Here is a 57,671-nt window from a genome sequence, read left to right as displayed (position 1 = left end):
GGGCTTCAACCTGTTCTGGTTCGGCAAGTCGGTCTCCAACGTCGGCGACCGGGTGACGGTGTTCGTCGTCCCGACCCTGATGATCTTCGTGCTGCACGCCTCGGCGTTCCAGGTCGGCGTCGTCGCGATGGCCCAGTACCTGGGCATCCCGCTGCTGGGCCCGGTGGCGGGCGTCCTGGTCGACCGCTGGGACAAGCGGCGCACCCTGATCGCCTGCGACCTGATCCGGCTGGCGGCGGTCGCGGCGATCCCGCTCGCCTACTGGCTGGACCTGCTCTCCACGCCGCTGCTGTTCTGCTGCGTCGCGGCGGTCTCCGGCGCCACCATCTTCTTCAACGTCGGCTACCTGGTGGCCGTCCCGGCCGTCGTCGAGCAGCCGCACCTGGTGCGGGCCTACTCGCGGCTGGAGGGCAGCGGCTCGGTCGCCGAGGTCTCCGGCCCGTCGATCGCCGCCGCCCTGTACGGGGCGCTCGGCGCGGCCTCGCTGCTGGTCGACGCCGCCAGCTACCTGGTCTCGGCGGTCTGCTTCCGCTGGATGCGGCCCTGGGGGCAGCCCACCGCCGCCCAGGGCACGGTGTGGCAGCGCCTCACGCTCGGCTTCCGACTGAACTGGCAGGACCCGGTGCTGCGCCGGGTCGTGCTGGCCGCCGTCACGCTCAACTCCGGCGGCCCGGTGTTCGTCACCGTCCTGCCGGTGCTGGCCTACCGCGGGCTGGGCGTCACCGTCGGCGTGTACGGCGCCGCGATGTCCGCGGGCGCGGTCGGTGCGCTGCTGGGCGCGCTGGTCGCCCCGAGGATCGGCGAACGCCTGGGCATCGGACGGACGCTGGCCTGGGCGCTGCTGCTGCACTGCCTGGTCGGCCTGGGCGTCCTGGCCGCGCCCGCGCTGCCCGCCGGGCCGGTCATCGCCGTCACCATGGGCGCCTACGGCTTCTTCATGTCCTGCATCAACGTCTGCTCGGCCCCCGCCCGGCAGTCCCGGATGTCCGCGCAGCACCAGGGCGTCATGCACGCCGCCTTCCGCACCGCCACCTGGGGCGTCATCCCGCTCGCCGCCCTGGCCGGCGGCCTCGCCGTCTCGCTGCTGACCGGCCCGCTCGGCGTCCTGGACGCCGCCCGCTGGACCATGGTCGGCGGCACCCTGCTGGCCGCCTGCTCCTTCCTCCCCGCGCTCGGCATCCAGCCCCGGATGGACGCCGACCTGCCGAAGGCCGTGGACCGCCTCACCGAAGCCGCGGACAGCGCGCAGGCCGCGCAGGCCGCGGACGGCGCGAGCGAGCCCGCGGAGGCAGCAAAGTGACGGATCGTCAGGTCGTGCTGATCACCGGGTGCTCCTCCGGCATCGGGCTGGCCACCGCCGCGGCGGCGTGCCGGGCCGGGTGGGAGGTGGTGGCGACGGTGCGCGATCCGGCCCGGGCCGGGGCGTTGCGGGCGGCGGCGCCCGGGGCCCGGGTGCGGCGGCTGGACGTCACGGACGAGGAGTCGGTCGCGGAGTGCTTCGCCGGGGTCGAGCGGCTGGACGCGCTGGTCAACAACGCCGGGATCTCCAACTTCGACCCGACGCTGGAGATGTCCACCGCGGAGGCGCTACGGGCCAACCTGGAGGTCAACTTCTTCGGCACCATCGCCGTCTCGCGCGCCGCGATGCCGCTGCTGCGGGCCTCGGGCGGGCGGCTGCTGACCATCGGCAGCGTGCACGGCGTGGTCGGGCAGCCCTTCAACGAGGCGTACTGCGCGGCCAAGTTCGCGGTCGAGGGCTTCATGGAGTCGCTCGCACCGGTCGCCGCCGCGCACGGCGTGCGGGTGTCGGTGCTGGTGCCCGGCTACGTCCCGGACACCCGCTTCGGGATCTTCCCGGACGTCAACCGCCGTACCGTGCAGGCCGCTTCGGGCCCGTACGCGGAGACCTTCGCCGCGTACGGGGAGCGGATCGGCGCGCACTGGGCGGGGGCCGGGCAGCCCGCGGCGGAGGTCGCGGAGGCGGTGCTGCGGGCGCTGGCCGAGGAGCGGCCGCCGTTCCGGATCCCGACCGGCCCGTGGGCCGCGGCGTACCTGGACGCCAAGCTCGCCGACCGCGACGGCAGCACCGTGCAGCGGCTCGCCCGCGACTGGATCGGCCACACCCCCGTAGAGACCCCTTGACCGAGGAGCAACTGCCTTGCCCGCTCTGCCGCTTCAGGCCCTGGTCGACCACGCCCGGCGCAACTCGCCGTTCTACGCCGAGCTGTACCGCGACGTGCCCGCCGTCGTCACCTCGCTCACCCAACTGCCGGTCATCGACCACGTCGCGTTCTGGTCCGCCAACCGCTGGCCCGACAACCGGCTGCTGACCGGTCCGCTGACCGATGCCGCGGTCTACAAGTCCGGTGGCACCACCGGCGCCCCCAAGTTCTCGCCGTGGACGCGCTCCGAACACGTCGACTCGGTCAGCGCGTTCGGCGCCGGGCTGGTCGACGCCGGGCTGAAGCCCGGGCAGAAGGTCGCCAACCTGTTCCGGGCGGGCGAGTTCTACAGCGGCTTCCTGTTCATCGAGGGCGCGCTGCACCACGCGCCGATCGACAACGTCCGGCTGCCGGTGGCCACCGCGCCCGACGAGTACGTGGCCGACCTGGTGCACTCCTTCGGCGTGGACGTGCTGGCGGGCGAGCCGATGAAGCTGTCGGCCGTCGCCGAGACGCTGCTGAAGCAGGACCGGCCCGCCCCGCAGGTCGAGCTGATCCTGTTCGGCGGCGACATCCTCTTCAACGACCTGCGGCCGCTGCTGCGTTCGGCCTTCCCGAACGCGGCGCTGTCCTCGATCGGCTACGCCTCGGTGGACGCCGGGCTGGTCGCCGGGCCGGTGCCCGCCGGGGACGACCTGCGGGTCCACCGGGCCTTCCGGAAACGGACGGTGGTCGAGCTGGTCGACGACGCCACCGGCGAGCCGATCACCGAACCCGGCGTCCCCGGCCGGGTGGTGGTCACCAACCTGTTCCGCACCCTGGTGCCGATCCTGCGCTACCCGGCGGGCGACCGCGCCGAGTGGACCGACGGGACCTGCACCACCTTCCGGCTGCTCGGCCGCTCCACCGAGGGGGCCAGGGTCGGGATCGTCTCCATGCCCACCGAGGACGTCCGCGACGTGCTGCTCGCCCACGACCCCGGGCACCACATCACCGGCATGCAGCTCGTCCAGCGCCGCTGGGAGAACCGCGACGGCCTGATCATCCGCCTCGGCCACACCACCCCGGCCCCGCCGCCCGCCGAACTCACCGAGACGCTGCGCCGCGCCGTCCTGGACGCCCGGCCCGCGTACGTCTCGGAGGCGGCGATCGGGGCGATCCACCCGCTGCAGGTGGAGTGGGTGCCGCGTTCGGAGCTCCTCACCAACCCGCGCACCGGCAAGCTCCGGCAGGTCGTCGACGAGCGCCCGGCGCACTGACCCGGGCGGTGCCCGCGGCCACCCGGGTTGGCATGATGGTCCGATGAGCGACCTTCAGCGCACCGAGCCCTCCCGGGTGGCCGACGACCGGGCCTCCCTGACCGAGTTCCTCCAGTACCAGCGCGAGACGCTGGCGATGAAGTGCGCCGGGCTGACCGCCGACCAGCTCCGGCTGCGGGCCGTGCCGCCCTCCGCGCTCTCCCTGCTCGGCCTGGTCCGGCACCTCGCCGAGGTCGAGCGCAGCTGGTTCCGCAACGTCGTCAACGGCGACGACGCCCCCGCGCACTGGCCCGGCGACGCCGCGTTCGAGGTGGACGCCGCCGACCCCGACGAGGCCTTCCGGGTCTGGCACGAGGAGTGCGCCCGCTCCCGCGCCACCGTCAACGACGCCGCCTCCCTCGACACCCCGATCCACTGGCGCGAGGAGGTCTTCACCCTGCGCTACGTCGTCACCCACCTGATCGAGGAGTACGCCCGCCACAACGGCCACGCCGACCTGCTGCGCGAACGCCTCGACGGCACCACCGGGGAGTAGGGAGGACCGTGGACACGAACCACCCGCCCCTGACCGAGGAACAGCTCGCCGAGATCGAAGGCCGGGCCGCGGCCGCCACCGCCGGACCGTGGGAGCCCTGGCTGGAGACCAGGGGGGCCATCGGCGGCTGCAGCGTCATCCTCGTCCAGCGGGACACCTCGGACGTCGACAACGAGATGTACCTGAACCACTACATCGACAACCGGCAGGTGGCCAGCCCGAACGTCCAGCTCGACGCCGACCTGGACTTCATCGCCAACGCCCGCCAGGACGTCCCGCACCTGGTCGCGGAGGTCCGCAGGCTGCGGGCCCTGCTCCGGGCGAACGGCCTGCCCGACTGACCTGCCCGCCCTACTCGGGGAGCGCCTCCGCCGCCGTCCGGCCGCCGCGGGCCGCCATCTGCGTGCCGACCGTCCAGGCGTGGCGGGTGACGGCCAGCAGGAAGCGGCCCCGGGAGGTGCGGACGGCGTGCAGGGCGGGGCCGTGGTCGACGGCGACGAACAGGGCGCCCGCGAGGGCCAGCAGCAGCCAGGCCAGGTGGGCGAACGGGCGCGCGGAGGGGGCGAGTTCGCCGAAGGACTGGTGCAACCGCTGGACGTGGAACGGGATGTGGCGCTGCTCGTCGCGCAGGATCCGGTCGGTGACCTCGCGGGCCAGCGGGTCGGCGAGGCCGTCCCGCAGGCTGCGGTAGTACTCGACGGCGACCAGCTCGGCGACCATCAGCACCATCAACTCGGTCCGCAGGCCCAGCAGTCGGCGCACCCGGACGAAGATCCCGTCGCTCCAGTGCCCGTCCAGCAGCGGGACGCCCGCCGCGCCCAGCAGTTCGGCCAGTAGCCGCGCGTGGTTGCGCTCCTCGTCGACGAACAGCCGCACCGCCGCCGCGTACGCCGCGTCCCCCGCCCGGTCGGCCTTGGCCCGCAGGTTGGCCCCGTCCCCGTCCTCCCCGACCTGGAACTTCTGCAGGCTCCGCGCCACCACCGCGGGCAGCTCGACCCCGCGCGCCCACTCCGGGTCCGCGATCCACTCCCGGCGCGCCTTCTCCGCCTCGAACGCCGCCACCCACTGGTCGAATCCGCTTCCGGGCATGGCTCCGCCCCCGCTCTCGTACATGGTGCCGTGCCCGCCGCACCGACGGCGCGCGGGCGTACCAGGAGGAACGCCACGGTCCGGTGGCGCCCGACCCGTACGCTACCGCACCACTGAACGCGTTCAAATAGCCGGGGCTGAACGCGTTCAAACGACTGCCGCCGAGCCCGGTCAGTACACGTCGCGGACGTAGCGCTTCTCGGCGGCCAGTGACTTGACGTAGGCGGCGGCGTCGGCGGGGGTGAGGTTGCCGTGGGTGGTGGCGATGTCGTGCAGGGCGCGGTCGACGTCCTTGGCCATCCGGGAGGCGTCGCCGCAGACGTAGAAGTGGGCGCCGTCCTGGAGCCAGGACCACAGGTGGTGGCCGTGTTCGCGCATCCGGTCCTGGACGTAGACCTTGGCGCGCTGGTCGCGGGAGAAGGCGGTGTCGAGGCGGGTGAGGGTGCCCTCGGCGAGGTGGGTGGTGAGCTCCTCGCGGTAGTAGAAGTCGGTGGCCTGGTGCTGTTCGCCGAAGAAGAGCCAGTTGGGGGCGCGGTGGCCGCGGGCGCGGCGGTCCTCCAGGAAGCCGAGGAAGGGGGCGACGCCGGTGCCGGGGCCGACCATGATCATGGGGGTGGCGGGGTCGGCGGGCGGGCGGAAGTGCGGGGAGCGCTGGAGGTGGACGGGGACGGTGGCGCCGGGTTCGGCGTCGGCGAGGTGGGTGGAGCAGACGCCGCCGCGCGGGTGGCCCTTCAGGTTGTCCCAGCGGACCACGGAGACGGTGAGCGAGATCAGCCGGGGGTCGGTGAGCGGGCTGGAGCAGATCGAGTACTGGCGGGGCTGGAGCTTGCCGAACACCTCGGCCCACTCCTGGGCGGTGGCCCGGACGGCGAACTCGGCCGCCACGTCGACGGCTTGGCGGCCCCACGTCCAGCGGGCCAGCGCGTCGGTGTTGTCGGCGCGCAGCAGGGCGCGCAACTCGCGGTCGTCGCGGGTGCGTTCGGCGGTGAAGCGGAGCAGTTTGGGGCTGACCCCGGTGATGTCGAGGTGCCGGGTGAGCGCCTCGCGCAGCGGCAGGTCGCCGTGGCCGGGGAGGGTGACGGCGCTGTCGCCGGACAGGCCGGTGACGGAGAGCCACTCGTCCACCAGGGCGGGCGAGTTGACCGGGTGGACGGCGAGCGCGTCGCCGACGGAGTAGTCGAGCGGGAGGCCGAGTTCGCCGGTGTCGAAGGTGAAGCGGCGGACCTCCTTGCCCGAACCGGCGCCGGAGAGCAGCCGGTTGCCGACCAGCCGGGCGGGGGTGGTGGTGCGGCGCGGGGCGGCGGGAGCCGGGAGGGGGGCCGGGGCGGCGGGGGCGGCCCCCTGGCCGAGGGCGGCCAGGACGCTCTCCAGCCAGCTGTCCGCGGTGCTCTCGTAGTCGGGTTCGCAGTCCGCGCGGGGGGCGAGCCGGTGGGCGCCGAGTTCGGCGAGGCGGGTGTCGAGGCGGCGGCCGTGGCCGCAGAAGTCCTGGTAGTGGGAGTCGCCGAAGGCGAGGACGGCGTAGCGCCGGCCGTCGAGGCGGGCGGGGTCGGCGGCGGTGAGGGCGTCCCAGAACCCGGCGCCGTTGTCGGGGGCGTCGCCGTCGCCGTAGGTGGAGGTGATCAGCAGCAGGTCCGCGTCACCGGGCAGGGCGGCCGGGTCGGTGTCGGCCATCGCGCGCAGGGCGGCGGGGTGGCCGCCCGCGGTGAGCCGGGCGACGGCGGCGGCGGCGTACTCCTCGGCGGTGCCGGTCTGCGAGGCCCACAGGACGAGGATCTGGCGGGTGGGGGTGGCGGCGGCCGGGGCGGGTTCGGGGGCCCGCGAGTACAGGCCCGCCAGGGCGCCGTTGACCCACTGGGCGTGCGCGGGGTCGAACGGGGCGTCGGCCGGGAGCACGGGGACGCCGGGCAGGCCGGTCGGGATGGCGGCCAGGAACCCGGCCAGGTACCGGCGTTCGCCCTCGGAGAGGACCGGCGGGGGTGCGGCGTCCAGCCCGAACACCGAGGCGGTGGTGGGGGCGGCGGCCGCGACGGGCACCGGCGAGGGCGTCGGGACCTTCGCCAACGAGACGGCGCAGTACTTGAGTTCGGGCTGGAAGGAGAGCGGGTCGACGGCGTCGGAGGTGACGGCGTTGACCGACAGGTACTCGCCGAACAGGTCGTTCCAGTGGAACGGCGCGAAGCAACTCCCGCGCTGCACGCGGTCGGTGACCTTGGCGGGCAGCACGGCCCGGCCGCGCCGGGAGGCGACCTCGACGCTCTCGCCCTCGCCGATGCCGAGCGCGGCGGCGTCCTCGGGATGGATCTCGACGAACGGCGACGGGTTCAGCTTGGCCAGCTTGGCGACCTTGGCGGTCTTGGTCAGGGTGTGCCACTGGTGCGGGAGGCGGCCGGTGTTCAGGACGAACGGGTAGTCGTCGTCCGGGAGTTCGGCCGGGTCGAGGTGCGGCCGGGGGTGGAAGGCGGCCCGGCCGCTGGGGGTGGGGAAGTGCGGGGTTCCGTCGGGGAGCAGGTAGCGGATCGGGTTGCGGTCCGGCCCGTCCGGGTCGGCGGCGGGCCACTGCACGGGGGTGTCGCGCAGCCGCGGGTAGGAGGCGCCGCGCAGGTCCCAGCCGGTGACCGGGTTGTACGCCCGCTTGAGCTCCTCGAAGACCTGTTCGGCGTCGGTGAATTCGAAGCCCTCGGCGTACCCCATGGCGCGGGCGACCTCGGCGATGATCCGCCAGTCGGGGAGGGCTTCGCCGGGGGCGTCGGCGGCGGGGCGGGCCAGGGTGAGGTTGCGCTCGCTGTTGACCAGCACGCCCTCGGTCTCGGTCCACATCGCGGCGGGCAGCACCACGTCGGCGTAGGCGTTGGTCTCGGTGTCGGCGAACACGTCCTGGGTGACGACGAGTTCGGCCCGCTCCAGACCCTCGATGACGGTGCGCCGGTTGCCGACCGAGGCCACCGGGTTGGTGCAGATGATCCAGCAGGCCTTGATCTCCCCGTCGGCCATCTTGCGGAACATCTCGACGGTGCCCTGGCCGACGCCGTCGGCGCGCAGCGTCCCGGGCGGCAGGTTCCACAGCTGCTCGGTGAACTCCCGGTCGGCGGGGGCGAGCACGGAGCGCTGGCCGGGCAGGCCGGGCCCCATGTAGCCCATCTCGCGGCCGCCCATCGCGTTGGGCTGGCCGGTCAGCGAGAACGGGCCGCTGCCGGGGCGGCAGATGGTGCCGGTGGCCAGGTGCAGGTTGACCAGGGCGTTGGTGTTCCAGGTGCCGTGGGTGGACTGGTTCAGCCCCATCGTCCACAGGCTGGTGAACTCCCCCGCCTCGCCGATGAGTTCGGCGGCCCGGCGGATGTCGGCCTCGGCCAGGCCGGTGATCGCGGCGACCCTGTCCGGCGGGTAGTCGGCGAGGAGGTCCGGCATCGCCGCCCAGCCCTCGGTGTGCCGCTCGATGAACGCCTCGTCGAGCTGCCCGTTCGCGTGCAGCAGGTGCAGCAGGCCGTTCAGCAGGGCCAGGTCGGTGCCGGGGCGCAGCTGCAGGAACAGGTCGGCCTTGGCGGCGGTGGCGGTGCGCCGCGGGTCGACCACGATCAGCTTGGCGCCCGCCTTGACCCGGTCCATCATCCGCAGGAACAGGATCGGGTGGCAGTCGGCGGCGTTGGAGCCGATCACCAGGAACACGTCCGCCAGGTCGAGGTCCCGGTAGGAGCCGGGCGGGCCGTCCGCGCCCAGCGACAGCTTGTAGCCGGTCCCGGCGCTGGCCATGCACAGGCGGGAGTTGGACTCGATCTGGTTGGTCCGGACGTACCCCTTGGCGAGCTTGTTGGCCAGGTACTGGGCCTCCAGGCTCATCTGCCCGGACACGTACAGCGCGAGCGCGTCCGGGCCGTGCTCGTCCACGATCGCCCGCAGTCGGCGGCCGGTGGCGGCGATCGCCTCGGCGACCGGCGTCGGCACCGGGTCCTCGCCGCGGACGGTGCGCACCAGCGCGGTGGACAGCCGGCCGGGGGCGGCCAGCATGTCGGCGGTGGTCGCGCCCTTGGTGCAGAGCCGGCCGCGGTTGGCCGGGTGCTCCGGGTCGCCGGAGGCCCGCAGCACGGTGCGGCGGCCGTCCGGTCCGGTGCCGACGTCCAGGAGCAGGCCGCAGCCCACCCCGCAGTAGGAGCAGACCGACCTGACCTGTTCGGTCCCCGGTCGCTGCGGCTTCGCTGCGTCCTGCGCCACCTGTCCGGCCACGGGAACCCTTCCGATCGACCTGCCCTGCCTGTGGCGACTGTAGGAAGAGCGCATTTCGCGGCTGTCTCCGCGGCGGACGGTCGGCGGTTACGCCGACCGCACAGCGGGGCGGCCCCTCCGGTGAGGGGCACCGGCACCGCGGCGGCGGCCGCGGGCGGGCTCAGCTGCTGTGCGGCACCCCGGCGACCAGCACGCTCTGTCCGCGGAACTCGGCGACCACCGCGCCCGCGGCCGTCCGCACCGTCACGTCGTAGACGCCCTGCCGCCCCGCCAGGGTCCGCTCGGCGGCCTCCGCCACCAGCTCGTCGCCGAGCTGCGCCGGGGCCAGGAAGGTGATCTGCGCGCCCTGGGCGAGCGCGATCGGGCCGTAGCTGTTGCAGGCGTACGAGAACGCGACGTCGGCGAGCAGGAACACGTACCCGCCGTGGCCGATCCCGTGCGCGTTGGCCATCTCCTCGGTGACCTTCATCCGCGCCACCGCGCGGCCGCCGGACACCTCGTCGAGCACGATGCCCGCCCCGGCGGCGGCCCGGTCGCGTTCGAACATGGCGTCGATCCTGGAACGTCCCACAACGGCCCCCCGGTGAGCTGCGCGTTCAACGGAGACAGCATTAGACCCAGCTGCTGACAGCATGTCAATGCGGCCTCCCCGGTGCCGCCGCCCCGGTGCCGCCGCCCGGTCCGCCCGGGGCGCGGGCCGGGGGCGGGGGCCTCAGGGCGGGGAGAGCAGGTCGGCCCGGCGGCGGTGGGCGGCGGCGGAGCGGGCCCGCCCGGCGGCGTCCTCGGCGCGGGCCAGGGCGCGCAGGACGTCCGCGGTGGACTCGTCGCGGCCGATCCGTTCGGCCTCGGTGAGGGCCGCGCCGAACCGCTCCCTGGCCTCGGGGTGGCGGCCGAGCCCGGAGAGGGCCTCGCCCGCGGCGGCGTTCAGCAGGACGCGACGCGGGTCGGGGCCCTCGCCGACGCTCAGCGCGAGGCCGTGCAGGGCGTGGTCGAGGGCCTGCCGGGGGCGCCCGGCGGCCAGGTGGTGGCCGGCCAGGTGCCGACGGGCGAGCACGACGGCGGGCGGGTGGCCGGCGGCCAGCGCGACCTCCAGGGCCCGGTCGAGGCCCGCCCCGGCGGCGGCGTGCTCGGCCAGCTCGGTGTGGACGGCCGCCAGGTTGACCAGCGCGACGGCCCGGCCGACCTGGTCGCCCGCCCGGGCGGCGAGCTCGACCGCCGGGGCGAGGCAGGCCGCGGCCTCGTGCAGGCGGCGGCCGACGACCAGGACCCGGCCGAGCAGCGCCCGCACCCGGCCCTCGCCGTCCGGGTGGCCGCTCTCCACCGCCGCCTCCAGGGCGAGCCGGAGCTGCGGCACCCAGCCGTCGCGGACCCGGCGCAGGATCAGCGGCCACTGGACGAGCACCAGCCGCCAGGCGCGGTCGGGGTCGGCGGTGGCGGTCACCTCGGCGAGCGTCTCGCGGTGCGCGCCGAACCACTGCAGGGCCTCCTCGGCGGTCCCGAACCCGGGGACGGCGCGCGGGCGGCGGCTGCTCGCGGGCGGCTCGCAGCAGGGCCTGCTGCCGGGTTCGGCGCACTGCGCGGCGGCCAGGCCCGCGTACAGGTACTGGTCGGCGAGCCGGGCCCGGGCCGCGCGCTGCTCGACCCGGCCGGTCCCGGCGGCGAGTCGGCGGGCGTACCGCCGGACCAGGTCGTGCAGGACGTACTGCCCGGCGCCGGTCGCGGTGACCAGCTGGGCGGCCGCGAGCTGCTCCAACGCCCGTACGGCGTCCCGGTGTTCGAGGTCGGCGAGGGCCCCGGCGGTGTACGGGTCGACCGTCCGGCCGGGGTGCAGGCCGAGGGCGCACAGCAACCGGGCTGCGGTGGGCGGGAGTTGGCCGTGGGAGATCCGCAGGGCGCCTGTCACGCTGATCTCCTCGGCCGCCAGCCGGACCAACCGGCGCTGCTCGTCCCGCAGGTGCCCGGCGACGGCGGCCAGGCCGCGGCCCGGGTCGGCGGCGATCCCCGCGGCGACGATCCGCAGCGCCAGCGGCAACCCGTCGCACAGGTCGGCGAGTGCGCGGACGGCCTCCGGCTCGGCGGCGACCCGGGCCGGACCCAGGACGCGGGACAGCAGCGCCGCCGACTCCTCCGGCCCCAGCCCCGCCAGCGGGACGGGACGGGCCGACTCGGCGGCGACCAGGCCGCGCAACCGGCGCCCGCTGGTGACCAACGCGGCCGAACCGGCCCCGGCCGGCAGCAACGGACGGACCTGCTCGGACGCACCGGCGTTGTCGACCACCACGAGCAGCCGACGGCCGGCGGTCGCCCGCCGGTAGAGCGCGGCCCGAGCGGCCGGGGTCGGCGGCAGGTCCGCCGGGTCGGTTCCCAGGGCGGCCAGGAACTCGGCCAGCACATCGGCGAGTTCGCGGTCCGGACGGTCACCGTCCCCACCGAGGTCGACGAACAGCACCCCGTCGGGGAAACCCCCGCCGTACCGGTGCACCCACTCCAGCGCGAGCGCGGTCCTGCCGACCCCCGCGGGCCCGGTGGCCAACGCGACCGCCCCGCCCGCTCCGGCCGCCCCGGTCCCCAACGCCGCTCCCAAGGCGGCCAGTTCGGCCTCCCGGCCGTAGAAGCCGCGCGGGGCGCCGGGCAGCGGGAGCAGGGCGAGCGGGCTGCGCCGCTCCTCCGGCCCGAGCTGGAGTGCGCCGTCCGCCGCGACTGCGCCCGGCAGCCGGAATTCCACCGTGTACCCCCCACGTGATGTCTCGTCCGGTGAGGGAGGTTATCCGGCCGTTATCCGGTGCGTGCCGTCGGGGCCCTGAACCGGTAAACCCGCCGGGCCCGGGCACGCCGGGACGGCCGCCCGGACCGCGACCCGGTCCCGGCGGCCGTCCTGTTGCGGCCGTCCCGTTGCGGCCGTCCCGTTGCGGCGGGCTCAGCCGGACGCCGCCGGGGTGCCGGTCAGGCCCGCCACGAAGGTCTGCAGCGCGGCGGTCCGGGCCGCGGCGGCGGCGCTGCGGGCCGCCTCCGCGGCCTCCCCGCCGCTCACCGGCTGCTGGCCGTCCACCGACTGCTGGCCGCCCGCCAGGGGCCGGCCGCCCGCCGACTGCCGGCCCTCCGGCCGCTGCGCGTCGTCCGGGGCCGCCGCGGCCTCCACCGGCGCGTGGTGGCGCAGGACCAGTTCGCGGCTGCGGTCGGCGCGGGCGGTGACCAGGTAGTCCCACTCCTGGCCGGACCCCGGTTTCCCGGCCAGCCTGACGGTGACCTCGCTCGGCCGGTTGCCCGGCCCCAGGTAGGTGTCCTCCTCGATCCTCCTGATCCGGTTCGCCGGGTCGTCGTCGAGGTCGAACTTCCGGTGCAGCGGCAGGCCGGGGCCCTCGCCGCTGACGGTCAGGTGCAGCCGCTCGGGGCCGGGCGCCCCGGCCGGGAGCAGCGGCGCGACGGCGTCGGCGGCGGTGGCCATCGCGGCGGTGACCAGTTCGCTGGCCGGGCCCGTGTCGGTCCACCCGCTGCGGTGCACCTCGTGCGGCTCGTGCACGGGCCAGTCGTCCCGCGCCCCGGCCACCAGGTCGTCCAGGGTGACCGGCGCCCCGGCGCCCTTCCGCGCCGCGTACTCGACCACCTTGCGCACCTCCCCCGCCTCCAGCAGGTCCTTGCCGGGCGCGTGGAGCAGCCTCCCGAGCAGGTCGGAGGTGCCGGACGTGGTGCCGCCGCCCAGCTCGACCAGCCGGTGGGCCGCCTTGATGCGGGCGACGCCGGCGTCGGTGCTCGCGGTGAACTCCCCGTTGGCGAACGCCCGCCCGAGCCGCACGGTGCCCATCAGCTGCTCGTACCGGGCCGGGGTGGGGTCGGCCGCGGACGGGACGGACGGGACGCCACCGGTCGGCGGCTCGCCCTCGTCCGGCGTCAGCGCCCGCTCGACCTCGGCGAGCCGCCAGGCCCCCTCGGCGAAGCGCGTCTCGCCGCCCTGCTGCTCCGGGGTGAACGCCAGGTAGTGGTCGCCCGGCACCTCCTTCGCCGTGGTCTCCGCGGTGGGGATCTCGACGGTGAAGGGCACGACGCCCTTCTCGGTGACCCGTTCCCTGTCCCCGTTGAAGAACGTCACCTCGACCTCGGCGTGGCCGGTGTAACGCGCCATGTCGTCGGAGTACTTGGCGTTGGAGATCACCTGGCCCGCATCGCCGTGCCCGTCGCCGTCCCGCCAGAACCTGGTCGCCCCGCCGACGAGCGAGGGGCTGTTGGAGGTCGGGTCCCCGGTGATCCTGGCACCGACCTGGCCCTGGGCCCCCGCGTTGTTCGCCGAGAAGTCGTACCGCACGCCGCCGGAGGAGAGCGTGTTGGCCGGGGCCACGTCGGCCTTGTCGCTCGACCGGCTCTCCAGGGAGACGACCTTCACCCCGATCTCCACCCCCTTCCCGCCGCCGAACAGGACCTTGTCGGACGGGACCGTGGCCGCCACCTCCGCGCCCTGGGTCGCGCTGCCGAACAGCGCCGAGAGGTGGCTGTGCGTGGTGATCTTCCCGACCTCGGGTGCCATCTTCTGCCAGGCCGACGCGCCGAAGTACTGCGGTCCGCGCAACCGCACCAGGTCCTGGACGCCGCCGACGTCGCCGAGCCAGCGCAGGATGTCGGTGTCGCGCAGGCCGGTCCGCCAGATCCGCTCCGGCGGGACCCGGACGGTCTCCGGCGCGGGCGGCTGGAGCGAGACGGTCTCCGGCTGCCCGTCAGCGGGGGTCGCGTCCGTCGCCTCGGTGGGCTCCGTCGCCTTGGTCGGCTCGGTCGCCTCGGTCGCCTCGGTCGGCTCGGTCGCGGGCCGCTGCCGGTCGACGGCCGGTCCCTCGGCCGCCCCGGTTCCGGGCCGCCCACCGGTGGCGGTGGCGTCGGCGGGCTCCGGCGTGACCGGCACGGTCTCACCGGACTCGACGATGGTCTCGTAGCCGATCACCGCGGTGCGCTGCTGGTGGACCTGGGTACCGCCCCACGGCTTGCGGACGATCGTGAACTGGAGTTCCGCCTCGCCCCGGTAGGCGCTGCCGTCCGTCTTGGTCTTGGTGGCCGCACCGGCCGCGGTGCTCCGGGTCCGGGTGTCCACCTGCTGGTGGCCGTGCCCTCCGGTGCCGATCACGCCGCCCGTCACCGAGACGGCCGGTGCCTGCGGCAGCGGGACGGAGGCCACCGCCCCGAGCACGCCCTGGTGGGTGGTGCCGGTGCCCTCGGTGGTGGCGAAGTTCCGCTGCACGTCGGTCCCGGCGTTGAACTCGGTGGTGCCCGAGTCGCCCAGGTGCTCCAACCCGTCGCGGAGGACGGCGCGGACCCGGACGGTGGTCCGCCCCGACCGCACCACGATCTCGTCACCGGCCGTCATGGCCTTGAGCCTGGACTGGAGCTTGTCCGGGGTGAGTTCCGCTTCCAGCTCGCGGCGGACGCCCGCCCAGTCGCTGCCGAACGGGTTGCGCTCCAGTCCGGACCTCCCCGGCCGCCCGAGCCGGGGCAGCCGCAGGCAGCCGGGCCTCCAGCCCGACTCCACCTGGGACAGGATCGACTCGCCGAGGGACCGACCGGGGCCCGGCTCCGTCCCGCCGGAGCCCTTCGCGGCGCCGTTCGCGGCGCCGTCCACGGTGTGGACGTCGGTGACGACCGCCGACGAGTCCAGCCGCCTGTGCTCCACGAAGCTCTTCGGCTGCTTCGTCGTGACCCGCGGGGCCCGGCCCTCCACCGGCTCGGCGTCGCGCTCCGGAACGGCCACCCGCGCCACCGTGTCCACCTGCCGGGTGACGGTCCCCTGGTCCACGCCCAGCTGCGTGAACCTGACCTCGACGTCGTAGGCCGCGTCGACGTCGAAGAACACGGCCTTCTCGACGTGCTTGCCGCGGTTCGAGACCGAACCGATCGTCTCCGTCACCTGGCCGTAGGTGCGCTCCACCCGGTACCCGTAGCCGGTCGGGACGCTGACGAACGGCGCCCTGACGTTGGCCCGGCCGCCGCCGGTCAGCCGGTCGCGAGCGTCGTGCAGGTTGCCCTGGCCGCTCGACGTCCGGGTGCCCGACTCGAACTCGTACTTGTCCGCCTGGGAGTGGTACGTGGACTCGCCCAGCCGGGCCCGGACGGTGATCTCGGCCGACCAGGTCCTGCCGGAGACGGTCTGGGTGATCTTCCCGCCGCGGGTGAGCTGGGAGAGCTGGGTCTTGAGCGCGACCCGGTCGAAGCTCGCGTCGATCCGCTGCTGCACCTCGTCCGACAGCCCGTCGTGCTTCGAGCGCAGCACGTCCTCCACCTCCGAACGGACCTTGTCGGCACCGCTCAGGCTGTGCACCACGTAGGACGCGTTCAGCTCCTGCTGCACGCGCATCCGGCTCGGTGCACGGTGGGTCGGGACCGGCTTCGGCGCGGCGCCGTCGGTCGTGCCCGGCTTCGGCGCGGTGCCGGTGCCGGTGGTCGGGTCCGCCGCGGGACGCTTGAAGTCGATCACGCCGTCCTCGGTGCGGGGCGCCCGGACCTTGACGGTGTCCCGGGCGTCCATGCCCACCTCGGCACGGACCGGCACCGACGCGACGGGCCGACCGCCGCTCACCTCGCCGGGGCGTCCGATGTGGACGTCCACCACCAGTTCGGTGCCGTAGATGACCTGCGGCGCGCTGTACTTGCCGCTGGCGTACACCCGGTCGGCCTGCCGCCCCTGCCCGCCGGAGCGCCGGCGCTGCTCGGCGGACGCGTTGGCGGTCAGGTCCAGGCCCGGCGCGCCCTTGACCGGCGTGCCGCCGACGTAGCCCTGCTCGGCGGTGGTGCGCGCCCCCAGCCGGCGGTCCAGGCGGAACGAACCGGTCTCGTTCACCGTGTTGAGTTCGGCCTTCCCGTCCTCCCGGCGGTAGGTCATCGTCTCGACCCTGGCGACGGCGGTGACGACCAGCGAGTCCTTGCCCGGAACCTTGATCTCCAGGGGCTCACCGCGGGTCATCCCGGTCAGCCGGGCGGACAGGTTCGGCAGGCTGAACCCGCGCATGACCTGGTCTCGGACGCCGTCCCAGTCCTTGCCGAACTTCGCCCGCCCGGCGGTGTCCACCGCCGCGCGCAGCGCCTTCGTGCTCTCCAGGTCGCGGACGACGACGGTCTCGCCCAGGCCGCCCCTGTCGTCGCCGCCGCGCCAGACGCTGGCGGGCGGGCTGACGACCTCGTGCAGCTGCGGCTCGGCGGAACCTTCCGCCTTCGGGGCGGTCCCCTCGGGTCCGGGAGCCGTCCCGTCCTTCGGCGCCGTTCCGTCCTTCGGCGCAGTCGTGGCCGGATCGGGCTTCGTCGGATCGGGTGACGTGTCCGCGCGGTCGACCAGCAGCCGGACGTCCGCCGTGCCCGCACCGCTCGCGACGGCCTTGCCGTTGAACGACAGGTCGAAGTGGACAGGGGCATCGTAGACGACGCCGGGCACCTTGGACTTGCTGGTCAGCTGCGAGGTCCTGGCCTCGCCGGTGATCGAGACGGTGTCGCGGCCGAGTCGTCCGGCGACGCCCGGCGGAGTGACCAGGGCGGCGTCAGGCTTGACCACGGACGAGAACCCCAGCTGGGCCGCGTGACCGCTGTTAGAGGACGTGCTGCGCACCTGCTGCACGCTGGTGCCGATGTTGAACTCGGACTCCTTGGTGGTGCCGACCTGCGTCAACTCGCCGACCCGCGCGGTGATCTCGACCGTACCGAGCGGGTTCCCGCGCCGGTCGGTCAGCGTGACGGAGACCGGCTCACCCGCCGTCATGCTCTTCAGGTCGCGCTGGAGACGGGCGAGGTCGACCTCGGCGAGGACCTTGTCGCGCATGGCGGGCCAGTCGTCGCCGAACTCCGCCCTGGCCGCGTCCTCCGCCCTGTCGAGCAGTGCCTCCACCGGCGGACGGTCGTGCGACGCGCCGCGCGGCGCGAGGTCGAGCACGATCTCCTGACCGCCGACCCGGCCGTCCCGCAGCCGCTGCGGAGGGATCCGCTGCTCGCTGCTGGGCGTGATCGCCGGACGCTGCGGGACCGCGACCGTCAGGCCGAGGTCCACCGTCTCGGTGCGCCCGCCGGACGCGTTGCCCACCGGAGTGCCGTGGTGGCTCAGGCCGTTGAAGTCGAGTTCCAGTCGCATCGTCGACCGGAACAGGTCGGCTTCCTCGTTGGTCTTCGACCGTGCCACCGTGCCGCCGAGGTCCATGGAGACCTCGGCCTGACCGCGGTCGTGGTAGTAGGCGACGAGTTCCTGCGGCTCACCGATGCCGCGCGCCTGCCTGGTCTGGGCACCGATGTTGAACTGCCAGCCCGCGTCCCGGTTGGTGCCGATCGCCACGGTGCGGTCGGCGCCGTCCTCGAACTCGATCTTCTTCCGGCCCACGTGCGTCGACTCGGTGACCCGGCCGCGCAGTGTGACGCTGCCGCTCCAGCCGTTGCCCTCGAACGAGGCCGTCCACTCCTCGCCCCGCGAGAGCGCACCGAGCATCGGACGCAGCGTCGCCGGGCCGAAGTTCGCGTCCGCGAACGCCCGGGCCGCCGCCCGGTCACCCGGTACGGCCCGCGCCAGCACGTCGATGACCTTCTTCCGGACGGCCGTCTCGTGCTCGGTCAGCCCGACCACCAGGTCCGTCCCGGCAATCGGCCGGGGCGCCCCGTCCCCCGCGCTCGCCGCCGGCACCTCGGGAGCCGCCGGCGGCGGGACCTCCTTCTCCGCCTCAGCGACGAGCGGCTTCGGCTGTTCCTGAGGGGGTTGCTGCTCCCGCTGCTCCTTCGCCTCCGGCGCGGGCTGCTGTTCTGGCTTCGGCTCGGGCTTCGGCTCCGATGCGGGCTGCTGTTCTGGCTTCAGCTCCGGCTTCAGCTCGGGCTGTTGCTCCGACGCAGGCTTCAGCTCCGGCTTCAGCTCCGGCTTCAGCTCCGGCTTCAGCTCCGGCTTCTGCTCCGACGCGGGCTTCGGCTCGGGCGTGGTCGTGGGCGTGGTCGCCGGTTCCTCGGCGGGCGGTACGCGGGTGTTGTCCGGGGACGACGGCGGGACGCTGCCGTCGTAGTGGTCGCCCTGCCGGTACACCGTCACCTGTCGGCCGTCCCGGGGGCCGAAGACCGCCAGGGTGACACCGTCGTGGTCGAGGACGCGCAGCCGGAGGTCGAGGGCGTGGGCCGCCGCGGCGGGCAGCATCTCGCCCGCGTCGGTCCGCCAACGGGACTCCCAGCCCCGGACGGTGTCGAGCAGCGCCTGACGCTCGTGCGGGAACGGGGGCGGGGCGTTCTCGGTGAGGTGGTGGCCGACGATCTCCCGCAGGTCGGCGATCGGCAGCCCCCGGAACCCGTCGCGGTCGGCGACGGGGAGGTACTCGAGCAGCTGCTGCTCGGTCGCCTCGCCCCGGGCGACGAAGTCGTGGCGGTAGTTGGTGACGACCTCGGTCGGCCACTGCTCGGGGGCCAGTGTGTCGAAGTGGTCCTCGACCACTGCCCGGAGCCGCTGGGCCGCACCGCTCTTGCCCGCCGCTTCGGGAAGGCCGACGGCGAGCGAGTGCAACAGGCAGAGGCCGTCCGCCGAGACCCTCACCAGCGGCCCGGCCGGCGGGAACACCGTGGTGTCGAGCGGCGGTTCGGCCCGCTGCGCGGGCGGCTCGATGACGTCCTCGGGCTTCACCTCGGCGGTGCCCTCGGCCTCGGACTTCACCCCGGGCTTCGCCTCTGGCTTCACCTCGGCCTCGGACTTCACCCCGGGCTTCGCCTCTGGCTTCACCTCAGCCTTGACCTCGACGGTGTCCTCGACCGCGTCCTTGGCCTGCGCCGTCTCGGGGGACGGCGACCGCTGCCCGCGGACCGGCCCGAACTGGGAGCCGAGTTCCGGCGGGGCCGAGGCCGCCCGGGGGCGGGTCGTGGTGCCGCCGGGCTGCTCGCCGCCGTTGGTGGTGCCGCCGGGCTGCTCGCCGCCGTTGGTGGTGCCGCCGACGGCGCGGCTGCCGCCGTTGCCGCCGAGCGGGCCGCCGTCGGTGGGGGCGGCGGGCTGCGGGCCGGAGCCGTCGTCCTCCGGGCGGGGCCCCTGGTGCGGCTCCTCCAGCCGGAGTTCGCGCACCGGACCGCCTTCCCCGGTGCCGGGGTAGCGGTTCACCTCGTTCCCGCCCCGGGTGATCACCACGTCGCGGTCGAGGTTCTTCGCCAGCGCCGTGAGGTAGGCGTCACGGAACTCGCCGGGCGTGTCCAGGCCCGTGCTCCCCGGCTTCGCCAGGTTCTTGATCACCTGGTCGAGGGCCTGCTTGTCCAGACCGGCGAGCGGGCCCTGCCGGTTGACGCCGATCCAGGTGATCAAGTGCTTGCCGAAGGCGTCGGCGTCCTCGGGCGTGCGGCGGTCGTGCAGTTCCAGCACGCTCCGACGGATGCTCGCCTCGTCGTGTCCGGCCAGCGGGGCGGAGAGGGTCGGCGCCTCGTTGCCCCGGAAGTGGCTCATGTACTCCTCGGCCTGCTGGGCCTTGGACACCTTCGGCGGGTTGGCCCCGGTGCCGGTGCCCGGCGTGCCGGTGTTCGCGTCGCCGCGGCCCCCCAGCCTGTCCTGTCGGCGGGCCTTGCTCTCCTGCTGGCGCTGCCGCTTCTCCTTGGCCTGGTGCTGCCGCTTCTCCTTCTCGTCCTGGCGTTGCTGCGCCTGCGCATCCTCCTCCCGTTGGTACTCCGCGTCCAACTCGGCCTTACGCACCCGGAGTTGCTCGTTGCGCTCGGTGACCTCGCGCTCCTTGGCGCGGCGCTCCTCCAGCATCGTGCGGGCCTGCTCGGCGCGCTGCTCGGCGGCGGCCACCCGGTTCCGGTGGTCGGGGCCGGGGGCGGGGTCCTGCTGGAGGCGCTGGACCTCGGCCTCGGTCCGGCGGACGAACTCCTCGGTGTGGTGGACGGACTTCTGGGCGGCGCGGACGGCACGGCCGTAGTGGCGCAGCCTGTCGTCGAGCCTCGTCCTGGTCTCGGGCTTGTCCTGGTCCTTGTTGCCCTCGCGCACCCCGTCGTCGACCTTGTCGGAGTGGCGGGCGGCGGCGAACGCGAGCGGGTCGAGGGTGCCGTCGCCGTGGTAGCGGCCGTCGCCGTCCGGGTTGTGGACCGTGATCGGGCGGAACGGCGGGCGGCTCTCGCCACCGGGAACGGCCGCCGGGCCGGGACGTCCGTCGATCGGGAGCCCGGAGCCGAACTTGGCCTCGGGGCGGTAGAGCTGGGAGACCAGGCCGCCGAGTTGCCTCTCGGCGGCTTCGACCCTTTCCCTCGCGTCCTTCTCGTCGGCGGTGCCGCGGGCGGTGTCGAGCGCGTTCCTGGCCTCCGTCAGTTCCCGGTTGAGCCCGACCGCGTGCTCCCTGGCCTGCGGACCGGCCCGGTGCACCTCCTGGACGACCGACAGGGCCAGGCCCTCGATGACGTCCTTGCCGTGGAAGACCTCCCGGTCGAAGGTGACGCGCTGCCGCCCGCCGCCGGCCGGGTAGGTGTGTTCCCACTTGCTCTTGCTGCCGGTGGTGGTGGAGCCCTGGACGTACTCGGTGGTGCGGACGACCTGCCCGTCCGGCTTGAACTCCCGCATGGCCTGGCGATCCAGCGGTTCGAGCTGGTCGTGCAGGGACACCCAGCCGTCGTAGTGCTGCAGGATCTCGGGGCCGAACACCATCGTGGTGGGGCCGTAGCGGGTGACCATCTTGGCGTCGCCGACCTCCATCCGGAAGAAGGCGAAGTCGTCGTTGCCGAGGTTGCCGGTGTTCTTGTCGCTGCTCTTCCCGGAGGCCATGAACTTGGCGTCGCGCCGCTTCAGGTCGCCCTGGGAGGAGAGCAGGCCGGAGTTCGCGATGGCGTGGTAGGCCGGTGTGGAGTGCTTGAGCCGGTAGGGCAGGTCCTGGAGGGAGTCGTAGAGCTCCTTCAGCTCGGGGTCGGCCCTCAGGTGCGGGTCGACCTGGGCGTGCAGGTCGCCGAGGTTGCGCTCCGACAGGGCGCGGACGAAGTCGGTCCGCTTCTCGGGGGAGAGGGTCGACAGGTCCTCGGGGAGGTTCGCCAGGTCCTCGGGGGTGAGCCTCTTCGCGTCCTCGGGCTTCGGGGTGTTCGGGCTCTCGGCCCCGGGGGCCTGCGGGTCGTCCGTCCTGGGGGCCCCGGCGCCGTTCCTGATCTCGTTCCGGACGGTCCCCCACTGCGTGCCGGTGGGCACGTCGGCGTACGCCTGGTCGCGGCGGAACCCGCGGACCCTGTTCTGGAGCAGGTCCATCAGGTCCGGGCGGAGCGCCAGCGGGGTGCGGCTGCCCCCGCCGGCGGGGTGCGGCTCGGACAGGGTCCTGGAGAGGCCGGTCAGCGGACCGTACTCGTTGCGCAGCTGGTAGAGGCCGCCGTGGTCGGCGGCGCCCGTGACCCGGCCCTTGAGCAGGCGTTCCAGCTCCTCGCCGCGCCGCACCGTCTCCTCCTCGTAGGCGCGCCGCGCCTCGGGGGTCGGGTGGGTCTCCTCGAAGCGCCGGGGATCGGTCATCAGCTGGAGCCGCTCGCGCAGTTCGTCGCCCCGGCCGACGATCTCGTCGCCGGTGGACAGCAGGTGCTTGGCCGGGTCGCCCTGGCCGTTGCCCGCCCGGGCCTGCTCGTCCAGCCACTGCGCCCGCTCCAGCACCTTGGTGGCGGTCTGCGGGTAGTCCCTGCGGATCAGCGTGTCGGCGAACTGGTGGAGTTCGGACTGCGACAGGTGGTCGACGTCGATCACGACGTCGCCCGCGGGCTTCTTGGCGAGGGCGAAGCCCTCGCCCATCCACGTCAGGAACCCGGTCGGATCGGCCGGTCCCTCGGACCTGACCCAGTTCTTCCGGGTCTCGTCCCACTTCAGCTTGACCGAGCCGTCGGCGGACGAGGCGGCCTCGTTGTCGTACTGCTGGAGGAGCTCGGCCTCGTCCCGGGGCGGGTTGCTGCTGCCGCCCTCCTGCCCGCCGGGATCGGTCACCGTGCCGAAGCCGTCGTCCGGACGGGGCTGCTCCTCGGGGCGGCCGAAGCCGGAGTAGGTCTGCATGAACTCCTGGTCGTGCGGCCCGGAGATGGTGTTCTCGTGCGGGTCGGCGACGGAGGCCCACACCGTCCAGTCGGAGCGGAAGTTCTCCGGCAGCCCGCCGGTCGCGGGGGTCACCGTTCGGTCCGACAGGTCGGCCCAGCGCAGTTGGCCGTCCTGGTCGTGGACCAGCGCGACCACGTGGCCGGTGCCCTCCCTGCCCGCGCCGAGCACGGTGGCGAAGCTGCCCGGCCCGCCGTCCCGCACCGTCTCCATCAGCTTCGGGATCGCGGCGGCGCCCTCGCCGAACAGCGCCGGACCGTCGTGCCGCTTCCACAGCGTGCTGCCCGGGTTCTGTTCCACGTCCCCGTGCAGCGTCTGCCCGGCGACCCGGGGACGGCCGAAGTGGGTGTCCCGGTACGCCTCCACGTTCTCCATGCAGGCGTTCAGGTCGTCGCCGACCCGGAAGCCCTCGCCGGGATGGACGGGCGCGGCGTGCGGGTTCACCTTCCCGAGCAGTTCGGGGCTCACCGGCGGGTGCGCCTTCGCCTCGCCGCCGAGGTGGCTCACCAGGTCCTGCGTCAGCGGGTCGTGGGCGCCGACGGCCCGGAAGCCGCGGTCCTGCATGACCGCGTCGCTGTTCTCGTACGACGGCGTCCGGCGCCGCTTCGGCTCGTGCTCGGAGACGGGCTGGTCGTCCTCGTCCTCGTCCCGTCCGCGCTTGCGGCTGTTCGACGGGGCGGGGTGCGACGGCGCGGTGTCGCCGTCCGCGTTCCGCCGGTCCGGGACGGCCCGGGCGTCCCGGGTGTCCCGGGCGGGCGCGGTGGCGTCCGCCGGACGGGGCTGCTGGTGTTCGGGCGCACCGGTGCCGTGCGCGGTGGGCGCCGGGGCCGCCGGGGCCGCCGGGTGCGGCGCGGGCGCCGCGTGCGACGTGGGCGCCGCGTGCGACGTGGGCGCCGGGCGCGACGGGAGCGAGCCGAAGTCCCGGGCGCCGGTCCCCGACCGGCTGCCCTCGGCGGGGTGCGGCACGGACGTGGTGTCGTCGCCGGACCGGACCGCCTCCGGTCGCGGGGGGACAGGCCCCGGGGTGTCGGCGTGCCGGTCGGCGGCGGAGCCGGACTGCTCGGCCTCCTGGGACTGCCGGGCGGTGCTCTCGTGCACCATCACGTCGATCCAGGCCGTCTTGCGGAACTCCGACAGCAGGGTCTCGGGGGTCCGGTTCGGGTAGGCCGCCAGCGCCTGCTCCGCCAACTGCCGGATGGGGGCTTCGCTGGCATTAAGGAGCTGCTGGTTCTCCGCGTCCATCCTCCGCAGCTCGGCTGCGGTGGTCGCGACGTCCTGCATGGTCTTGCCGGGCTTCTGGAGCTCGGCGACCAGGCGCTCCTGGGCTTCGAGCCGCCCGCTCATGTCGTTGACGAACCTCTTCAGCGTCTGGACGGAGGGGTCCCGCGGGTCCAGCCCCTTGGTGAGGAGGTGCGCCGCGTCCTGGAACTGTCCGAGCTGTTGCTTCGCCCTGGCGTGGTACGGGTCGACCGTCATCTTGACCAGGTTCTCCGGGGTCTGCGTGGTGACCTCGAAGGGGATGGTCGACTGCTTGGAGAGCTCCGGGCGACGGTGCGGGTCCAGGATGTTCGTGTGCGTCTCCTGGCTGACCAGCTCCCAGCCGTGCCCGTTGTAGCGCAGCATGTTGGTCGCCGCCGGCGTGTAGCCCGGCGGCAGGGGCGCCGCGTAGTCGTGCAACCCCGCCCACTGGGTGACCGTCTTCCCGAGCCGGAACTCGGCGCCGGCCTGCAGGTTCTCCGCGGCGGAGTACGACTGGTAGTGCCACGCCGTGAACGTGTCCTCGCCGGGCTTGACGGTGGCCACGAGCGCGCAGCCGTTCATCGCGTCGGTGAACACCAGCCCCTCGCGCGGGAGGTCCGGGTGCGGACGCAGCGGGACCTCGGCATGGCCGATGGTGTGGTCGGGGCCGGGGAGCAGGCTGGCCTCGTAGGGGACGTACGCGCCCTTCACGTAGTGGCTGTCGTCCTTCGGCGGCGGCAGCTGGGCCCCGACCGGCTTGGGGAACTCGCTGAGCCCGGAGAAGCTCTCGGGGTGCTGGTCGAAGTGCGCCGCGTACTTCTCCCACGCGGGCACCAGGTGGTAGGAGGGCTTGCCGTCACGGCCGGGGACCGGGTCCGGCTCCATCGCGAACCAGTGCTTGTCGCTGCTCTTGATCGCGTTGAGGAACGCGATGTCCTGCCCGGGCCTCAACCCGGGCATCCGCTGCTTCACGCCTTCGGCGAAGTCCACCGAGAGCAGGTTGTCCGCCAGGAACGCCGCCGGGTCGTGCATGATCGCGTGCTCCGGCGTGCCCACCGGCGGCAACGGCTCCGGCTCGACGTGCGGCACGACCTCCTCGTGGCCCGACGGCCGGTCGGTGCCGCCCGCTTCCTCGTGACTCGACGGCCGGTCGGTGCCGTCCCCGCGGCCCTCGCCGGGACGGATGCCGCTGCCACCGGGCTCGGTGCGGACCGGACCGGTCACCGGACCCGTCCGGTGACCGTCCTGTCGCGGAACGGCCCCGAAGCCCGCCGGACGGCCGGGCGCACCGGCACCCCCGCGAGCGGCACCGCCCGCGCCACCGGCCGTCGCACCGGGCAGGTACCCGCCACCCGCCATCGGGGGCGGCGTGACGGTCGACGACGACGTGACGTCCGGAACCGCGTCCGGAACCACCTGCCCGGGCACCTGCTCCGGCCCGGCCGGACGCACCGGCGCGGGGGCGGACGCCCCCCGGCTGCCACCGTCCAGGTGGGTGCCACCGCCACCGGCCAGGCTCGCGGCGCCGCCGAGCACGCCGGACAGGTTCGGCACCGCGGACTGCTGCGCCGCCGTGGAGCCGACAGGCTGCGACTGCGACTGCGACTGCGCCGCAGGCTCCTGGTGCGGGGCGGGGGTTCCGTGCGGCTGGGCCGCGGTGTGCTCGGCGGGCGGAGCCGCCGTCTCGTGCGACTCGGCCACGGGCTCGTGGTGCGGGGCGGGCGCGCCGTGCGACTGGGCGGCGGTGTGCTCGGCGGGCGGAGCCGCCGTCTCGTGCGGTTGGGCGGCAGTGTGCTCGGCGGGCGGAGCCACCGTCTCGTGCGGCTGCGGCGCAGGCGACTCGTGGCGCGGAGTCGGCGACTCGTGCAACTGCGGCGCAGGGGTCTCGTGGTGCGGAGCCGGGGTCTCGTGCGGCTGCGGCGCAGACGACTCGTGGTGCGACACCGGGGTCTCGTGCGGCTGCGGCGCAGGCGACTCGTGATGCGACACCGGGGTCTCGTGCGGCTGCGGCGCAGGCGACTCGTGCAACTGCGGCGCAGGCGACTCGTGGTGCGGAGCCGGGGTCTCGTGCGGCTGGTCCGCCACCGGCTCCGGACGCGGCGTCACGCTCTCGTGCGGCTGCAGAACCTGCTCGTGGTGCGGCGCCAGGGTCTCGTGGGGCTGTGCGGCGACGTGGTCGGCAGGCGGTGCGGCCGTCTCGTGCGGCTGAACCGCAACGGGCTCCACCCGAGGTGCGGGCGTCTCGTGGGGCTGTGCGGCGACGTGCTCGGCAGGCGGTGCGGCCGTCTCGTGCGGCTGAACCGTCGTCGTCTCGTGCGGCTGGACCGTCGTCGTCTCGGGGTGCGGCGTCACCGGTTCGGCCTTCGGGGCGGTCGCCTGCGGCTCGGTGTGCGGTGCCGTCCGGTCCTGGATGTTCGCGGAGGCTTGCTCGTGCGGGGCGGGGGCGGGTGCGTCCGTCCCGCGCGTGGTGGCGGAAGTCTGCTCGTGCGGGGTGGGGGCGGGCGTGTCCGGGCTGCTGTGGCCGGAGCCGAACGGTGCCAGGCCGTTGACCTTCGACCCGCCCGTGGCGCCCGTGGCGCCCGTCCCGGAGGAGTGGCCGGTGGAGGCGCCCGCGGCCGTCCCGAGTCCGGGGCCGGAAGCCGTGCCGCTCTCGCCCCGGGTGCCCGAGCCCGTGCCCGGGTCGGCGCCGGTACCGGTGGTCTCGGTGATCCCGCCGCGGCTGCTGCTGCCTCCGGTGGAGGAGGACGTCCCGGTCGGACCGTGGTAGGCGCTGTCGCCGGAGGAGGAGGTGGACTTGGTGAAGACGGGCGGACCGTCGTGCCCGGCACCGCTGCCGCTGCCGCCGCCGGGGAGGTCGAGCTTCGGGACCGCGGCGGGCGGCGGGGCGCCGTGGCTCTTGAGCGCCGAGGCTCCGGCGTGCAGGCCCGCGCCCGCGCCGCCGGACAGGCCGGAGCCGAGCAGGGAGCCGCCGTCGACCTGGCCGGTGGTGATGAGCTGGGTCGAGACGTCCGCGCCGACGCCGACCACCGCGCCCGTGCCCATCTTCCCGACGGTCGAGTTGAGCGCGCTCTCGGCGCCCACCTTCTTGCCCGCCGCACCGATGCCCTTGCCGATCAGGTGGGCGGAGGCGCCGCCGACCGCGCCGCCGAGGGCGTTCTGGCCGAGTTCCTTCATGTCGATGCTCTTGCGGTGGCCCTCGGCCACCTCGATGCCCTGGGCGAGCAGGTTGATCGCGCCCATCTGGGCGGCCTGCTTGGCCGCCATTTCGAGCGTCTCCTTGAGCAGCTTCTTCAACAGCTGCGAGACGACCGTCCGGCTGGCCGCGATCATCACCGGCACCTGGAGCAGCGAGGCGCCCGCGGTGAACGGCGCCTCGGCTTCGGCCGTAGCCAACTCGAAGGCGAGGATGCCGAGTTGGGCGATGATCTGGATCTTCGCGGTCTCCGCGGAGTTGGCCATCTGCTCCAGCATGTCCCCCATGCCGTTGAGCGAGTTGACCGTGCCGGTCAGCCGACCGGGCTTCTCCGGGGTGCCCCCGCCGACCGTATACCCCTCCCAGTACTTGCCGAGGGCCTCGGCGGCCTTGCCCTTCTGGCCGTCCAGGGCGCGCTTCATGGTCGAATCGGCGCTCTGCGTGGCGTCCTTGAGCTCCTCGGCCGCCTTGCGGCAGCGTTCGGCCATGTCGCGGAGCTGGTCCTCGTCCGCTTCGGGCCAGCGGGTTCCGGCGAGCAGCAGCAGGACCCACTGGAGCGGCTCCGGGAGTTCGACAGCCATGGGTCAGTGCCTTCCGCTCTGGATGGGCCGCGTGCTGATGATGGGGGTGACGGGGGTCGACGGGAGCGACGGCGCGGCGGGCAGTTGCGCGGTGCTCTCCAGGCCGCTGAGTTCGTTGACGACGTTCTCGTCCGCGTTCTGGTAGCCCGCGGCCATCGCCTTCAGGCCGTCGGCGATGTTCTTCAGCTCGTCGGGCAGGGCCTTGAGGACGGTCAGGGTGGAGTGGCTGTACTGCAGGTAGCCCTCGCTGCCCTCGGCGAACTTCTTGCCCGAGTCGTCGTTGCCCCAGGGGTTCTGGGCCTCCATCGAGGACATGAAGGCGGTCAGCGACCGGCTGAGCTCGGCGACCTGCTCGTAGGCGGCGAGCATCGGCGACACCGCCGCCCGGTACTGCTCGGGGTCCACCTGGAAGCCCGTCCCGGCACCGCCCGCGTCGTCGCCCCGCTTCTTCACGGCCGCGGTCCGCTCGGCGGCGGGGGACGCCGGTACGCCCTGCTGCACCGGCCGACCCACGACGTGCGCGGGCTGGACCGGGACCGGCGCATCCTGCGCCACCTGCATCGGCCGACCCACCACGTGCGTCGGCTCGCCCGAAACCGGCGCATCCTCCGCCCGCAGGAACGGCTGCAGCGGTTCGGCCGGGGTCGCCCGCAGGAGCGGCTCCGCCGGAACACTGTCGGGCATGACCGTACCGATCCGGAACGGAATGGGCTCGGCGAGCTGCTCGGGCACCGCCCGGTCGGCGAGGACCGGCTCGGCGAGCTGCTGAGGCACCAGCCGGTCGGCGAGGACCGGCTCGGCGAGCTGCTCGGACACCGCCCGGTCGGCGAGGACCGGCTCGGCAGGCGTCTCGGCCTCGACGTACCGGCGGGCCTGCTCGTCGTTGCTCATGGGGGATTCCTTCGTCAGGGCGGGCGACGGCGGCGCGCGGTCAGTCGGCGGCGGGGGCGGCCAGCCGGGAGAGGGCGGCGCGCAGGAACGGGCTGGGGACCTGGTAGCCGCCCTCCTCGCGGAGCGGGGCCCGCTGCGCGGTGGCCGCCGCCTCCCCGGCGGGTGCGGTCGCGGCGGGGGCGGCCGCGGGCGCGTCGGGGTGGCCGCGGCGGGCGGCGGCGCTGCGGGCACGTTCCAGGTAGGCGTCGTCCGCGCCGCCGGAGGTGTCCGCCGTCGTGGCGGAGGTCTCCACCGCCGTCACGGGGGTCTCCTGGCGCGCCGTCGTCGGATCGGCGGTAGCAACGGTGGCTGCGGCGCTCCGGTCGTCGGTCGCGCCGTCGGTGTCCGACCCGCCGTCGGTGCCCGCCCCGCCGTCCGCGGTCGCGCCGCCGCCGAGCAGGACGCCCGCGAGCTGGTTGAGCACCTCGCTCTCGCTGGTGGGTGCGGCCGCGACGGGGGTCGCTTCGGGTTCGGGCGTGGTGAAGGTGCCGTCGGCGCGGGCGTCGTCGAGCCAGCGGCGGCGGGCCCGGTGCCAGTGGCGGTCGCGCGGGCCGACCTCGCCGGCCTGGCCCAGGATGCCCGCGTCGCCGTGCAGTTCCTCGTCCTCCTCGCCCTCGCTGCCGAAGCGGGTGGGGCTGACGAAGCGGTTGCCGTGCTTGTCGCCCTTGCCGCCTCCGCCGCGTCCGGCACCGCCGGCGCCGGGCATGTGGCCCGCACCGGCGGCTCCGGTGGCGCCGGTGCGCCCGGCGGTGGCGCCGCCCGCGCCGGTCCCGGCACCGGCCCCGGACCGGCCGACCGTGGAGCCCGCTCCGGCACCGGACATGACGGAACCCGCTCCTGCACCGCCGCTGCGTCCGGCCAGGGCGCTGCCCGCTCCGCCGCCGAGGCCGCCCGCGCCGCCGCCCAGCCCGCGGGCGGACCCGCCGCCGAGGCCGAACGGGCTGCTGCCCCCGCCGAACGGGGCGAGCCCGGAGCGGGCACCGCCCGAACTGCCGAGCGCGCTGCCCGAACTGCCGAGCGTGCTGAGGGTGCTGCCCAAGGTGCTGCCGAGGTTCCCGAGCGGGCTGCCGCCGAAGCTGCCCGGGCCGCCGCTGCCGGGGCCGGTGCTGAAGGACGGGCTCGGGGTGTAGCTGCTCCCGGGTCCGCCGGTGTTGATGTCGCCGAGGTCGCCGAGCCCGGCCAGGCCGAGTGAACCGCTGCCGGAGGAGAGCGGCTTGAACACCGGGGTGCCGGTGCTGCCTCCGGTGTCGGTGCCGAAGTCGGGCAGGTTGGGGGCGGGCAGGCTGAAGGGCGCCAGGCCCGAGCCGCCGGTCGACCCGAAGGTGCTGCCCGAGCCGGAGAAGTCCCCGGAGCCGCCGTACGCCCCGGCCCCGCCGCTGCCGTCCAGACCGGGCAGTGAGAAGCCGGCCCCCGCGGCCCCGCTCCCGCCGCCCGCACCGCCGTACGCCCCGCCCGCGCCGCCGTACGCCCCGCCCGCGCCGCCGTACGCCCCGCCCGCGCCGCTGCCGTCCAGGCCCGGCAGCGAGAAACCTGCCCCCGCGGCCCCGCTCCCGCCGCCCGCACCGCCGTACGCCCCGCCCGCACCGCTGCCGTCCAGACCGGGCAGCGAGAAACCGGACGGGTCACCGACGCCGCCGGGCAGGCCGCTGTCCGCGCCCGTGCCGAACAGTCCGCCGGGCAGGTTGGCGCCGACCCGGCCGCTCATGGTGCCGATGCCGCCCGGGCCGCCCGCCGCGCCCGCGCCACCGGCTCCACCGGCGCCCGAACCACCGCCGGCAGCGCTGCCGTTGAGGGCACAGGTCTGGCCCATGCCGGTCATGTCGGCGATGCGGTCGGCGTTCGTCCGGAGCGTGGCGTCCACGTTGCCGCTGACGTGGTTGACGTACTGGTGGTACAGGCTGACGGCCTCCTTGACGCCCTCGGACTTCGCGATGTCGTCGTGCTTCCCGGCCGGGTGGGCGGCGATGTAGTCCTTGGCGTACTGGAGTTCGCGGATCATCTCGGTCTTGGCGTCGCCCACCGCCTGGGCGGCGCCCTGCATCGACTTCGCCATGGCGTGTCCCGACTGCAGGGTGGTGCTGACGTGCGAGCCCTCTCCTCCGGCGAACTTCTTGAGGTACTGGGCGAAGCTGTCGGCGGCGGGCCCGGACATGCTCGCCATGGCCCGGTTGGCGGCCTCGACGATCGCCACGACGTGGCTGTCGGCCACCTCGTTCCACTTGGTCCAGGCGGCGGCGAGCTCGGCGAGCAGGTCCTCGTTGCCGTCGGGGAAGAGGATGTCGGCGCCTTGCTCGTTGCTCTGGAGGGTCTTGAGTACCTCGGCGAGGTCGGCGGGCAGCTCGATCATGGCAGCGGGTCTCCGGAGGAGTGCGGTCGGGGTCGGAAGGGGCCCGCGACGGGGCGGACGGCGCGGCGGGGAAGCCGCGGGCGGCTCGGCAGGAGCCGGACGGACGGCGCGGCGGGGAGGCGGACGGCGCGGCGGGGTACCGGCGGGCGGCACCGCGCGGCGCGTCGCGGCCGGGCGGGGTGCCCGCCCGGCCGCGACGCGTCGTCAGACGCCGTGTCCCGTGGGGGCCCACATGCCCGGCCCGATGAAGGGCGGCGGCGGGGTGTTGTAGTGGAGGTCGGGCGTCTCGGCGGAGTGGTACTCCTCGCCCCCGTCGATGTTGCCCAGCCCTTCGATGGGCGGCGGCGGGGGCGGGGTCACCGGGTGCGCGGGCGTGGCCTGCACGGTCTCCATCAGCCGCCCCTGGAGCACCGGCGTGCCCTCCGCGGTCTCCACCGGCCGCCGCAGCGCGTACTCGGGCGTGGCCTCCACGGTCTCCACCGGCCGCCGCAGCGCGTACTCGGGCGTGGCCTGCGCGGTCTCCACCGGCCGCCCCTGGAGCATCGGCGTGGCCTGTGCTGTCTCCGCGGGCCACACCTGGTGGTCCGGTGCAGCGGCGGCCGTGCCGCTGAGGGTGGGGGTCGCGTACTCCGCCCCGGAGAAGACCGTCCCGGCGGAGGTGGTGCCCAGTCCGGCCAGGGCCGGGCCGGCCGGCATGGTGCCGTCGCCGGTGATGGTGCCGAGGGCGGCGGCCTGCTGCTCGTCGTTGGCGCGGTGCCTGGCGACCATGGACTGCAGGTTCTCGCCGACCGCGGTGGCGTTCTGGATCAGCACCTGGATGCCCTGGAGGACCTGCTCCTGGTGCTCGGCGATGCCGCCGACCGAGGAGCTGCCGCCCTGGATCGCCTTGCCGACCAGGTCGGTTCCGTAGACGGTCTCCTTGACCTGCTTGACCTTGGCCGCCAACTGGTTCGCGGGGCCGCTGAGTTCGTCCAGCAGCCCGAGGATCTTCTTGGCCGCCGCCTCGACCTCGTCGAGGTCGATCCAGACCGTTGCGTCCGCCACTTGCCCCACCCTCCGTGCTCCACCGCCCCCGGTCGGCACGCACCTGCACCGACGGTCTGCGCCGGACGTGCCGGGGCACCGGGACAGGGCAGCCGGGAGGTGCCCGTGCGTACTGCACCGGCCCATTCCGAGCCCACCATAACCCGCAGTTGGGAGCGCTCCCGCCGGGCGGCCCTGCCGGGGTGACGGGACGTCACCCCGGCGCCGAGCTTCGCACCGGATCGAGTCGCGGCGGAGTCCGGAAAGCATGCAGCAGGTAAATTCACGGCATGAACCCGTAAGGGGAAGTAAAGACCGGAAGTGCCCACTCCGGGTCGATCGTGAATGTTCTGGGCATGCTTCGTGTCAGAGTTTGACCGCTCCGCCCGGAGTGACGATCCGCAGGCCCGCCTCGTCGAGGTCGATCGCCAACGGAGTACCGTCCAGCGCGGCCTCGTTGAGCAGGGACGCACTGGCCAGGTGCCACAGTCGCAGGGTGCCCGCGGCGTCGCCCGCCGCGAGCAGCGCCTCGCCGTCGAACTCGCGGCCCGCCACGGCCCGGACGGCCGTGCCGCCGCCGGTCAACTCGGCGGTGCGGCTGCCGTCCTGGACGTCCCAGACCAGGACGGTGCCGTCGCCCGCGCCCGCGATCACCGCGGGACGGCCGCCGAGCACCGCGAAGGACAGCACCTCGGCGGCCTGCGGCAGCCCGGTGCAGACCGGCCCGGCCACGCCGCTGACGGCGTGCCACAGGCGCACCACCAGGTCCTCGCCCGCGGTGGCCAGGATCGGCTGGCCGCCCGCCACGGTCGCGGCCAGCGCGGTGAACGGGCCGCACCCGGTGGCGAAGCGGCGGCTGTCGGCGCCGGTCGCGGCGTCCCGGACGGCGATCACGCCGTCGCGCCCGGCGGAGGCCAGCAGCGGCTGCTCGCCGGGGGTGAAGGCGATCCCGGCGACCGGCCCGGCGTGCGGGACGGGCAGCGGCAGCGCGGTGCCGTCGGTGAGGCGGTGGCTGCGGACGGCGCCGGCCGCGGTGCCGCACACCAGCAGGTCGGCGGTGAGGTCGAGGCTGTGGACGGGGCCGCCCTCGCCCGGCAGGTCGAGGAGTTGGCCGCCGGTGGCGGCGTCCCAGACCTGGACCGCGCCGTCGCCGAACCCGGCGGCGAGCACCGGGCGGCCGTGCAGGGCCCCGGCGGTCAGGGCGGCGAGCGGGCTGCCGGGGCGTCCGGCGGGCACCGCCTTGGGCGCGGGGGCGCCGGTGGCGGCGTCCCAGACGGTGATCCGGCCGGTCTCGTCGCCGGTGTAGAGCGCGTCCCCGACGGCGGCGAGGGCGGTGAGCCACTCCCCGGCGGGCCAGCCGTGCAGCGGGCGGCCGTCGTACACGTCCCAGGTGCGGACGGTGCCGTCCAGCGCGCAGGAGGCGAGGACGGGGCGGTCGGCGAGGGTGGTGAAGGCGAGGCCGGTCACGGTGCCGGTGTGGCCGTCGAGTTCGGCGACCGGCTGGCCGGTGGCGAGGTCCCAGAGCCGGATCCGGCGGTCCTGTCCGGCGGAGGCCAGCACCGCCTGGTTGTCGACGGTGAGCACGGCCAGCGCGGCCACCTCGCCGCGGTGGCCGACCAGCAGGTGCAGCAGGTCGCCGCTCCCGGCGTCCCAGACCCGGACGGTGCCGTCGGGGGAGGCGGCGGCGAGCAGGTCGACCCCGGCGCAGTGCACGGCGCGCAGCGCGGTCGCGCCGCGGCCGCCGGTGGGCAGGGTGCCCAGCACCCGGCCGTCGTCGGCCCGGACGGCCCGCAGGTCACCGACCTGCCCGGCCGAGAACGCCACCGGGATGTCCCGGCAGACCAGGGCGGCGACCGCCTGGGCGCCCTCGCCGCCGGTGGTGCCGTGCGCGACGGCGCCGGTGGCGGCGTCCCAGACCTGGACCGAACCGTCGGTGCTGCCGACCGCGAACAGCGAACGGCCGCCCGCCTCGCCGAGCGCGACGGCGGTCGGGGCGAGCCCGGCGTCGGCGTCGGAGCCGCCGAGCGGGGCGGCGTCGTCCAGCGCGGTGAGGCCGAACGCGCCGTCGGCCTCGACCAGGGCGTACGCGGCCCGTCCGGCCACGGTGCCGACCGCGGCGGCGCTGCGGGGGGTGCCGGTGGCGGGTTCGGTGCGGGCCAGGGCGGCGGGCAGCGCGGCGGGGGCGTCGGCCTCGCCGAGGGCCTGGGCGAGCAGCGCGTCGAGCACGGCCGCCTCGGCGGGGACGGGGGCGGCGGTGCCGTCGGCCCACTGCCGGTCGGGCTGCCCGGGCTGCCCCTGGACGGTGAGCCGCCGCCCGGTGGCGGGGGCGTCGACGGGTGCGGGGGCGGGGAACCGGGCGGTGGCGGCGAGGACGCGGCGGAGCAGCGCGGGGTCGATCCGGCCGGTCCGCTCGCGGTCGGCGCGGCCGGCCCGGAAGGTGCCGTCGGCGGTGATCAGCAGTTCGCCGCGGCCGCCGTCTTCCAGCCGTACGCTTCCTGACATGGTGTCACTCCTGGTTCGGTACAGGGATGTTGGGAGCCCCGTGGGTCAGCAGAGGTCTTCCGGTACGAGGGTGGCGTGCACGGCGTCGTGCAGCCGGTGGGTGCGGGAGCTGCGGAACAGCGCCGGGCGGTAGCCGGCCCGGCGGAAGCCGATCGCGGCTCCGGTGAGCTGGCTGGGCATGTTGTCGGCGGCTGCGTAGGCGTCGATCCGGCGCAGGCCGATCCGTTCGAAGCCGAAGCGGCACACCAGGCGCAGCGCGGCCTTGGCGGTGCGCAGGCGGCGGTGTTCGGGCAGCAGCCAGACGGCGACCTCGGCGCTCTCCTGCTCCGGGTCGAGGTTGACGAGTTCGGCCCAGCCGACGGGTTCGGCGGCGGCCGCCGCCTCGACGGTGAAGTAGGCGGCGCGGCCGGTCTCCCACAGCATCGGGGGGATGTCGGTGAGCCACTTCTCGGCGGCGGCGGTGTCCCGGTGCGGGACGACGGCCTGCAGGAACTCGCGCACCAGCGGGTCGTGGGTGCCGCGGTGCACGAGGGCGGCGTCGGCGGGGCGCGGGCGGCGCAGCACCAGGCCGTCGGCCGTCATCGGTTCGTCCCGCACCTCGGTGAGCGTGCGCATCGCTCCCCCCGTCCGCTCCCCCTGCCGGCTGTGCCGGGCCGCCCTCGCGGGCCGCCCGGCGTACCCTCCCCCGTCGTTCGACCGGCCGTCAAGTCGGGCCCTGAGGACGGAGGTCCGTGCACGTCGGCGGAGTGCGGGCGGGTTGGGCGTCAGTGGGCCCGCGGGTTGCGCACGGCGTCGATGATCCGGGTCCAGTTGTCGCCGCCGTGCCCGTGCTCGATCGCGTGCCGGTAGTGGGCCTGCACGGCGAGCGGGAGGGCGAGGTCGAGGCCGAGGGCGGTGCTGGTCTCGACGATGTGGTCGGCGGTGGCGCCCATCATGGTGACCGTGCTGAGGTGGCCGGGGTGCTCACCGGCGTCGATCCCGGCGCCGGGGCGGCGCTCGCCCGCCCGCAGGATCGCGCCCACCCGGTCGGCGGAGGCGAGCAGTTCGGGCAGGGCCTCGGCGGCCTTCATCCCGGTGCTGCCGAGCATCGCGGTGGCGTGCATCAGCGCGGACAGGGTGCTGAGGAAGACCGCGAGCTGGGCCTGGTACATCGTCTGGGCGAGGCCAGGGTCGGCGCCCAGGTACCGGGGTTCGCCGATCTCCGCGAGGACGGCCCGGTGCCGCTCCATCACCTCCGGGTCGCCGCTGTAGTAGACGTGGGCGCCCGGGGTGCCGACCATCGGTGCGGGCACCATGACGCCGCCGGTGAGGAAGTCCGCGCCGTGGCGGGCCGCCCAGCGGGCGGCTTCGCGCGAGCGGTCGGGGGTGTCGGAGCCGAGGTTGGCCAGGGTGCGTCCGGCCAGCGCGCCGGTGGCACCGTCCAGGACGTCGTACATGGCGCGGTGGTCGGTGAGGCTGAGGAGGACGAGTCCGCTCGCCCGGAGCGCCTCGGCGGGCGTGGCGGCGGGCACCGCCCCGGCGGCGACGACGCCCTCGGCCCGGGCGGGGGTGCGGTTCCAGACGGTGACGGGGTGTCCGGCGGCGAGCAGGGTGCGGGTCATCGCCTGCCCCATCGGGCCGAGCCCGATGACGGTGACGGCGGCGGGAGTGGCGGTGGGATGCTGTGGTTCGTTCACCCCGTCATCCTCGGCGGGTGCCGCCGACGTCGGAAGTACGCACTATTTTCTAGGGTACTTACCTTTCTGTCAGGGGAGTTGACGATGGCCAGGGCACCGCGGAACGGTCCGTACATCTGCGGCATCGACGCCGCGCTCGACGTGGTGAGCGGCAAGTGGAAGGGCCTGATCCTCTGGGAGCTGGACGCCCACCGCGTCCGCCGCTTCGCCGAGCTGCGGCGCGCCCTGCCCGGGGTGAGCGAGAAGATGCTGACCCAGCACCTGCGCGAGATGGAGCAGGACGGCCTCGTCCACCGCGAGGTGTACCCCGAGGTCCCGCCCCGGGTCGAGTACTCCCTCACCGAGCACGGCCGCACCCTGAACCTGGCCCTCGCGCCCCTGGGCGCCTGGGGCGCCGACCGGGTGCGCCGCGAGGGCCTCGCCACGACGCCCCTCCTGGACGCCGCGTCCTGACCGACGGCCGGACCGCCGACCGCCGTCACCGGGCCCGCCGCGGCCCGCGACGGCGTCTGCGAGTCCGGGGAGTTCTGCTACTACTACAACAGCGACAACGCGGGTTCGGTCTCCGACTTCACCGGCTCCCTCGGCAACTACGGGAGCACCCAGCCGGACTGCTACGACTTCAAGAGCGCCGGCAGCGGCCAGGGCCTCTGCGTCAAGAACAACGCCGCATCGGTGTGGAACCGCTCCGGCCGGACCGTGCGGGTCTACTACAACAGCGGCTACGAGGGCGCCTACCAGGACTTCGCCCCCGGCGCCAGGGGCAACCTCAACGCCACCCTGAAGAACAACAACGCCTCGCACCTGTTCCTCGGCGGCAACCAGACCCCCGTCGACGACTACGACCACACCGGCCGCGGCTTCTACGTCGACCAGTGCACCGCCTTCGCGGCCTTCCGGATCGCCACCCGGCTCGGCGTCCCGAACTTCGGCAACTCCTGGGGCGGCGTGCACTGGGGCAACGCCAACACCTGGGACGACGCCGCCCGCAGCGCCGGGCTCGCGGTCAACACCACCCCCACCGTCGGCGCCATCGCCGTCAACGACGTCCACGCGCCGTACGGCCACGTCGCCTACGTCAACGCCGTTTACTCCGACGGCTCCTTCGACGTCGAGGAGTACAACTGGAACCACCCGACGGCCTACGGCACCCGCAGCCACCTCCACGTCAGCAGCTCGGGGTCCGACTTCCAGTGGATGATCCACTTCTGAGCGGCCGCCCGCCGGTCAGGTGGGCACGCCGCCGGGCTCCGGCCGGGCCCCGTCCTCCCGCCGCGGGGGGCGGGGCCCGGCCAGGCGGAGCTGCTCGTCCTCGACGATCCGCACCGCCAGCGCCCGGTCGGAGATGTCGACGGCCTCGGGGGCGGCCTCGGCGAGGTCGCTGCGGCGGGCGTAGCGGTCGAACAACTCGGCCTTGCCGCGCAGCAGTTCGACCAGTCGGCGGTCCAGGCTGTCGGTGGCCAGCAGCCGGTGCACCCGGACCCGGCGGATCTGGCCCATCCGCTGGGCGCGGGCCACCGCCTGGTCCTCCAGGGTCGGTTTGAGCTGCGGTTCGCACAGGACGACCACGTTGGCGGCCTGCAGGTTGAGTCCGATCCCGCCGGCCTGGATCTGGCAGAGCAGCACGGCGTGGCCCTCGGCGGCGGTGAACGCGTCGACCAGTTCCTGCCGCTGCTCGGCGGGCAGCGCCCCGGCGACGGTGCCGGTGACGGCGCCGGTTCCGCCGAGCGCGCCGTGCACGGCGGCCAGCACCTCCCGGAAGTACGAGAAGACCACCACCTTGTGCCCGGACTCGGCCGCCTCCGCGACGAGTTCGCGCAGGCGGCGGAGTTTCGCGGAGTGCGCGGGGTCGGCGTAGGCGGCGCGGCGCATCGCCATGAAGTTGCCCTCGGCGACGGCGGCGGCGTACGCGGCGCGGTCCGCCGCGGAGAACTCGTCCCACTCGTCGACCCGTACCACGTCCGGGAGTTCGGTGAGCACGTCCTGCTGGTTGCGGCGCAGGTAGGCGGGGGCGACGGCGCGGCGGAAGGCGAGCGGGCCGAGGGCGCCGAGCCCGGCCGGGAGGTCGGCGAGCAGCTCGGGCTGGAGGTGGCCGATCAGGGTGCGGAACTCCTCGACCCGGTTCTCCATCGGGGTGCCGGTGAGGAACAGCACGTACTCGGTGCGGGCGGCCCGTTCGGCGACCAGCCGGGTGCGCCGGGCGGCCGGGTTCTTCACGAAGTGCGCCTCGTCGACGACCAGGGCGGCCACCGGGTCGTCGGCCAGGGTGCGCAGCGACTCGTAGGTGGCGACCAGGACGCCGCCGGTGGCGAGCCAGCGCTCCCGGGCGGCCTCCCGGTCGGGGCCGTGGTAGCGGTGCGCGGCGAGGGTGGTGCGGGCGGCGGTCTCGCGCTGCCAGTTGACCAGCACCGAGGCCGGGCACACCACCAGGAAGCGCGCCGCCCCCTCCGCCGCGGCCGCCAGGTGGGCGAGCACGGCGAGGGCCTGGACGGTCTTGCCGAGGCCCATCTCGTCGCCGATCACCACCTTCTTCCGGGCCAGCGCGAACCGGGCGCCGAACGCCTGGTAGCCGCGCAGCGAGACGGTGCAGCCGCGGTCGTCGAAGGGCTGGGCGCGGACCTGCTCGGCGAGGCCGTCCGGCAGGTGGCCCTCGGCGGCGGCCCGGCCGTCGGTGGCGGTCGGGCCGGCGAGTCGGCCGTCCTCGGCGAGCAGGGCGAGTTCGGCGTGGAACTCGGCGGCCCGGTGCTCGAACTCGACCCAGACCTCCACCTCCCCGGCGGTCGGGCGCAGCAGGTCCGCGGTGGCCTGGGCGAACCGCAGCTCGACCCCGTCGGCCTCCGCCCGCTCCCCCTCCGCGTCCAGCAACTCGACGGCCTGTCGGGCCCGTTCGCGTTTCTGCGCCCCGGCCAGCAGGCCGCGCAGCCCGCCCCGGGCGTACTTCGCCTCGGCCAGCGGGGGCCCGTACCGGGCGTCGAGTTCGGCGGCCTCGGCGGCGGCCCGGCGGGCGGCGGGCCCGGCCAGCACCAGCCGGTGCAGGGCGGCGACCAGCGCGGTCGTCCCGGCGTCGGGGTGCGCGGGGTCGAGGCGGACGGCGGTGCCCTCCTGCACGGCGGTGGCGATCTGCCCCGCGGCGCCGAGCAGGTGCGCGGCGGTGGGGCCGCCGATGCCGGGGATCCGCAGCAGGTCCTGCCGGGTCGCGGCGTGCACGGCGGCGACGGTGGCGTAGCCGACGGCGCGCAGCGTGCCGATCTGCAGGCGGCCCTCGGTGACGTCCTTCAGCCGCTCGACCGGGATCGCCTCCAGCTCGGCCCGCACCAGCCGCTCGAACACCTCCCGGTGCGCCCGCGCCACCTGGTCGACCGCGGCCGCGTGCTCGGCGACCACGCCCCGGGCGGCCGCGCGCAACCGCTCCGCCCGGGCCAGCACCTCCCGCGCCCGCCGCGTCCTGCGCCCCACGCCCGCCCCTCTCTCCCGGCGCGGCCATCCTCCCACCCCCCACCGACGCCCCGGGCCCGCGAGGGGGGACCGGTGCGGGGGCGGGCTCAGCGGCCGAGGGCCTCGATCACCAGGCGGGCCACTGCGGTGCCGGAGTACTGCTGCTGGCCGGTGACCAGCAGGCCGTCGCGGACGGCGTGCGGCCGGACGGGGCCCGCCACCACGAAGTTGGTGCCGGTCAGGGCGCGGGCCTCGGTCTCGATCCGGAAGGGCTGGACGCGCTGCCCGACGTAGGCGTCGACGTAGTCCTCCTCGGCGTCGGCGAAGCCGGTCCAGGTCTTCCCGGCGACCAGCAGGCTGCCGTCGGGGAGCCGGGTGTGCAGCAGGGCGGCGGTGCCGTGGCAGAGCACGGCGGTGACCTTCCCCGCCTCGTGGAAGGCGGCGATCAGGGCGTGCACCCGGGCGTCCCGCACGAAGGTGAACATCGGGCCCTGGCCGCCGATCACCAGCAGCGCGTCGTACCCGGCGACGTCGACCCCGTCCACGGACGGGGTGTCGGCGAGCAGGGCGGCGTGCTCGGGCGAGGTGGCGAAGCCGAGCGAGAGCAGGTCCTCGGCCGAGTAGCGCGACGGGTCGCGCGGGTCGCTCCAGCCGTCGGCGGTGAGCGGGCCGCCGTCCGGCGAGACGATCTCGACCTGGTAGCCGGCCTGGGTGAACTCCCAGTACGGGTGCGTGAGTTCGGACCACCAGAAGCCGACCGGCCAGCCGGTGACGGTGGAGGTGGCGGGGTTGGAGGCGAGGATCAGGACGCGCTTGGCGCCGAGGGTGTCGAGTACGGCGGTCACGGCGGTCTCCCCGTTGTCGTGGTGGGCTGCCGCGGCGGGCTGCCGTGGTGGGCTGCCGCGGCGGGCTGCCGCGGCGGATGGACGAGCCGGCCGGGCTCGGCGGTCAGCGGCGCGGACGGCCGGGCTCGGCGAAGCCGTAGGAGCGCCAGTTGGCGAGCACCCGCTGCTGGATCTCCGGGGGCCAGCCGTTCTCGAAGCTGCCCTTCACCGGCCGCTGCCCCTCGGGGTAGAGGTCGGCGAGCAGGCAGTTGTAGACGACCTTCCCGGCGGAGAAGGTGTGGGCCTCCTCCGGGGAGAGGTAGACGGCGAGCTGCATGCTGAGCTTGTGCGGGTAGTGGAACTCGCCGCGTTCGGGGTGCGAGCGGGTGGCGAAGGCCCACACCACCTCGTCCAGGTTCGTGATGTCGATGTCGTCCTCGACCAGCAGGATCTTCGGCGCGTTCACCGAGGGCTTGCCCTGGAAGATGACCTCGGCGACGCGGTCGACGAGTCGGGCCGAGGAGAGTCCGGTGGTGGCGTGCCAGTCGGAGCGGACGGCGAGGGTCAGCCAGTGCACGGCGGCCTCGAAGTTGTACCAGGCGGAGGCGATCGGCAGGCCCGCGCCGCGCAGCAGGTGGAGGATCTCGGCGGCGCTGGTGGTGCCGATGACGGTGTGGTCCTCCTCGACGGGCGGCCCGGCGGCGACCACCGGCTGGATCGCGCCGGTGCGGTGGGTGACCGCGCTGACGTGGAAGACCGCCTTGGGGGACGCCTCGGTGGCGTTGTAGCCGGGGAACTCGTTGAACGGGCCCTCCATCACCGTCTCGTCGAGCGCGATGTGGCCCTCCACCACGATCTCGGCGGTGGCGGGCACCAGCAGGTCGACGGTCTCGGCCCGGACCAGTTCGATGCCCTCGCCGAACAGCGCGCCCAGGTAGTGCGACTCGTCGGCGCCCTCGGGCAGCGGCATGCCGCCGACGAAGGGCAGCCCGGGTTCGACGCCGATGGCCAGTGCGATCGGCATCGGCTCGCCGAGTTCGGCCCACCGGGCGCGGATGATGCCCAGGTGCTGCGGCGGCGGGATCAGGCAGGCCAGGGTGCGCCGGTCGTGGATCATCATCCGGTTGATCGACCAGTTGGTCCACGAGCCGTCCGGGGTGCGGACGATGTTCATGCCGTAGGTCTGCAGGTAGCGGCCGCCGTCGTTGCCGTGGATCAGCGGCGTCGGGAACCGGAACAGGTCGACGTCCTCGCCGGTGAACACGTGCTCCTTGCAGGGCGCGGCGGCCCGGTCCACCTCGACCGGGGGGATGCCGGGGCGGCTCCTGGCCTCGGCCAGGGTCTCCACGATCTGCTGGCCGGTGGCGTCGGCGGGCAGGCCGAGGGCGAGCGCGATCCGGGCCAGCGGGTGGCCGGAGGCGCTGAGCGCGGCGGGCGCGCCGAGCAGCCGGAACCCGGTGTCCCGGTAGCCCGTCAGCTGCTCGAACAGCGGGGCGGGGGCGTTCAGGTCGTAGCAGCGGCGGATGACCGCCCCGGCCTCCAGGTGCCAGTCCACCTCGCGGGCGACGGGCTGGAGGTCGCCGATCTCCTCCAGTGCGGCGATGAACTCGCGCAGGCTCTTCAGGTGCGGCATGACGGGCGCCTCCTCGGTCCGCGGAGGGGAGGCCTCCGCTCCGCGGCGCGAAACCCCCCTCCCAGCAGGGCAGTTGACGCCTCGTCAACCGCCTTCGGGCGGGCACATGTAACCACTGCCTGTAGACGGTTGTAAACCGAGCTGTGAACCCGCAGGTCGCGGGGCCCTATCCTGGTTCGGCCGCCGATCCGGCGGGTAAAGGCCCGCCCAAGAAGCGGACCGGGGAGGGGCGGGGTGATGGAGGTCGACGACCGGGCGGGCGAGCGGATCCGCGAACTGCGCCTGGAGCGCGGGCTCTCGCAGTCCGCCGCCTGCGGGCCGGGCGTCTCCAAGAGCTACCTGTCGCTGATCGAGTCCGGCCGCCGCCGCCCCACCCCGGCCGTCCTGCGCACCCTCGCCGACACCCTCGGCACCACCGTCGAGTACCTCGCCCACGGTCGGCGGCAGCCCGGCGACGTCGAGTCGACCGTCCTGTTCGCCGAACTCGCCGCGGTGAACGGCGCCCCGCGGACCGCGCTCGAACAGTTCACCGCCGCGCTGGCCGCGCTGCCCGCCGGGACCGACTCCGCGCACACCGCGGAGCTGCGCCGACGCGCCGCGCACGGCCGGGCCCGCGCCCTGGAGCAGACCGGGCGGCTCGACCTGGCCGCCGCGGAGTACGACGCGCTGTGGCGGTCCGCCGAACCCGGATCGGTGCAGTGGGCGACGTACGGCATCGACCTGTGCCGCACCCACCGCACCGCGGGCGACCTGGACTACGCGGCGGAGGTCGGCGAACGCGCCCTGGAGGCCTTCGAACGGCTCGGCCTGGAGTGGAGCGACGAGACCGTCCGGCTCGGCGTCACCCTCGGCGGGGTGTACGGCGCCCGCGGCGACCTGCTGCGCGGCGAGATGCTGCTGCGCCGGATGATCGACGCCGCGGAGCGGGTCGGCACTCCACTGGCCCGCGGCTCCGCCTACTGGAACGCCGCCACGTCCGCCTACGACACCGGACGGCTCGGCGACGCCCTGACCCTCGCCGAGAAGGCGCTCGCACTGTTCGGCGAGACCGACCACCGGCGCAACCTGACCATGCTCCGGCACGCCTACGGCGTCATCCTGGCGGTCCAGCCCGGCCGCCTGGAGGAGGGCCGCCGGGAGCTGGCCGCCGCGTACGCCGCCAGCCGGGAGGTCGGCGGCGTCGGCGACCTCGCCGCCTGCCTGGACAGCCTCGCGGAGACCGCGCTGGCCGCCGACGACCTGTCCGCCGCCGCCGAGCACCTGGCGGCCGCCGACGACCTGCCGCTGGCGGAGCTCTCCGCCGACCTGCGGGCCCTGCTCCGGGTCCGGGCCGCCGACCTGGCCTTCCGCACCGGCGCCCCGGAGCGCGCCCGCCACCTGCTGCGCACCGCCCAGCAGACGCTCACCGCCGAGGAGTGCCGCTCGGTGGAGGCGTGGCAGCGCATCGCCGAACTCTGGCACCGCGAGGACGAACCCCTGCTCGCCGCCGAGGCCTACCGCACCGCCCTCGCCGCCACCGGCCTCGCCGCCGCCCCGCGGCCCGCCCCCGCGCCCCGCCCGGCCACCGACCGGGCCCCGTAGCGCCGGAGCACCGTCAGCGGGCGACGGGCGACGGGCGACGGCCCCATCCGGCGAGGCCCCGGAGCGCGGACCTGACGCTTCGCCGTGTTCCCGCCCCTGCGGGCAACTCCTTGCAGCCGGTCCGGGTTCGGCGTCCGTCGCGAGCCGAGGGAGCGGCGCCACCCCCGGGGCTCCCGGCCGCGCTCAGGCCAGTTCGAGGACGTCCGCGAGCCCGGCCGCGGCGAAGGCGGCGAGCAGGGGCTCGCGGCCCTCGGTGAAGTGGGCCCAGCTGTCGAAGTGGACGGGGACGACGCGACGGGCGCCGAGGATGCGGGCGGCTTCGGCGGCACGGGCGCTGTCGAGGGTGAGCAGGGCGTTGTCGAAGATGCCGGTGCGGGCGCCGCCCGCGAACAGGACGGCGGTGTCGACGGGGCCGAAGCGTTCGGCGATCCGCTCGACGACCTCCAGCGAGGCGTTGTCGCCGCTGACGTAGACGACGGGCAGGCCGGGGGCGGTGAGGACGAAGCCGATCACCTCGCCGGTGACCGGCTCGCAGCCGTCGGGCCCGTGCTGGGCGGGCACGGCGGTGATCGTGACCCCGCCCAACTCGACTTCCTGCCAAGGGGCGAGGCCCTGCGCGGTGCCGCCGAGGCGTTCGGCGCCGCCGCGGGTGGTGAGGGTGAGCGGGACGTCGGCGAGCAGCTTGCGGCCGCCGTGGTCGAGGTTGTCGGGGTGCTCGTCGTGCGAGAGCAGGACCGCGTCGAGCGGGCCGAGGTCGGCGGGGTCGACGGTGCCGGGGAGGGTCTTGGTGAGGAACCGGCCACCGCCGCGCGGGTAGTCGCCGGGGGCGTCGAAGGTCGGGTCGGTCAGCAGGCGCAGGCCGCCGTACTCGATCAGGGCGGTGGGGCCTCCGAAGACCTGGACGGTGGGGACAGCGGTCATGGCGCACCTCGCGAATCGGCGATCCCCTCACGGGGAACTTCAACTTTCTCCGTGAGGAGAATCTAGCGGCCTCTCACGGAGAATCGCAAGGTTTTCCGTGAAGTACACCGAGCTTCCCCACCCGACTCCCGAGGGCCGACGGCCGACCGAACGCCTCTCCTCACGGGCAACGCGAGCGTTTACCATGAGGGGCATGAGCCAGCGCACCGCCCCCACCGCCGCAGAACCCGTCGTGCCGCCGCCCGCCCCGGGGGCCGAGCAGTACCCGGCGCTGGACTTCGCCAACTCGCTGCTGACGCTGCCGAGCGGGCCGCTGGACCTGCTCGGGGCGCCGGAGGCGGCGTCGGAGTGGCTGGTGGAGCACGGGCTCGCACCGGAGGCGGGACGGGTGCTGGGGCCGTGCACGGTGCGGCTGCGGGTGTTCCGGGGGGCGGTGCGGGAGCTGCTGGACGCCCGGGTGGCGGGACGGCCCGCGCCGCCGGGGGCGCTGGCGGCGGTGAACGAGGCGCTGACCGCGGCCCCGGCGGTGGCGCTGCTGCACTGGGACGCCGAGCGGGGTCTGCACCGCAGGCTGCCGCACCCGGCCGACCGGATCGCCGACCGGGCGATGGCCCGGCTGGCCGCCGACGCCGCCGACCTGCTGACCGGCCCGGACGCCGAGCGGCTGGCCCGCTGCGGGGGCGCCCCGTGCAGCCGGTTCTACGTCCGCACCCACGCCGCCCGGCACTGGTGCTCCACCCGCTGCGGCGACCGCGTCCGGGCGGCCCGCGCCTACGCCAAGCGGCGCGCGGAGCAGCGGGCCTGACCGACCCGGCGGGCCCGACCGGCCCCGGAGACCCGACCACCCCCCGGAGAACGGGCCGTCCCCGGAGAACGGGAAACCCCGGACGGCGGGCCGTCCGGGGTTCCGCGGGGAGAGCGGGTCGGTCAGTGCGTCGGAACGACCGGGAAGGTCGGGTACTCGACGCCGGAGACGTGCTGGACGACCCGGACGACCTGGCAGGAGTAGCCGAACTCGTTGTCGTACCACAGGTAGAGGATCGCGTTGTCGCCCTCGACCTTGGTCGCGCCCGCGTCCACGATCGAGGCGTGGCGGGAGCCGATGAAGTCGCTGGAGACCGCGTCGGGCGAGTCGATGAAGTCGATCTGCCGCTTCAGCGCGGAGGTCAGCGAGACCTCCCGCAGGTGCTCCAGGACGTCCTCGCGGGTGGTCTCGCGGGCCAGCTGCAGGTTGAGGATGGCGATCGAGACGTCCGGCACGGGGACGCGGATCGAGCTGCCGGTGATCTTGGCCTTCAGCTCGGGCAGGGCCTTGGCGACGGCCGAGGCGGCGCCGGTCTCGGTGATGACCATGTTGAGCGGCGCGGAGCGGCCCCGGCGGTCGGCCTTGTGGTAGTTGTCCAGCAGGTTCTGGTCGTTGGTGAACGAGTGGACGGTCTCCACGTGGCCGCGCAGCACGCCGTACTCGTCGTCCATCGCCTTCAGCGGCGGCACGATCGCGTTGGTGGTGCAGGACGCGCAGGAGATGATCCGCTCGTCCGGCTTGACGGTGTCGTGGTTGACGCCGTGCACGATGTTCGGGACGTCGCCCTTGCCGGGGGCGGTCAGCACGACCTTGGCGATGCCGGGGCGCAGGTGCTGGGACAGGCCCTCGCGGTCGCGCCAGCGGCCGGTGTTGTCGATCAGGATGGCGTTGTCGATCCCGTAGGCGGTGTAGTCCACCTCGCCGGGGTCGTTGGAGTAGATGACCTTGATCGCGTTGCCGTTGGCGACGATGGTGTCGGTCGCCTCGTCCACGGTGATGGTGCCCTGGAACTGGCCGTGGATGGAGTCGCGGCGCAGCAGCGAGGCGCGCTTGACCAGGTCGTCGCCGCCGCCGTTGCGGACCACGATGGCGCGCAGCCGCAGGCCGCCGGCCTTCTCGACCAGCAGGCGGGCGAGCAGGCGGCCGATCCGGCCGAAGCCGTACAGCACCACGTCGCGCGGGGCCTGGCGCTCGGTCTTGTTGGCGCCGGTCGCGCCCGCCACCGCCTCGGCGGTGAACTCGGCGACGGACAGGCCGCGGTCGTCGGCGCGGTGGGCCTCGGCGAGCAGGCCGAGGTCGATCTGGGACGGGCCGAGGTCGAGCGTGGCGAGGGCCTGGAGGAAGGGGAAGGTCTCGGTGATCGAGAGTTCCTGGCCGGCGATCTGGCGGGCGAAGCGGTGCGTCTTCAGGATGCTGATCACCGACTTGTTCACCAGGGAACGGCTGTGCAGCAGGATGGTGACGTCCCGCTCGCGGTGGAGCCGTCCGATGATCGGGATCATCGTCTCCGCGAGCTCCTCGCGGGTCTTCCAGTCCGTGAACACGTCGTCGTTGACAGTCACAATTCAACTTTCGAGGGTAGGCCGAGTTGAGGGTAGGCCGAGCTGGAGGCGGGCCGTGCTGAGGGTTGGCCGTGCCGAGGCGACCCCCATGCTAGCCAGGCCCCCCGGGCCGGTCCGGGGCCGGTCCCCCCGCTGACCAGCAGCGCTTCGCCCCGGAAGGGGGCGCCGGACGTGACGGCGGCCACACCCGCGGCGCCCGGCGGCGGCTTCCGCGCTGCTCGGGCCCGGATGTGACGTCCCGTCAGGTCGCGCCCCGCGGGCCGCCCGGCGTGACCAACGTCACCCGCGTCGCGTTCGTCACCCTCCGGGGTGACGCTCCGTCAGTTCCCCGACCACCGCGGTCCGGCCGCCGCCAGAGTGGGGGCACGGACGGGTCCGGCCGCGTCCGGCCGGACCGCCGCGAACGAGAGGACGGCTGTTCATGGGACACGACGCCCACCGGCGCGCCGCGCTGGTGTTCACCCTGTTCGACGCCAACGGCAACGGGGTGCTCGACGCCGACGACTTCGCCCTGATGACCGAACGGGTGCTGGCCGTCGCCGCCGACTCGCCCGCCGCCGACCGGCAGGCGCTCGCCGACAGCCTGGAGCACTACTGGCGGGTGCTGTCCACGACGCTGGACGCCAACGGCGACGGGGTGATCAGCCCGGAGGAGTTCCGCGGCTTCGTCCTGGACCCGGAGCTGTTCGGCGCCACCGCGGCGCGGTTCGCCGACGCCCTCGCCGCGCTCGGCGACCCCGAGCACGACGGCCTGATCGAGCGGGACCGGTTCGTCGCCCTGATGCTCGCGATCGGCTTCGAGAAGGAGAACACCGAGGCGCTGTTCGACGCCTTCGGCCCGGACGCCGCGGACCGGATCACCGTCGGGGTGTGGGCCGAGGGCATCCGCGACTACTACGCCCCGGAGAAGTCCGGCATCCCCGGCGACCGGCTGGTCCCGCAGTCCGCCTGAGCCGCCCGCCGCACCCCCTCCCCTCCCCGCACCCCCGCGCCACGGCGCAGCCCGTCGCGCCCCGCCGCTCCCGAGGAGTCCCGCAGTGACCGTACCGCCCATCGCCCTCGCCGTCGGCCGGGGCACCGGCCCGGACCTCGCCCCCGTCTTCGAGCGGGTGCTCGACCGGATCGCCCGGCTGCACGGCACCCGGGTCCGGGTGGAGCGCTCGCCGCGGGTCTACCACTCGTACGTGTCGCTGCGCGCCGAGGCCGCGGGCACCGCGGAGATCGCCGCGCTCACCGAGCAGGACGCCGCGCACTACGAGTGGTTCTGCCGCGAGCAGGCGGCCGCGGGGGTGCGGGCGGTGTTCCGCACCGCGATCAACGCCCAGTCGCTGTACCTGGTCCGGCAGCGGCTGGCCGCCGTCAAGGTCGAGCCGCTCACCGCCGGGACGGCGCGGCTGCTGCTGGTCCGCGACCAGGCGCAGGGCTTCTACACCGGCGAGAACCGGCACTCCCCCGGCAAGGTGGTGCGCACCATGGAGTTCAGCCGCGCCGTCACCGAGCAGGTGGTGCGCTACGCGGTGGAACGCGCCCGGCAGTGCTGGCCCGAGGGCCCGGCCCGGGTGCTGCTGGCCTACAAGTACCACCTGCTGGACGGCGCGCTGGACGACTGGACGGAGCAGCTGTCCGCCGAACTCGGCCTGGACGTCGCCCTGTTCCAGCCCGACACGGTCAACCGCAACCTGATCGCGCACGGCCCCGAGGACCGCACGCTGCTGGTCGCCGGGAACGAGTGGGCCGACATCATGCACGTCGTCCTGCTCGACCGCTACGGCTCCGAGCGGCAGGAGAACCGCTGCACCGAGAACGTCCACCTGCACCCGGCGCTGGCCGGTCTCACCGAGTACCAGACCGTGCACGGCTCGGCCGACGACCTGGCCGGGCGCGACCTGGTCAACCCGGTCGCCACCATCCGGGCCGCCGCCCGGATCGCCGAGCGGCACGCCGACTGCCCCGGCGCGGAGGCCGCCGTGGAGGCCGCGATCGCCGCCGCCCTGGCCCGCGGGGCCCGCACCCCCGACCTCGGCGGGACGGCCGGGACCACCGAGGTGACGGACGCCGTGCTGGACGCCCTCAGCGGCGCGTCGGCCCCCGTCCCCGTCCCGGCCCAGGACCCGACCGCCCGGGCGGGGGCCCGGTGAGCGCGGGCCCGGCCGACGGGGCCGCCGCGGTCAGCGGAGCCGACGCGGCCGACGGGCGGAGCGCGCTGGTCGTGGTCGACCTGCAGAACGACTTCTGCGCGGGCGAGGTCGCCGCCGCGCGCTTCCCGGGCGACCCGGCCCTGCTCGCCCGGGCCGCCGCCAACAGCGTCCGGGCGGTCGAGGCGGCCCGGGAGGCGGGGACGGAGGTGCTGTTCGTCCGCTTCCTGGGCGACCCCGTCCACCAGGGCCCGGCCTGGCGGCGGCGGGACGCCCTGCTCGGCAAGCGCCCCAAGTGCCTGGAGGGCAGCTGGGGCGCCGGGTTCCACGGCGTGCGACCGCGGCCGGAGGAGGCCGTGTTCACCAAGCGCGCCTGCTTCGACGCCTTCCAGGACCCGGACTTCGAGCCCCACCTGCGCCGCCGCGGCATCGAACGCCTCGTCCTGGCGGGCCTGTTCACCGACGTCTGCGTGGACTCCACCGCCCGCACCGCCTTCCAGCGCGGCTTCCACCTGACCGTGCTGCGCGACTGCACCACCGCACTGCACCTGGCGGACGCCGACATCCTGCGCTTCATGGCCCGGGTGTACGGCGCCCGGATCACCGACCTGGGGCAACTCCCCTTCACTGCCCCCGCGTTCGACACCGGCACGACACCGGCGGGGCTGCGGTGACCGCGCCGACCGACGCCTCCCGCCCCGACGCCGGGGTGGGGGGCGGCGTCGGCCGGACCGCCCTGCTGGTCGCCCACGCCCGGGCCCTGGAGGCCCGGCGCAGCGGCGCCCTGGCCGTCGACCCGTTCGCCGAGCACTTCGTCCGGGCCTCGCCGGGCTGCGCCGACTGGCCGGACGACCCCGCCCTGGTCGACCCCGACGACCCGCTGTGGGGGCGGCTGGCGACCTACTTCGCGCTGCGGACCAAGGTGCTGGACGAGCACCTGCTCGCCGCGGCCGGCTCCGGCACCCGACAGGTGGTGCTGCTGGGCGCGGGCCTGGACAGCCGGGCCCACCGGCTGCCCTGGCCGCCCGGCACCACCGTGTGGGAGCTGGACCGCCCCGGGGTGCTCGACTTCAAGCAGCGCGTGCTGGACGGCCTGGACGCCGTCCCGCTCGCCCGCCGCCGCACCGTCCCGGTCGACCTGCGCGGGGACTGGACGTCCGCGCTGACCGCCGCCGGACTGGACCCGTCCCGGCCGGTGGCCTGGCTGGCCGAGGGCCTGTTCCTGTACCTCCCGGCCGCGGACGAACTCGCCGTCGCCACCGCCCTGGACCGGCTCAGCGTCCCCGGCTCCACCCTCGCCTACGAGGTCAAGTCCGCTCCGGAGTCCCCGGCCGTCCGGGCCGCCCCCGTCTACGCGGCGGCCCGCCGACGGCTCGGCATCGACCTGCTCGCCCTGTTCGCCCCCGGCCCGCGCCCCGACACCGCGGCCGCCCTGACCGCCCTCGGCTGGAGCACCACCACCCGCACCCCGTTCGACCACTCCCCCACCGCGCTGCGCCCCGAACCCCGCGACGCCCTCGCCGCCAACCGCTGGGTGACCTGCCTCAAGCGACGCCCCGGCGACCGCTCACCGGCCGCCCCGTCCGGCGGGGACGGTCGCGAGGGCGTCCCCGGCGGGGGCCGCTGAGGCGACGGCCTCGTGGTAGAGGGAGGTCCGGTAGATGCCGGACGCGGCGGACCTGACCACCGCGACCAGCAGCAGGACGGCCACGACCGCGGCGAGGACCGCGAGGAGGACGGAGGTGCTGTCCGACTCGACCGCGAGGATCAGCGCGGCGAGCGCCCCGAGCGCGACCAGCGCGGTGACGAGGAAGAGCTTCAGGCCGCCGACGACCCAGCGGCCCAGCGCGCGGCGGCCCAGCGCCAGCGACCGGCGCAGGCTGGCCGGCAGGCCGGCTCCCTCGACCACGATGACGGGCAAGACGAAGAAGGTCAGCAACGACCAGGAGACACCCAGCAGGTCGAAGAGGGTGGCGAGTCCGGCGAGCGACTCCCCGGTCCGCAGCACCGAGCCGACGAGCAGCGAGAACAGGCTCCAGGCGAGCAGCGTCGGCAGGCGCCGCCCGGTCGCCGCCAGCGAGGCGCGCAGCGGCGGGCGCCGACCGTCGAGGAGCTCGTGGACGGAGTGCAGCAGGGCGGCGGTGCAGAGCCCGCCGAGCGCGGAGGCGGCCCACAGCACCAGCGCGACCGCTCCCCACTGGGCCGGGCTCGGGGCGCCGCCGGCCTCGACCCGCTGCCAGACCCCCCGGAGCAGCGGGAACCAGGCGGCCGCGGGCACCACGGCGGTGACCAGCAGGCCGAGGGCGGGGAAGCAGAGCAGGGCGGGGCGGCGGCGCAGCACGCGGGCGGCCGTGCGGATGATTCCGGGTGTCATGCGGGCCTCTCGGGCGGCGGGTGGACGGTACGGTACACGAACCGGCCCACCCGTCGGCACCGCTCCCGCTGTCCCTACAACTCCCTGAGGCGCGGCCCGAGTTCGGCGATCAGGCGGCGGTAGGTGTCGAACGCGGGCTTGGGCGCGTGGTCGTCGTGCAGCAGTCCGAAGCGGTGGAACAGGCTGCTGCCGGAGCTGTCCGCGTCGCGCAGCGCGAACAGCGCGTAGCCGTCGATGCCGAGTTCCCCGGCCCGGTCGGCGACGGTGCGGACCACCGTCTCCAGCACCCGCGCCTGGGCGTCCTCGGGGCGGTCGGGGCCGGTCGGCCAGCCGTTCTCGCAGATCCGGATCGGGACGTCGGCCGGGATGCCCGCCTTCGGCAGGTCGGTGTGCCGGAAGGTGTGCAGCACCCAGGCGGTGGCCTCGGCGAGGTGCTCGGCGGGGACGGGGCGGAAGACGTCCGGGAAGAAGTCCAGGCCGACGTAGTCGAGCGCGTCCAGGAAGCGCCGGTCGGCGAGCCTGCCCAGCGCGGGCCAGAACGGCGCGTCCGGGTCGACGGTGGGGACGGCGTTGAAGCCGACCGCGGCGTCCAGCCCGAGCGCACGCACCTCGTCCGCGGCCGCGACCACCCCCGCCACCAGCGCCTCCAGCACGCCCGGGACGCTGCCGTCCAGCACCGGCAGGTCGGCGTTCGGCTCCTCGCACACCTGCACCGAGCCGAGCCGCCCGCCGAGTTCGCGCACCTGCCCCCGCACGTACGCCTCCCACCCCGCCGGGCTGCCGGTCGGCTCGCGGAACTGCAGGACGAGGTCGACCTTCCGCCCGGGCCGCCCCAGGTACGCCTCCCAGCCCTCGGGGGTCTCCGGCAGCGCGGGGGCGGTGGCGGCGAAGGAGCGGTAGACCCGCACCCGGAAGCCGGGCTCGGCGCCCTGCAGCAGGTCGAGCGCCTCGGCGATCCGGACCGGGTCGTCGGGTCGGACGGGGTGGAGCAGGCCGTGCTCGTCACCGAGCAGGCCGCCCGGGTAGATGCCGAACGTGAACTCCCGCCGCCGTCGGGCCATGTCGCTCTCCTGGTCACTCGTCGGATCACTCGTCGGGCAAAACTTGGTGTGACACCAATTTTTCAGTGACCCTACCATTCCGTACGATGGGCGCATGGGCCTTCGCGAGACCAAGAAGCAGCAGACCCGCACCGCCATCGCGGACACCGCGCTGCCGCTCTTCCTGGCGCACGGCTTCGACCGGGTCACCGTCGCCGAGGTCGCCCGGCACGCGGGCGTCTCCACCAACACGGTGTTCAACTACTTCCCGACCAAGGAGGACCTGTTCTTCGACCGGCAGGACGAGGTCGAACGGCGCCTCGCCGCGCTGGTCGACCCGCTCCCGCCCGGCACCTGCTGCCCCGCCGCCGCCGTCCGCGACGACCTGTGCGCCGCCCTCCGCCGCGCCGACCCGGCGATCGGCCTCGCCCCCGACGCCGCCGCCTTCTTCCGCACCGTCGAGGCCAGCCCCGCCCTGCGCGCCCGCGAACGCGAGATCGGCGAACGCGCCGAAGCCGCCCTCGCCGAGGCCCTCGCCCCCCGCACCCCCGACGCCCCCCTGCTGGCCGGCGCCCTCACCGGCCTGCACCGCGCCGTCCTGCGCGAACTGCGCCGCCGCGTCCTGGCCGGCGACCCGCCCCCCGCCATCGCCACCGACCTCACCGCCGCCGCCGTCCGCGCCTTCGCCCCGCTCTGCGCCTGCCCGCCGCCCGGTACCGCCTGAGCCCGCGCCCGTCCCGCCCCACCGAGACGTTCCGGGCGTCCGACCTGCAGGCCCCTTCGAAGTCGATCGGACGCACCAGCCCGGTTCCGTCGACGACCGCATTGCGGGGCTTGACGTCGCGCCAGGCCCGGCCCGCCTCGTGGACATCGGCCACCCCCGCCGCGAGGGCCCCGGCGAGGTGCAGCGCCTCCCGCACCGGCAGGACGCCGGCTTCCCGTACGACCTGCTCCGGCGTGCGGTCACCGAGGTGCTCCAGGACCAGGTAGGCGTTCCGCTGCTCCACGAACACCTCCCGCACCGCCGGGACGTCGACCCCGGCGGCGGCGAGGTCCTGGAGCATCCGCGCCTCGGCGAGGACCAGCTTCCTGCCGTCCCGCCCGTCCCGCCCGTCCCACCCGGTCTCCCCGTGCAACCTCCCCTCCTTCACCACGCAGGTCCGCATCGGCGTCCCGGTCATCTCCAGGGCCTTGTGGACGCCTCCTTTCCCGCGTTGCGTCAGCGGTTCGAAAACGAGGTACCTGGTCCGAAAGAGGCTCGGCCGACCCCGGCGCTCCGCCTTCCGGGGAAAGGGGTTCCGGCACCACCACGGGTCGAAATCGGGGTCGGTGCGCACGTCCTGGATCATCCCCCCGTCAGGCGGGCGCAGCGCCGGCCGGGTGACACCGTCGAATTCCGCCCGGCGTCCCGAAAAGGACCCGTACCGGTAGAAGACCCGACTCCCCCGGCGGTACTGGCGCTCGAACGGGACGTTCGGCCCCGGGAGTGCGCGGGTCTTCTCGTCCAGTCGTTCGGCCAGCTCGACCGCCTCCTGCGGACTCCTGGGGTACACGCTCACGAATTTGCCGATCTGGCTGGTTCCGTAGAAGAGGCCGCAGTTGAGCCGGTGGAGCTCGGTCAGTGTTCCGGGGGCCTTGAACAGGACCCCGCGCGCGTGCAACTCCGGTGCCACCGCCGCAAGGGTGCGCTCGGCCGTCAGGACGGTTGCGGAGACGTGCAACTTCCATCCCTGGTCCGGGTCGTCCGGGCGGTGCTCGCGGCTCATCCGCCAGATGGACCGCGGGGGCGCCACCGGCAGGTGCTCGCCGCAGAGCACCTGCCAGCGCTCCTCCGAGCGCTCCGAACGCCGACCGTACCGCCCCCGGCCGCAGGCGGCCGACTCGGATGCGCGGTCACACGTCGACCCCTTTCAGAAAATGGTGGTGGTCGTGGTCGTGGTGCCCACTCCGTCCGGCTCCTCCACGCGCGCCTTGAGCCGGGCGAGTTCCGCGGGACCACTGGCGAACTCGTTCAGCAGTTCGTCGAATTCGCTCGACCCCACGCCCGTCCTCGTCGCCTGCAGGGCTCTCCCTCTGAGCTCCTCGGCGTGGAGCGGATCCCGCACCGCCCGTTCCACCACGTCGGTCAGTTTCGTTCCCATGATCCGATCCTCCATTGAGGTGGGTCTTTTCGAACGTCGACCATTCGAGGGCCGCCATGGACTCTCCCCCTCCCATCTCCCCGGCGCAACCGTTCTGCCATTCGACCCGAAGCACCGCTCGGCAGCACACTAGTTCGCTTGCGATATTTCCTCCGAGCCGGTCGGGGTGCGCGCCGCCCGGGGAGGGGGGCGACCTTCGGCCGCGAGGACCGGGCCCGCACGACTCCGGAACCCCCGCTCGGGGGCTTGACGCGGCACTGCCGGGAGGCGAAGGTAGCGAAATCATCTGACATGTTGCGTGTGACATTGCATAGCCCCGATGCCACCGCCGAGGCGGGGCCGCCCGCACCCGAGGAGGCCCGCCCGTGGATCTGGAACTGCGACACCTGCGGGTGCTCTGCGCGATCGCCGACAGTGGCAGCGTGGGCCGGGCGGCAGCGGCGATCGGCGCCTCCCAGCCCGCCACCAGCACCCAACTGCGGCGTATCGAACGCTACCTGGGCGCAGTGGTGTTCGACCGCACGGCGGCCGGGGTGGTGCCCACCACCTTCGGCGCGGAGGTGCTGGCCGCCGCCCGCGAGGTGCTCTCCCGGGTCGACCGGCTGGGCCAGGCGGCCGCCCCGGACGACGGGCGCCCGCACCGCGAACTGCACCTGACCACCGACTGTCCCGCCCTGCTGCCCGGCACCCTGGCCCGGGCCAGGCAGCTCAGACCGGAACTGCGCTTCGCCCTGGCCCCCGACCGGGACGCCGAACCCCCCTTCGACCTCGCCCTGTTGCTCGACCATCCCGGCTCGGGCCTGCGCGCCACCCCCGCCCTGGCGGCGCGGGCCGTCGCCACCGAGCCGGTGTTCGTCGCCCTGCCCGTCGGCCACCCGCTGCGCCACCACGCCGAACCGGCGCTCGCCGACCTGGCGGGCGAGCACTGGCTGCTGCCCGCCGCCGACGGCGCCCCCTGGGCCGCACTGTTCCGGGCGGCCTGCGAGGCGGCCCCGCTCACCCCCGCCGGGGTGCGCGAACTGCCGGGCGGGCGGCGGGAGGTGCTCGACCTGGTGGCCGCGGGCCTGGGCGCGGCCCTGGTGCCGGGCAGCACCGCGCCGGCGCCGGGCGTCGCGGTCAAGCCGCTGCTGGGGGCGCCGCTGTGGCTGCGGTACGTGCTGCTGTGGCGGCGCGCGACGGTGGGTCCGGGCCTGGCCGACACCCTGTTCGGGGCGGCGGCGGCCGCGTACCGGGAGCTCGCCGCCGAGGCCCCCCACCTGCACAGCTGGGCCGGACGCACCTTCCGCCCGCCGCGCACCTGAGCCCGCCCCCGGGCTCCCACTTCTCGGGCCCGCACCAAGGTCTTCCCGGCCGTGTTATGCCGCGTTCATGTAATGTCATATGACCTGTGACATTGTTCTGACCCTGTCTCCGGTGCCAGGATGCTCAGCGCGTCACCCTCCCCCATCTGATGTGCTCAGTGAGCTCCCTCCCCCAGGAGAAGCAGTGCGTCTGCGCATACCCCTCCCCACCCTGGCGGCCGGCCTGCTGGCCGGCTGCACCGTCGCGGCCACCCTGCTGCCGGTGACCCCGGCCGCGGCCGCCACCGGCGGGCCGTCCGCGAAGGCCGCCGGGGCGGCGGTCCCGGCCCCGGCCCCGGCCTCCGCCGTGGACGCCCACGCCCCCGGCGGGGCCGTCCCCAAGCCGCTCGGCCCGATCGTCGACGCCGCCCCCGAGAGCCTGACCCCGGTGGCCGCGCCGCTGCCGCCCGCCCTGCTCGGCCAGGTCCAGATGGGGCAGCCGAAGGGCACCGCCGTCCAGACCACCCCGCGTCCGGCGCGACAGCACGCCGACAAGGCCCCGGCCGCCGCACCGCACGGCGCCCCCGGCCCCTCGACCGGCCCCGCGGCCGACGCCGCCGCTGCCGCTGCCGCGCAGAGCTGCACCTACGCCGACTTCGGCAGCCGCTCCGGCACCGACCTGGTGAACTTCGTCAAGTCCTCGACGACCAGCTGCGTGGGCACGCTGTACAACGTGACCGGCACCGACGCGGGCGCGGTCTTCAAGCAGGCCAACATGCTCACCGTCGCGGGCGCCTTCAAGGACCTGGCGGCCACCTACGACGGCACCAACGGCTCCGGCATCCTGCAACTGGTGCAGTTCCTGCGGGCCGGTTACTACGTGCAGTCCTACTACCCGTCCCAGGTGGGCGGTTACGGCGCCACCCTGACCAACGCCACCCAGGCCGGGCTGGACGCCTTCTTCGCGGGCACCCGCTGGAAGGACGTCACCGACGCCAACGGCACCGTGCTGTACGACGTGCTGATCCTGACCGACAGCGCCAACATCCAGGCCAAGTACCTGAAGGTCTACCAGCAGGTGCTGGACGGCTACGACAACGGCTACAACGCGACGCCGAAGATGGTCAACGCGGTCAACTCGGTGCTGTTCGCCCCGCTGTGGCGCGGCAACTGGAACACCGACTTCGTCAACGCGATCGGCGCCGACACCGCCCTGGTCGGCTCGCTGGGCAACTTCGCGCTCAACCACCGCGACCTGCTGGGCACCTCGAACGCCTTCCTGGACGTCAACGCGGGCAACGACATCGCCCGGATGGCCGGGACGTCCACCGCCGTGGAGAACGCCGCCAAGCCGCTGGTCAAGCAGATCCTGGACACCACCCGGATCCTCGGCCCGACCGGCCCGCTGTACGTGCACGTGGCGTACAACGCCAACAGCTACGACCACGGCCAGTGTTCGTACTACGGGACGTGCGACCTGCCGACCCGGCTGGCCGACGCCGTCCTGCCCAACGTCCTGGTCTGCGACAACAGGACGCTGCGCGCCCAGGCCCTGACGGTGGCCCAGCTGCAGCCGGTGTGCGACAGCCTGCGCGGCGAGGACGCCTTCTTCCACCGCCTGGTCAAGGACAACGGCCCGGTGCCGAACCAGTACGGGAAGACGGTCGTCATGCCGGTGTTCGCCAGCGCCGCCGACTACCAGACCTACTCGTGGGCGATCTACGGCAACTCCACCGACAACGGCGGCCAGACCGTCATGGACGTCACCGACCCGAACAACCAGCCGGTGTGCGTGATGTACCAGAAGTCGTGGAACGACGACTTCCCGGGCAACGTGTGGAACCTCAACCACGAGTACACCCACTACCTCGACAACGTCTACGACATGAAGGGCAACTTCGCCGCCGAGACCTCCGTCCCGGACATCTGGTGGATCGAGGGCGTCGCCGAGTACCAGTCGTACGCCTACCGCGGCGTCACCGACACCCAGGCGATGGCCGAGGCGGCCAAGCGCACCTACAAGCTGTCGACGATCTTCCAGAACACGTACGGCAACTCGGACTCCACCCGGGTCTACCCGTGGGGCTACCTGGCCGTCCGCTACATGGTCGAGCAGCACCCGGCGGACGTGTACGCGGTGCTCGGCCACTTCCGCACCGGCGACTACCAGGGCGGGTACGCGGTCTACAACG

At 74.7% G+C, this 57,671-nt stretch carries 36 protein-coding genes and 1 pseudogene (2 of these 37 only partly in view); 17 read left to right on the top strand and 20 right to left on the bottom strand.

The window, feature by feature from the left end; translation table 11 throughout:
* The 5 genes in view from QSK52_RS00435 to QSK52_RS00415 are tightly spaced (at most 43 nt apart) and all read left to right on the top strand, a layout consistent with a single transcriptional unit that may run on beyond the window.
* Nucleotides 1–1,300: the 3' portion of an MFS transporter gene (locus QSK52_RS00435; protein ID WP_285732182.1), read on the top strand. 32 nt of this gene lie to the left of the window's left edge; the window shows 1,300 of its 1,332 coding nt (coding positions 33–1,332); its start codon lies beyond the left edge, outside the window; its stop codon occupies nt 1,298–1,300.
* The gene (locus QSK52_RS00430) at nt 1,297–2,142 is read left to right on the top strand and encodes an SDR family NAD(P)-dependent oxidoreductase (RefSeq protein WP_285732179.1); all 846 of its coding nucleotides are present in this window, start codon (nt 1,297–1,299) and stop codon (nt 2,140–2,142) included. Before QSK52_RS00435 ends, QSK52_RS00430 begins: the two co-directional genes overlap by 4 nt.
* 16 nt (nt 2,143–2,158) lie before the next feature.
* Nucleotides 2,159–3,421: a phenylacetate--CoA ligase family protein gene (locus QSK52_RS00425; RefSeq protein WP_285732177.1), complete on the top strand. Its 1,263-nt coding sequence runs from the start codon at nt 2,159–2,161 to the stop codon at nt 3,419–3,421.
* Nucleotides 3,422–3,464: 43 nt separating this feature from the next.
* Nucleotides 3,465–3,956, top strand: coding sequence for a DinB family protein (locus tag QSK52_RS00420; RefSeq protein ID WP_285732175.1), 492 nt, complete (start codon nt 3,465–3,467; stop codon nt 3,954–3,956).
* A gap of 8 nt (nt 3,957–3,964) precedes the next feature.
* A complete protein-coding gene (locus tag QSK52_RS00415; protein WP_285732173.1) occupies nt 3,965–4,297 on the top strand; it encodes a hypothetical protein in 333 nt (110 codons plus the stop codon).
* A 10-nt stretch (nt 4,298–4,307) separates the two neighbouring features.
* Here the strand turns inward: QSK52_RS00415 and QSK52_RS00410 are convergent, their stop codons facing one another.
* The 11 genes from QSK52_RS00410 to QSK52_RS00360 all read right to left on the bottom strand — a co-directional run bounded on the left by QSK52_RS00410 (nt 4,308) and on the right by QSK52_RS00360 (nt 35,748).
* Nucleotides 4,308–5,045 (bottom strand): ferritin-like domain-containing protein, encoded by a 738-nt coding sequence (locus tag QSK52_RS00410; RefSeq protein ID WP_285732171.1) that lies wholly within the window; start codon nt 5,043–5,045, stop codon nt 4,308–4,310.
* Nucleotides 5,046–5,216: 171 nt separating this feature from the next.
* Complete coding sequence (locus QSK52_RS00405; RefSeq protein WP_285732169.1) at nt 5,217–9,263, bottom strand: bifunctional nitrate reductase/sulfite reductase flavoprotein subunit alpha; 4,047 nt, start codon at nt 9,261–9,263, stop codon at nt 5,217–5,219.
* A 160-nt stretch (nt 9,264–9,423) separates the two neighbouring features.
* A complete protein-coding gene (gene paaI / locus QSK52_RS00400; RefSeq protein WP_285732168.1) occupies nt 9,424–9,810 on the bottom strand; it encodes a hydroxyphenylacetyl-CoA thioesterase PaaI in 387 nt (128 codons plus the stop codon).
* 165 nt (nt 9,811–9,975) lie between these two features.
* Nucleotides 9,976–11,988, bottom strand: coding sequence for a tetratricopeptide repeat protein (locus tag QSK52_RS00395; RefSeq protein WP_285732166.1), 2,013 nt, complete (start codon nt 11,986–11,988; stop codon nt 9,976–9,978).
* Nucleotides 11,989–12,180: 192 nt separating this feature from the next.
* Nucleotides 12,181–27,270 carry a toxin glutamine deamidase domain-containing protein gene (locus tag QSK52_RS00390; protein WP_285732164.1) on the bottom strand — a complete coding sequence of 5,030 codons (15,090 nt, stop codon included), beginning with the start codon at nt 27,268–27,270 and terminating at the stop codon, nt 12,181–12,183.
* A gap of 3 nt (nt 27,271–27,273) precedes the next feature.
* Nucleotides 27,274–28,161, bottom strand: coding sequence for a hypothetical protein (locus tag QSK52_RS00385; protein WP_285732161.1), 888 nt, complete (start codon nt 28,159–28,161; stop codon nt 27,274–27,276).
* Between the two features lie 40 nt (nt 28,162–28,201).
* A complete protein-coding gene (locus QSK52_RS00380; protein ID WP_285732159.1) occupies nt 28,202–30,547 on the bottom strand; it encodes a hypothetical protein in 2,346 nt (781 codons plus the stop codon).
* 204 nt (nt 30,548–30,751) lie between these two features.
* Entirely contained in the window at nt 30,752–31,591 is an 840-nt protein-coding gene (locus tag QSK52_RS00375; RefSeq protein ID WP_285732156.1) for a hypothetical protein, read from the bottom strand.
* Between the two features lie 345 nt (nt 31,592–31,936).
* Nucleotides 31,937–34,072 carry a WD40 repeat domain-containing protein gene (locus QSK52_RS00370; protein WP_285732154.1) on the bottom strand — a complete coding sequence of 712 codons (2,136 nt, stop codon included), beginning with the start codon at nt 34,070–34,072 and terminating at the stop codon, nt 31,937–31,939.
* A 45-nt stretch (nt 34,073–34,117) separates the two neighbouring features.
* Nucleotides 34,118–34,687 carry a GNAT family N-acetyltransferase gene (locus QSK52_RS00365; RefSeq protein WP_285732152.1) on the bottom strand — a complete coding sequence of 190 codons (570 nt, stop codon included), beginning with the start codon at nt 34,685–34,687 and terminating at the stop codon, nt 34,118–34,120.
* A 149-nt stretch (nt 34,688–34,836) separates the two neighbouring features.
* A complete protein-coding gene (locus QSK52_RS00360) occupies nt 34,837–35,748 on the bottom strand; it encodes an NAD(P)-dependent oxidoreductase (protein WP_285732151.1) in 912 nt (303 codons plus the stop codon).
* Between the two features lie 84 nt (nt 35,749–35,832).
* Between QSK52_RS00360 and QSK52_RS00355 the strand changes: the two genes are divergently transcribed.
* The 3 genes and pseudogenes from QSK52_RS00355 to QSK52_RS00345 all read left to right on the top strand — a co-directional run bounded on the left by QSK52_RS00355 (nt 35,833) and on the right by QSK52_RS00345 (nt 36,960).
* A complete protein-coding gene (locus QSK52_RS00355; protein ID WP_285732149.1) occupies nt 35,833–36,201 on the top strand; it encodes a winged helix-turn-helix transcriptional regulator in 369 nt (122 codons plus the stop codon).
* 48 nt (nt 36,202–36,249) lie between these two features.
* Nucleotides 36,250–36,474, top strand: a pseudogene (locus QSK52_RS00350) (peptidase inhibitor family I36 protein); the annotation flags it as partial.
* The gene (locus QSK52_RS00345) at nt 36,448–36,960 is read left to right on the top strand and encodes a CHAP domain-containing protein (RefSeq protein WP_285733383.1); all 513 of its coding nucleotides are present in this window, start codon (nt 36,448–36,450) and stop codon (nt 36,958–36,960) included. The pseudogene QSK52_RS00350 and the gene QSK52_RS00345, both read left to right, overlap by 27 nt.
* Nucleotides 36,961–36,975: 15 nt before the next feature.
* On the opposite strand, the gene QSK52_RS00340 is transcribed toward QSK52_RS00345, so the two are convergent.
* From QSK52_RS00340 to QSK52_RS00330, 3 genes are all read right to left on the bottom strand, one after another.
* Nucleotides 36,976–39,204, bottom strand: a complete 2,229-nt coding sequence (locus QSK52_RS00340) for a DEAD/DEAH box helicase (RefSeq protein WP_285732147.1) — start codon at nt 39,202–39,204, stop codon at nt 36,976–36,978.
* An 86-nt stretch (nt 39,205–39,290) separates the two neighbouring features.
* Complete coding sequence (locus QSK52_RS00335; protein WP_285732145.1) at nt 39,291–40,028, bottom strand: type 1 glutamine amidotransferase domain-containing protein; 738 nt, start codon at nt 40,026–40,028, stop codon at nt 39,291–39,293.
* A 103-nt stretch (nt 40,029–40,131) separates the two neighbouring features.
* On the bottom strand, nt 40,132–41,640 hold the full coding sequence (locus QSK52_RS00330; protein WP_285732143.1) for a UbiD family decarboxylase: 1,509 nt from the start codon (nt 41,638–41,640) through the stop codon (nt 40,132–40,134).
* Between the two features lie 237 nt (nt 41,641–41,877).
* On the opposite strand from QSK52_RS00330, the gene QSK52_RS00325 reads away from it, so the two are divergent.
* Nucleotides 41,878–43,221, top strand: coding sequence for a helix-turn-helix domain-containing protein (locus QSK52_RS00325; RefSeq protein WP_285732141.1), 1,344 nt, complete (start codon nt 41,878–41,880; stop codon nt 43,219–43,221).
* A gap of 183 nt (nt 43,222–43,404) precedes the next feature.
* Here the strand turns inward: QSK52_RS00325 and QSK52_RS00320 are convergent, their stop codons facing one another.
* Complete coding sequence (locus QSK52_RS00320) at nt 43,405–44,142, bottom strand: MBL fold metallo-hydrolase (protein WP_285732139.1); 738 nt, start codon at nt 44,140–44,142, stop codon at nt 43,405–43,407.
* Between the two features lie 193 nt (nt 44,143–44,335).
* Between QSK52_RS00320 and QSK52_RS00315 the strand changes: the two genes are divergently transcribed.
* Nucleotides 44,336–44,947 carry a CGNR zinc finger domain-containing protein gene (locus QSK52_RS00315; RefSeq protein WP_285732137.1) on the top strand — a complete coding sequence of 204 codons (612 nt, stop codon included), beginning with the start codon at nt 44,336–44,338 and terminating at the stop codon, nt 44,945–44,947.
* A 122-nt stretch (nt 44,948–45,069) separates the two neighbouring features.
* Here the strand turns inward: QSK52_RS00315 and QSK52_RS00310 are convergent, their stop codons facing one another.
* A complete protein-coding gene (locus QSK52_RS00310) occupies nt 45,070–46,509 on the bottom strand; it encodes a glyceraldehyde-3-phosphate dehydrogenase (protein ID WP_285732135.1) in 1,440 nt (479 codons plus the stop codon).
* A 421-nt stretch (nt 46,510–46,930) separates the two neighbouring features.
* Here QSK52_RS00310 and QSK52_RS00305 point away from each other — a divergent pair, with 421 nt between their 5' ends.
* The 4 genes from QSK52_RS00305 (at nt 46,931) to QSK52_RS00290 (ending at nt 50,271) form a co-directional block, all read left to right on the top strand.
* On the top strand, nt 46,931–47,461 hold the full coding sequence (locus QSK52_RS00305) for an EF-hand domain-containing protein (protein WP_285732133.1): 531 nt from the start codon (nt 46,931–46,933) through the stop codon (nt 47,459–47,461).
* Nucleotides 47,462–47,546: 85 nt separating this feature from the next.
* Nucleotides 47,547–48,647, top strand: a complete 1,101-nt coding sequence (locus QSK52_RS00300) for an isocitrate/isopropylmalate family dehydrogenase (protein ID WP_285732131.1) — start codon at nt 47,547–47,549, stop codon at nt 48,645–48,647.
* Nucleotides 48,644–49,318, top strand: coding sequence for a cysteine hydrolase family protein (locus QSK52_RS00295; protein ID WP_285732129.1), 675 nt, complete (start codon nt 48,644–48,646; stop codon nt 49,316–49,318). The genes QSK52_RS00300 and QSK52_RS00295 overlap by 4 nt, the downstream gene beginning before the upstream one ends.
* Complete coding sequence (locus QSK52_RS00290; protein ID WP_285732127.1) at nt 49,315–50,271, top strand: SAM-dependent methyltransferase; 957 nt, start codon at nt 49,315–49,317, stop codon at nt 50,269–50,271. Before QSK52_RS00295 ends, QSK52_RS00290 begins: the two co-directional genes overlap by 4 nt.
* Here the strand turns inward: QSK52_RS00290 and QSK52_RS00285 are convergent.
* Both QSK52_RS00285 and QSK52_RS00280 read right to left on the bottom strand, forming a co-directional pair.
* The gene (locus QSK52_RS00285; protein ID WP_285732125.1) at nt 50,212–51,018 is read right to left on the bottom strand and encodes a DUF6159 family protein; all 807 of its coding nucleotides are present in this window, start codon (nt 51,016–51,018) and stop codon (nt 50,212–50,214) included. The two genes, QSK52_RS00290 and QSK52_RS00285, sit on opposite strands and share 60 nt — an antisense overlap.
* 74 nt (nt 51,019–51,092) lie before the next feature.
* Nucleotides 51,093–52,079, bottom strand: a complete 987-nt coding sequence (locus tag QSK52_RS00280; protein WP_285732123.1) for a hypothetical protein — start codon at nt 52,077–52,079, stop codon at nt 51,093–51,095.
* A 94-nt stretch (nt 52,080–52,173) separates the two neighbouring features.
* Here QSK52_RS00280 and QSK52_RS00275 point away from each other — a divergent pair, with 94 nt between their 5' ends.
* The gene (locus QSK52_RS00275; protein WP_285732121.1) at nt 52,174–52,782 is read left to right on the top strand and encodes a TetR/AcrR family transcriptional regulator; all 609 of its coding nucleotides are present in this window, start codon (nt 52,174–52,176) and stop codon (nt 52,780–52,782) included.
* Here QSK52_RS00275 and QSK52_RS00270 read toward each other — a convergent pair.
* Together QSK52_RS00270 and QSK52_RS00265 are read right to left on the bottom strand one after the other, a co-directional pair.
* Complete coding sequence (locus QSK52_RS00270; RefSeq protein ID WP_285732119.1) at nt 52,718–53,824, bottom strand: protein kinase domain-containing protein; 1,107 nt, start codon at nt 53,822–53,824, stop codon at nt 52,718–52,720. The genes QSK52_RS00275 and QSK52_RS00270 overlap by 65 nt on opposite strands.
* Before the next feature lie 144 nt (nt 53,825–53,968).
* The gene (locus tag QSK52_RS00265; RefSeq protein ID WP_285732116.1) at nt 53,969–54,199 is read right to left on the bottom strand and encodes a hypothetical protein; all 231 of its coding nucleotides are present in this window, start codon (nt 54,197–54,199) and stop codon (nt 53,969–53,971) included.
* 365 nt (nt 54,200–54,564) lie between these two features.
* Between QSK52_RS00265 and QSK52_RS00260 the strand changes: the two genes are divergently transcribed.
* Together QSK52_RS00260 and QSK52_RS00255 are read left to right on the top strand one after the other, a co-directional pair.
* Nucleotides 54,565–55,500 (top strand): LysR family transcriptional regulator, encoded by a 936-nt coding sequence (locus QSK52_RS00260; RefSeq protein WP_285732114.1) that lies wholly within the window; start codon nt 54,565–54,567, stop codon nt 55,498–55,500.
* A gap of 184 nt (nt 55,501–55,684) precedes the next feature.
* Nucleotides 55,685–57,671, top strand: the 5' portion of a protein-coding gene (locus QSK52_RS00255; RefSeq protein WP_285732112.1) for a collagenase. It continues 671 nt past the right edge of the window; 1,987 of the gene's 2,658 nt are visible here — the first part of the coding sequence; the start codon lies at nt 55,685–55,687; its stop codon lies off the right edge, out of view.

This window comes from Kitasatospora phosalacinea (assembly GCF_030268885.1).
GTDB lineage: Bacteria > Actinomycetota > Actinomycetes > Streptomycetales > Streptomycetaceae > Kitasatospora > Kitasatospora phosalacinea_C.
The sequence above is the reverse complement of the archived record's forward strand: the minus strand, read 5'-3'. Positions and strand labels throughout refer to the sequence as shown.

Excerpts from the sequence above, each read along its gene's own strand:
- QSK52_RS00420 (WP_285732175.1), top strand. The coding sequence starts at position 3,465 with ATGAGCGACCTTCAGCGCACCGAGCCCTCCCGGGTGGCCGACGACCGG.
- QSK52_RS00410 (WP_285732171.1), bottom strand. The coding sequence starts at position 5,045 with ATGCCCGGAAGCGGATTCGACCAGTGGGTGGCGGCGTTCGAGGCGGAG.
- paaI (WP_285732168.1), bottom strand. The coding sequence starts at position 9,810 with ATGTTCGAACGCGACCGGGCCGCCGCCGGGGCGGGCATCGTGCTCGAC.
- QSK52_RS00390 (WP_285732164.1), bottom strand. The coding sequence starts at position 27,270 with ATGGCTGTCGAACTCCCGGAGCCGCTCCAGTGGGTCCTGCTGCTGCTC.
- QSK52_RS00385 (WP_285732161.1), bottom strand. The coding sequence starts at position 28,161 with ATGAGCAACGACGAGCAGGCCCGCCGGTACGTCGAGGCCGAGACGCCT.
- QSK52_RS00380 (WP_285732159.1), bottom strand. The coding sequence starts at position 30,547 with ATGATCGAGCTGCCCGCCGACCTCGCCGAGGTACTCAAGACCCTCCAG.
- QSK52_RS00370 (WP_285732154.1), bottom strand. The coding sequence starts at position 34,072 with ATGTCAGGAAGCGTACGGCTGGAAGACGGCGGCCGCGGCGAACTGCTG.
- QSK52_RS00365 (WP_285732152.1), bottom strand. The coding sequence starts at position 34,687 with ATGCGCACGCTCACCGAGGTGCGGGACGAACCGATGACGGCCGACGGC.
- QSK52_RS00355 (WP_285732149.1), top strand. The coding sequence starts at position 35,833 with ATGGCCAGGGCACCGCGGAACGGTCCGTACATCTGCGGCATCGACGCC.
- QSK52_RS00330 (WP_285732143.1), bottom strand. The coding sequence starts at position 41,640 with ATGCCGCACCTGAAGAGCCTGCGCGAGTTCATCGCCGCACTGGAGGAG.
- QSK52_RS00325 (WP_285732141.1), top strand. The coding sequence starts at position 41,878 with ATGGAGGTCGACGACCGGGCGGGCGAGCGGATCCGCGAACTGCGCCTG.
- QSK52_RS00320 (WP_285732139.1), bottom strand. The coding sequence starts at position 44,142 with ATGACCGCTGTCCCCACCGTCCAGGTCTTCGGAGGCCCCACCGCCCTG.
- QSK52_RS00315 (WP_285732137.1), top strand. The coding sequence starts at position 44,336 with ATGAGCCAGCGCACCGCCCCCACCGCCGCAGAACCCGTCGTGCCGCCG.
- QSK52_RS00305 (WP_285732133.1), top strand. The coding sequence starts at position 46,931 with ATGGGACACGACGCCCACCGGCGCGCCGCGCTGGTGTTCACCCTGTTC.
- QSK52_RS00285 (WP_285732125.1), bottom strand. The coding sequence starts at position 51,018 with ATGACACCCGGAATCATCCGCACGGCCGCCCGCGTGCTGCGCCGCCGC.
- QSK52_RS00280 (WP_285732123.1), bottom strand. The coding sequence starts at position 52,079 with ATGGCCCGACGGCGGCGGGAGTTCACGTTCGGCATCTACCCGGGCGGC.
- QSK52_RS00275 (WP_285732121.1), top strand. The coding sequence starts at position 52,174 with ATGGGCCTTCGCGAGACCAAGAAGCAGCAGACCCGCACCGCCATCGCG.
- QSK52_RS00270 (WP_285732119.1), bottom strand. The coding sequence starts at position 53,824 with ATGAGCCGCGAGCACCGCCCGGACGACCCGGACCAGGGATGGAAGTTG.
- QSK52_RS00265 (WP_285732116.1), bottom strand. The coding sequence starts at position 54,199 with ATGGGAACGAAACTGACCGACGTGGTGGAACGGGCGGTGCGGGATCCG.